At 70.6% G+C, this 56083-nt stretch carries 51 protein-coding genes and 2 pseudogenes (2 of these 53 running past the window's edge); 29 read left to right on the forward strand and 24 right to left on the reverse strand.

What is annotated here, in order from left to right; genetic code table 11:
• Positions 1-1064: the 3' portion of a S1C family serine protease gene (locus ACGFY9_RS09810; protein WP_393753199.1), read on the forward strand. 37 nt of this gene lie to the left of the window's left edge; 1064 of the gene's 1101 nt are visible here — the last part of the coding sequence; the start codon falls outside the window, past its left edge; it ends in the stop codon at positions 1062-1064.
• A 66-nt stretch (positions 1065-1130) separates the two neighbouring features.
• Here the strand turns inward: ACGFY9_RS09810 and ACGFY9_RS09815 are convergent, their stop codons facing one another.
• The gene (locus tag ACGFY9_RS09815; RefSeq protein WP_033284163.1) at positions 1131-1343 is read right to left on the reverse strand and encodes a hypothetical protein; all 213 of its coding nucleotides are present in this window, start codon (positions 1341-1343) and stop codon (positions 1131-1133) included.
• Positions 1344-1524: 181 nt separating this feature from the next.
• On the opposite strand from ACGFY9_RS09815, the gene ACGFY9_RS09820 reads away from it, so the two are divergent.
• Positions 1525-2727 carry a bifunctional adenosylcobinamide kinase/adenosylcobinamide-phosphate guanylyltransferase gene (locus ACGFY9_RS09820; RefSeq protein ID WP_393753200.1) on the forward strand — a complete coding sequence of 401 codons (1203 nt, stop codon included), beginning with the start codon at positions 1525-1527 and terminating at the stop codon, positions 2725-2727.
• On the opposite strand, the gene ACGFY9_RS09825 is transcribed toward ACGFY9_RS09820, so the two are convergent.
• Entirely contained in the window at positions 2724-3287 is a 564-nt protein-coding gene (locus tag ACGFY9_RS09825; protein ID WP_393753201.1) for a methyltransferase domain-containing protein, read from the reverse strand. The genes ACGFY9_RS09820 and ACGFY9_RS09825 overlap by 4 nt on opposite strands.
• 138 nt (positions 3288-3425) lie before the next feature.
• On the opposite strand from ACGFY9_RS09825, the gene cobT reads away from it, so the two are divergent.
• The 3 genes from cobT to ACGFY9_RS09840 all read left to right on the forward strand — a co-directional run bounded on the left by cobT (position 3426) and on the right by ACGFY9_RS09840 (position 7333).
• On the forward strand, positions 3426-4712 hold the full coding sequence (cobT, locus tag ACGFY9_RS09830; protein ID WP_393753202.1) for a nicotinate-nucleotide--dimethylbenzimidazole phosphoribosyltransferase: 1287 nt from the start codon (positions 3426-3428) through the stop codon (positions 4710-4712).
• Positions 4713-4907: 195 nt separating this feature from the next.
• Positions 4908-6674: a phosphatidylglycerol lysyltransferase domain-containing protein gene (locus tag ACGFY9_RS09835; protein WP_393753203.1), complete on the forward strand. Its 1767-nt coding sequence runs from the start codon at positions 4908-4910 to the stop codon at positions 6672-6674.
• On the forward strand, positions 6671-7333 hold the full coding sequence (locus ACGFY9_RS09840; protein ID WP_393753204.1) for a hypothetical protein: 663 nt from the start codon (positions 6671-6673) through the stop codon (positions 7331-7333). Before ACGFY9_RS09835 ends, ACGFY9_RS09840 begins: the two co-directional genes overlap by 4 nt.
• 21 nt (positions 7334-7354) lie before the next feature.
• Here the strand turns inward: ACGFY9_RS09840 and ACGFY9_RS09845 are convergent, their stop codons facing one another.
• On the reverse strand, positions 7355-8122 hold the full coding sequence (locus ACGFY9_RS09845) for a hypothetical protein (protein WP_393753205.1): 768 nt from the start codon (positions 8120-8122) through the stop codon (positions 7355-7357).
• 60 nt (positions 8123-8182) lie between these two features.
• Between ACGFY9_RS09845 and ACGFY9_RS09850 the strand changes: the two genes are divergently transcribed.
• Complete coding sequence (locus ACGFY9_RS09850; RefSeq protein ID WP_393753206.1) at positions 8183-8959, forward strand: adenosylcobinamide-GDP ribazoletransferase; 777 nt, start codon at positions 8183-8185, stop codon at positions 8957-8959.
• A gap of 116 nt (positions 8960-9075) precedes the next feature.
• Here ACGFY9_RS09850 and ACGFY9_RS09855 read toward each other — a convergent pair whose 3' ends face one another.
• The 5 genes from ACGFY9_RS09855 to ACGFY9_RS09875 all read right to left on the reverse strand — a co-directional run bounded on the left by ACGFY9_RS09855 (position 9076) and on the right by ACGFY9_RS09875 (position 15696).
• The gene (locus ACGFY9_RS09855; protein ID WP_393753207.1) at positions 9076-9873 is read right to left on the reverse strand and encodes an endo alpha-1,4 polygalactosaminidase; all 798 of its coding nucleotides are present in this window, start codon (positions 9871-9873) and stop codon (positions 9076-9078) included.
• Complete coding sequence (locus tag ACGFY9_RS09860) at positions 9870-10520, reverse strand: spherulation-specific family 4 protein (RefSeq protein WP_393753208.1); 651 nt, start codon at positions 10518-10520, stop codon at positions 9870-9872. The genes ACGFY9_RS09855 and ACGFY9_RS09860 overlap by 4 nt, the downstream gene beginning before the upstream one ends.
• Positions 10517-12040 carry a hypothetical protein gene (locus tag ACGFY9_RS09865; protein ID WP_393753209.1) on the reverse strand — a complete coding sequence of 508 codons (1524 nt, stop codon included), beginning with the start codon at positions 12038-12040 and terminating at the stop codon, positions 10517-10519. The genes ACGFY9_RS09860 and ACGFY9_RS09865 overlap by 4 nt, the downstream gene beginning before the upstream one ends.
• Positions 12037-13563, reverse strand: a complete 1527-nt coding sequence (pelF, locus tag ACGFY9_RS09870) for a GT4 family glycosyltransferase PelF (RefSeq protein WP_393753210.1) — start codon at positions 13561-13563, stop codon at positions 12037-12039. The genes ACGFY9_RS09865 and pelF overlap by 4 nt, the downstream gene beginning before the upstream one ends.
• Before the next feature lie 105 nt (positions 13564-13668).
• On the reverse strand, positions 13669-15696 hold the full coding sequence (locus tag ACGFY9_RS09875) for a hypothetical protein (protein ID WP_393753211.1): 2028 nt from the start codon (positions 15694-15696) through the stop codon (positions 13669-13671).
• 354 nt (positions 15697-16050) lie between these two features.
• Here ACGFY9_RS09875 and ACGFY9_RS09880 point away from each other — a divergent pair, with 354 nt between their 5' ends.
• The 10 genes from ACGFY9_RS09880 to ACGFY9_RS09925 all read left to right on the forward strand — a co-directional run bounded on the left by ACGFY9_RS09880 (position 16051) and on the right by ACGFY9_RS09925 (position 29404).
• Positions 16051-17568, forward strand: a complete 1518-nt coding sequence (locus tag ACGFY9_RS09880) for a leucyl aminopeptidase (RefSeq protein ID WP_393753212.1) — start codon at positions 16051-16053, stop codon at positions 17566-17568.
• A 304-nt stretch (positions 17569-17872) separates the two neighbouring features.
• Positions 17873-19261 (forward strand): dihydrolipoyl dehydrogenase, encoded by a 1389-nt coding sequence (gene lpdA / locus ACGFY9_RS09885; RefSeq protein ID WP_393753213.1) that lies wholly within the window; start codon positions 17873-17875, stop codon positions 19259-19261.
• Positions 19262-19318: 57 nt separating this feature from the next.
• On the forward strand, positions 19319-21121 hold the full coding sequence (gene sucB, locus ACGFY9_RS09890) for a 2-oxoglutarate dehydrogenase, E2 component, dihydrolipoamide succinyltransferase (protein WP_393753214.1): 1803 nt from the start codon (positions 19319-19321) through the stop codon (positions 21119-21121).
• A 737-nt stretch (positions 21122-21858) separates the two neighbouring features.
• Positions 21859-22482 carry a GntR family transcriptional regulator gene (locus ACGFY9_RS09895; RefSeq protein WP_329248148.1) on the forward strand — a complete coding sequence of 208 codons (624 nt, stop codon included), beginning with the start codon at positions 21859-21861 and terminating at the stop codon, positions 22480-22482.
• A gap of 299 nt (positions 22483-22781) precedes the next feature.
• Positions 22782-25484 (forward strand): pyruvate dehydrogenase (acetyl-transferring), homodimeric type, encoded by a 2703-nt coding sequence (gene aceE, locus ACGFY9_RS09900; RefSeq protein WP_393753215.1) that lies wholly within the window; start codon positions 22782-22784, stop codon positions 25482-25484.
• A 256-nt stretch (positions 25485-25740) separates the two neighbouring features.
• The gene (locus ACGFY9_RS09905) at positions 25741-26724 is read left to right on the forward strand and encodes a helix-turn-helix transcriptional regulator (RefSeq protein WP_393753216.1); all 984 of its coding nucleotides are present in this window, start codon (positions 25741-25743) and stop codon (positions 26722-26724) included.
• Between the two features lie 78 nt (positions 26725-26802).
• Positions 26803-27324 (forward strand): DUF4240 domain-containing protein, encoded by a 522-nt coding sequence (locus ACGFY9_RS09910; protein ID WP_393753384.1) that lies wholly within the window; start codon positions 26803-26805, stop codon positions 27322-27324.
• Positions 27325-27337: 13 nt separating this feature from the next.
• Entirely contained in the window at positions 27338-27934 is a 597-nt protein-coding gene (locus ACGFY9_RS09915; protein ID WP_393753217.1) for a carboxymuconolactone decarboxylase family protein, read from the forward strand.
• Between the two features lie 196 nt (positions 27935-28130).
• Positions 28131-28841 (forward strand): DUF4232 domain-containing protein, encoded by a 711-nt coding sequence (locus tag ACGFY9_RS09920; RefSeq protein WP_393753218.1) that lies wholly within the window; start codon positions 28131-28133, stop codon positions 28839-28841.
• 83 nt (positions 28842-28924) lie between these two features.
• Positions 28925-29404: a hypothetical protein gene (locus ACGFY9_RS09925; RefSeq protein WP_393753219.1), complete on the forward strand. Its 480-nt coding sequence runs from the start codon at positions 28925-28927 to the stop codon at positions 29402-29404.
• Between the two features lie 13 nt (positions 29405-29417).
• Here ACGFY9_RS09925 and ACGFY9_RS09930 read toward each other — a convergent pair whose 3' ends face one another.
• The 4 genes from ACGFY9_RS09930 to ACGFY9_RS09945 all read right to left on the reverse strand — a co-directional run bounded on the left by ACGFY9_RS09930 (position 29418) and on the right by ACGFY9_RS09945 (position 31842).
• Entirely contained in the window at positions 29418-29648 is a 231-nt protein-coding gene (locus ACGFY9_RS09930; protein WP_019065394.1) for a hypothetical protein, read from the reverse strand.
• A 103-nt stretch (positions 29649-29751) separates the two neighbouring features.
• Entirely contained in the window at positions 29752-30612 is an 861-nt protein-coding gene (locus ACGFY9_RS09935; protein ID WP_393753220.1) for a hypothetical protein, read from the reverse strand.
• Between the two features lie 103 nt (positions 30613-30715).
• Entirely contained in the window at positions 30716-31033 is a 318-nt protein-coding gene (locus tag ACGFY9_RS09940; RefSeq protein ID WP_393753221.1) for a DUF397 domain-containing protein, read from the reverse strand.
• A complete protein-coding gene (locus tag ACGFY9_RS09945) occupies positions 31030-31842 on the reverse strand; it encodes a helix-turn-helix domain-containing protein (RefSeq protein WP_393753222.1) in 813 nt (270 codons plus the stop codon). The genes ACGFY9_RS09940 and ACGFY9_RS09945 overlap by 4 nt, the downstream gene beginning before the upstream one ends.
• 83 nt (positions 31843-31925) lie before the next feature.
• Between ACGFY9_RS09945 and ACGFY9_RS09950 the strand changes: the two genes are divergently transcribed.
• Together ACGFY9_RS09950 and ACGFY9_RS09955 are read left to right on the forward strand one after the other, a co-directional pair.
• Positions 31926-32333, forward strand: a complete 408-nt coding sequence (locus tag ACGFY9_RS09950; RefSeq protein WP_393753223.1) for an ATP-binding protein — start codon at positions 31926-31928, stop codon at positions 32331-32333.
• A gap of 55 nt (positions 32334-32388) precedes the next feature.
• Complete coding sequence (locus ACGFY9_RS09955) at positions 32389-33519, forward strand: lipid II:glycine glycyltransferase FemX (protein ID WP_393753224.1); 1131 nt, start codon at positions 32389-32391, stop codon at positions 33517-33519.
• A gap of 151 nt (positions 33520-33670) precedes the next feature.
• Here the strand turns inward: ACGFY9_RS09955 and ACGFY9_RS09960 are convergent, their stop codons facing one another.
• Positions 33671-34486, reverse strand: a complete 816-nt coding sequence (locus ACGFY9_RS09960) for a peptidoglycan recognition protein (protein WP_393753225.1) — start codon at positions 34484-34486, stop codon at positions 33671-33673.
• Positions 34487-34674: 188 nt separating this feature from the next.
• Here ACGFY9_RS09960 and ACGFY9_RS09965 point away from each other — a divergent pair, with 188 nt between their 5' ends.
• Complete coding sequence (locus ACGFY9_RS09965; RefSeq protein WP_393753226.1) at positions 34675-35859, forward strand: MarP family serine protease; 1185 nt, start codon at positions 34675-34677, stop codon at positions 35857-35859.
• Positions 35860-35872: 13 nt separating this feature from the next.
• Here the strand turns inward: ACGFY9_RS09965 and ACGFY9_RS09970 are convergent, their stop codons facing one another.
• On the reverse strand, positions 35873-36361 hold the full coding sequence (locus ACGFY9_RS09970; protein ID WP_393753227.1) for a GNAT family N-acetyltransferase: 489 nt from the start codon (positions 36359-36361) through the stop codon (positions 35873-35875).
• Positions 36362-36434: 73 nt separating this feature from the next.
• On the opposite strand from ACGFY9_RS09970, the gene ACGFY9_RS09975 reads away from it, so the two are divergent.
• Both ACGFY9_RS09975 and ACGFY9_RS09980 read left to right on the forward strand, forming a co-directional pair.
• Positions 36435-37331, forward strand: a complete 897-nt coding sequence (locus ACGFY9_RS09975; protein WP_393753228.1) for a TIGR01777 family oxidoreductase — start codon at positions 36435-36437, stop codon at positions 37329-37331.
• 201 nt (positions 37332-37532) lie between these two features.
• Positions 37533-39026, forward strand: coding sequence for an NAD(P)/FAD-dependent oxidoreductase (locus ACGFY9_RS09980; protein WP_393753229.1), 1494 nt, complete (start codon positions 37533-37535; stop codon positions 39024-39026).
• A 61-nt stretch (positions 39027-39087) separates the two neighbouring features.
• Here ACGFY9_RS09980 and ACGFY9_RS09985 read toward each other — a convergent pair whose 3' ends face one another.
• The gene (locus ACGFY9_RS09985; protein ID WP_393753230.1) at positions 39088-40212 is read right to left on the reverse strand and encodes a glutamate--cysteine ligase; all 1125 of its coding nucleotides are present in this window, start codon (positions 40210-40212) and stop codon (positions 39088-39090) included.
• Positions 40213-40342: 130 nt separating this feature from the next.
• Positions 40343-40399, reverse strand: a pseudogene (locus ACGFY9_RS09990) (hypothetical protein); the annotation flags it as partial.
• Positions 40400-40601: 202 nt separating this feature from the next.
• Between ACGFY9_RS09990 and ACGFY9_RS09995 the strand changes: the two are divergent.
• Both ACGFY9_RS09995 and ACGFY9_RS10000 read left to right on the forward strand, forming a co-directional pair.
• Positions 40602-41174 (forward strand): hemerythrin domain-containing protein, encoded by a 573-nt coding sequence (locus tag ACGFY9_RS09995; protein WP_393753231.1) that lies wholly within the window; start codon positions 40602-40604, stop codon positions 41172-41174.
• A gap of 83 nt (positions 41175-41257) precedes the next feature.
• The gene (locus tag ACGFY9_RS10000) at positions 41258-41911 is read left to right on the forward strand and encodes a UdgX family uracil-DNA binding protein (RefSeq protein ID WP_393753232.1); all 654 of its coding nucleotides are present in this window, start codon (positions 41258-41260) and stop codon (positions 41909-41911) included.
• Between the two features lie 47 nt (positions 41912-41958).
• On the opposite strand, the gene ACGFY9_RS10005 is transcribed toward ACGFY9_RS10000, so the two are convergent.
• The 4 genes from ACGFY9_RS10005 to ACGFY9_RS10020 all read right to left on the reverse strand — a co-directional run bounded on the left by ACGFY9_RS10005 (position 41959) and on the right by ACGFY9_RS10020 (position 47314).
• Positions 41959-44070: a xanthine dehydrogenase family protein molybdopterin-binding subunit gene (locus ACGFY9_RS10005; protein WP_393753233.1), complete on the reverse strand. Its 2112-nt coding sequence runs from the start codon at positions 44068-44070 to the stop codon at positions 41959-41961.
• Between the two features lie 35 nt (positions 44071-44105).
• Complete coding sequence (locus ACGFY9_RS10010; RefSeq protein ID WP_393753234.1) at positions 44106-45101, reverse strand: FAD binding domain-containing protein; 996 nt, start codon at positions 45099-45101, stop codon at positions 44106-44108.
• A complete protein-coding gene (locus ACGFY9_RS10015; RefSeq protein WP_393753235.1) occupies positions 45098-45658 on the reverse strand; it encodes a (2Fe-2S)-binding protein in 561 nt (186 codons plus the stop codon). The genes ACGFY9_RS10010 and ACGFY9_RS10015 overlap by 4 nt, the downstream gene beginning before the upstream one ends.
• A gap of 216 nt (positions 45659-45874) precedes the next feature.
• Positions 45875-47314 (reverse strand): regulator, encoded by a 1440-nt coding sequence (locus ACGFY9_RS10020; protein WP_393753236.1) that lies wholly within the window; start codon positions 47312-47314, stop codon positions 45875-45877.
• Between the two features lie 284 nt (positions 47315-47598).
• On the opposite strand from ACGFY9_RS10020, the gene lipB reads away from it, so the two are divergent.
• The 4 genes from lipB (at position 47599) to ACGFY9_RS10040 (ending at position 50742) form a co-directional block, all read left to right on the forward strand.
• Positions 47599-48417 (forward strand): lipoyl(octanoyl) transferase LipB, encoded by an 819-nt coding sequence (lipB, locus tag ACGFY9_RS10025; RefSeq protein WP_393753237.1) that lies wholly within the window; start codon positions 47599-47601, stop codon positions 48415-48417.
• A 133-nt stretch (positions 48418-48550) separates the two neighbouring features.
• Complete coding sequence (gene lipA, locus ACGFY9_RS10030; protein WP_393753238.1) at positions 48551-49516, forward strand: lipoyl synthase; 966 nt, start codon at positions 48551-48553, stop codon at positions 49514-49516.
• Between the two features lie 242 nt (positions 49517-49758).
• Positions 49759-49959 (forward strand): hypothetical protein, encoded by a 201-nt coding sequence (locus tag ACGFY9_RS10035; protein WP_328683793.1) that lies wholly within the window; start codon positions 49759-49761, stop codon positions 49957-49959.
• 75 nt (positions 49960-50034) lie between these two features.
• Positions 50035-50742 (forward strand): DUF4191 domain-containing protein, encoded by a 708-nt coding sequence (locus tag ACGFY9_RS10040; RefSeq protein WP_393753239.1) that lies wholly within the window; start codon positions 50035-50037, stop codon positions 50740-50742.
• A gap of 282 nt (positions 50743-51024) precedes the next feature.
• Here ACGFY9_RS10040 and ACGFY9_RS10045 read toward each other — a convergent pair whose 3' ends face one another.
• A complete protein-coding gene (locus ACGFY9_RS10045; RefSeq protein ID WP_393753240.1) occupies positions 51025-51717 on the reverse strand; it encodes an alpha/beta fold hydrolase in 693 nt (230 codons plus the stop codon).
• 74 nt (positions 51718-51791) lie between these two features.
• Positions 51792-52391, reverse strand: coding sequence for a hypothetical protein (locus ACGFY9_RS10050; RefSeq protein WP_393753241.1), 600 nt, complete (start codon positions 52389-52391; stop codon positions 51792-51794).
• Between the two features lie 188 nt (positions 52392-52579).
• Between ACGFY9_RS10050 and ACGFY9_RS10055 the strand changes: the two genes are divergently transcribed.
• Together ACGFY9_RS10055 and ACGFY9_RS10060 are read left to right on the forward strand one after the other, a co-directional pair.
• Entirely contained in the window at positions 52580-53263 is a 684-nt protein-coding gene (locus ACGFY9_RS10055; RefSeq protein WP_393753242.1) for a DUF998 domain-containing protein, read from the forward strand.
• On the forward strand, positions 53260-53928 hold the full coding sequence (locus ACGFY9_RS10060; protein ID WP_393753243.1) for a TetR/AcrR family transcriptional regulator: 669 nt from the start codon (positions 53260-53262) through the stop codon (positions 53926-53928). The genes ACGFY9_RS10055 and ACGFY9_RS10060 overlap by 4 nt, the downstream gene beginning before the upstream one ends.
• Before the next feature lie 53 nt (positions 53929-53981).
• On the opposite strand, the gene ACGFY9_RS10065 is transcribed toward ACGFY9_RS10060, so the two are convergent.
• Positions 53982-55250 (reverse strand): sulfate adenylyltransferase subunit 1, encoded by a 1269-nt coding sequence (locus ACGFY9_RS10065; protein WP_393753244.1) that lies wholly within the window; start codon positions 55248-55250, stop codon positions 53982-53984.
• Positions 55251-55252: 2 nt separating this feature from the next.
• Positions 55253-56083 (reverse strand): annotated as a pseudogene (cysD, locus tag ACGFY9_RS10070) (sulfate adenylyltransferase subunit CysD) (it continues 103 nt past the right edge of the window).

The following is a 56083-nucleotide window of genomic DNA, read 5'->3' on the forward strand; positions in this document are numbered from 1 at the left end:
TGCGGCCGGTCGCTCTCCTCGCCGGTCTCGCCTGTTCGCTCGCGCTGGTCGCCGGATGTTCCGACTCCGGGTCCTCGTCGGCCTCCTCGAAGAAGGACGGCTCGACCACGCAGGCCGCCGAGGCCGCCGTACCGATGTCGAGTGGCGACCTGCAGAGCGACTACCTGAAGGTGATCAAGGAGGTCCTGCCGTCGGTCGTGCAGATCCAGGCCAGCAGTGATCTGGGGTCGGGGGTCGTGTACGACGACCAGGGGCACATCGTCACCAACGCGCACGTCGTCGGGGACGAGAAGACCTTCAAGGTGACCACCGCGAACAGCGAGGACGTGCTCACCGCCAAGCTCGTCTACTCCTACCCCGAGCAGGACCTGGCCGTCGTCAAGCTGGACAAGGTGCCGGACGGGCTGAAGGCGGCGACCTTCGCGGACTCCTCCAAGGTCGAGGTGGGGCAGATCGTCCTCGCCATGGGCTCGCCGCTGGGACTGTCGTCCAGTGTGACGCAGGGCATCGTGTCGGCGACCGGACGGACCGTCAGCGAGGGCAGCACCGGGGGCGGTACGGGCGCGACCATCGCCAACATGGTGCAGACCTCGGCCGCGATCAACCCCGGCAACAGCGGGGGCGCGCTGGTGAATCTGAACGGGCAGGTCATCGGCATCCCGACCCTTGCCGCCACCGATCCCGACCTCGGGGGCAGCGCGGCGCCGGGGATCGGGTTCGCGATTCCCTCCTCGATGGTCAGGACGGTGGCCGACCAGATCGTCAAGGACGGCAAGGTCACCGACTCGGGACGGGCGGCCCTCGGCATCACCGGACGTACGGTCGTCGACGCCAGTTATCAGGCGGCCGGGGTCGCCGTGGTCGAGGTGAAGAGCGGCGGGGCTGCGGACAAGGCCGGTATCCAGGCCGGGGACATCATCACGCGGGTCGGTGACACGGACATCACCACGATCACCTCGTTGTCGGAGGCGCTGGCGTCCGACAAACCCGGGCAGAAGACGACGGTGACGTACTCGCGGAACGGGGCGTCGAAGAAGGTCGATGTGACGTTGGGCGAGCAGTAGCCCTGCCCGGGAACGGGGACGGGCGGCCGGAATTTCTCCGGCCGCCCCCACTTGGTCTACGGCGGGTTACGCGTCCTCGGCGTGCAGGCTCATCGGGCCGTAGATCTGCGTGCCGTCCTCGAAGAGGAACACCTGGTCCGCGCCGCCCGCGACGAGTTCCTTCCAGATCTCGCCGAGCCAGGACTCCGCGTCGCCCTGTGTGGTGAACTCCTCCGGCGTGACCGCGGGTTCGACCTCGGTCCCGTCGGACTTCTCGAACCGCCAGATCCATGCCGCCATGTACGCCTCCCGAGACTTAGCGTATGCAGACCAGCAGCGTATGCGCTCTGCTGGGTTAGTTGTGATCATGTTGCCGAAGTTCTTTGTCTGCGGGCCGGTGGGGGCTTGTCGCGCAGTTCCCCGCGCCCCTTAGGGGGGTCCAGAGCGCGCATGTCTCATAGTGAGCGGTGAAAATCGATCCGTGGAACTCACTCTGCTCGGTACCGGTGCCCCCGCTGGACTCCCGCGGCCTGACTGTCCCTGTGCTGCCTGTGCCGTTTCGCTCGGGGTGGATGCTCGGGCCGCTACCGCCGTGCTCGTGGACGGGACCTTGTTGCTCGATCTGACGCCCGGGGCCGCCTTTGCCGCTGCTCGGGCCGGGCATTCGCTCGGGGGGGTGCGGCAGGTGTTGTTGTCGCATCCGCATGACGGGCCGGCGGTGGAGGTGCCTGCGGGGCTGCCGCAGCCGGGGCGGGTGCCGGACGGGCGGGAGCTGGAGTTGTTGACGGGGCATCGGGTGCGGGCGGTGGCGATGGACGGGCCCGGTACCGGGTACGCCGTCACCGGGCCCGACGGGCAGCGGGTGCTGTATCTGCCGCCGGGGGGTGCGCCGGCCGGGCTTGAGGAGGGGGCCGTTCCGTCGTACGACATGGTGCTCGCGGATGTTGTGGGGCGGCCGGATGCTCTTGCGAAGTTGCGGGCGGTGGGGGCGATGGGGCCCGCTACCGACGTCATCGCCGTCCATCTCGATCACGATGTGGCGCCGGGGGCCGAGTTGGCGCGGCGGCTGGCCGCCGTGGGGGCGCGGGCCGTGCCGGACGGGTCGACGTTGACCGTGGGGGTGTACGAGGACGTGCCCGATGTGCCGCGAAGGACGCTGGTGCTGGGCGGGGCGCGGTCGGGGAAGTCCGTCGAGGCCGAGCGGAGGCTGGAGGCGTTTCCGGACGTGCTGTATGTCGCTACCGGCGGCTCGCGCAACGGGGACACCGAGTGGGCCTCCCGGGTCTCCGCGCACCGGGAGCGGCGGCCGGGGTCGTGGCGTACGGCGGAGACGTGTGACCTGGTGCCGTTGCTGGCGGAGGACGGGCCGCCGTTGCTCATCGACTGTCTGTCGCTGTGGCTGACGGACGCCATGGACTCCGTGGGGGCGTGGGACGACACGGAGTGGGGGGACGGCGGGGAGAAGCAACTCCGGGAGCGGGTAAGGGAGTTGACCGCTGCCGTGCGTGCCACACGGCGGACCCTGGTCGCCGTGTCCAACGAGGTCGGCTCGGGGATCGTGCCGGCGACCGCGTCCGGGCGCCGGTACCGGGACGAGCTGGGGCGGTTGAACGCGGCGGTCGCCGGTGAGTGCGAGCACGTGTTGCTGGTGGTGGCGGGGCAGGCGCTCGCCCTGCGCGGCTAGGGCTGCCGGTTCTGGAGTTGCTGGTTCTGGAGCTGCTGTCTTCTGCGGGCGATCAGGCGTTGCGGGGGCGGGAGCCGGTCCTGGAGGCCCCGGTGTTCGGTGACCAACTCGCAGTCATGGGGCCCCAGTTGGGTGCGCAGGGCGTCCGGGGGGCCTTCCAGGAGGAGGAGGCCGCCGGGGCGCAGGACCGTGAGGGCGGCGCGGAGTTCGGCATCGGGGTCGGGGGCCGGTGAGCGGTCGCGCAGGAGGGTCACGACGTCGTAGCGGGACTGCAGGGTGGTCGTGATGTGCGGGTCCGTGAGGTGGCCGGCGTAGGCCTCCTCGATGCGTTCGGCGGCGCGGGCGCGGACGACTCGGGGGGTGGGGTCGACGCCGTCGAAGGACGTGTACGGGAAGAGGGCCTTGGCCGTTTCCGGGAAATGGGCGTCGCCGGTGCCGACGTCGAGCCAGCTCTCCGGTTCGGGGAGGAGCCGGAGGATCGCGCGGGCCAGCGCGCGGTGGCGGCGGCGCGCGTCGAGGGTGCTGACGCGCGTGCTGACGCGGGTGCGCAGGCTGTTCATGGGCGGCTCCCGGAGACGTACGACAAAACGGTGCAAAGTGATACGTACGGGATCTAGATCTTGAGGGCAAGGACGTCCGGGGCGCGTGGTGGCCATGTGGCGCTGTCGCGTTCGATCGCTGCCGGTACTGTTCGGCGAATGAGCTCGCTTAATCTCGACGACTTCACCGATCTGATCGAGCGCCCCGACGGCGGTGTGCGCCGTGACGCGGAGGCGCGCCGCGAACGTCAGATCGTGCCGCCTGGGGCGCTGGGGCGACTCGACGACCTGGGTGAGTGGCTGGCGGCGGCACAGGGCGCCGTGCCGGTGCGGCCGGTCGAACGGCCGCGTGCGGTGTTGTTCGCGGGCGACCACGGGATCGCCGAACTCGGCGTCTCGGCCCGGCCGGCGGGCAGCGCCGGGGAGTTGGTGCGGTCGGTGCTGGAGGGCGGCAGCCCGGCGGCGGTGCTCGCGCGGCGGCTCGGGGTGCCGGTGCGGATCGTGGACATGGGCCTGGACTGCGATCCAGGGTCGCTGCCGGACGCGGTCGTGAAGCACCGCGTACGGCGGGGCAGCGGGCGTATCGACATCGAGGACGCGCTGACGCTGGAGGAGGCGACGGCCGCGTTCGAGGCGGGGGTCGCCGTAGCGAACGAGGAGGCCGACTCCGGTACGGATCTGGTGGTCCTCGGCGATGTGAGCGTCGGCGGTACGACTCCGGCCTCCGTGCTGATCGCGGCGCTGTGCGGCACCGATGCCTCTGTGGTCACCGGGCGCGGCGGGCTCGCGATCGACGACCTCGCGTGGATGCGCAAGTGCGCGGCGATCCGGGACGCGCTGCGGCGGGCCAGGCCCGTGCTCGGCGACCAGTTGCAGCTGCTCGCGACGGTGGGCGGCGCCGACCTCGCCGCGATGACCGGGTTCCTGCTGCAGAGTGCCGTACGGAAGCTGCCGGTGATCCTGGACGGGGTCGTGGCCGCCGCGTGCGCGCTGGTGGGTCAGCGGGTCGCGTTCCGAGCTCCGGACTGGTGGCTCGCCGGGCAGAACAGCGGCGAGCCGGGCCAGGCGAAGGCGCTGGACCGGATGGCCCTGGAGCCGCTCCTCGACCACGGCGTGACCGTCGGCGAGGGCGCGGGCGCGCTGCTCGCACTGCCGCTGGTGCAGGCCGCGGCGGCGCTCGCGGCCGAACTCCCGCTGAAGCCGGAGGAGTTGGAGCAGGCGGAGGGAACGTCGGCGGAGGCGGAAGAGTCGGCGGGGCCTTCCGTGGCGCCTGAGGCGGCAGCCGAGCCGGAGCGGGCCGCGGGGTTGGAGAAGGCAGCGGAGCCAGAAAAGGCGGCGGGGTCGGAACAGGCCGCTGAACCGCACCAGGCCGCGGAACCGGAAGCAGCGGCGGGCCCGGAGAAGGCCGATGCCCCGGCCGAGGCCGAGAAGCCGACCGACGCGTAGCAGCCGACCTACGCCGAGAACCGACCGGGACCGAGAACCCGACCGACATACGGCAGCCGGTCGATGTACGGGAGCCGGCCGGGGTCGACAAGTCGGTCGGCCAGGGGCGAGAAGTCCGAGGAGTGACCGGGGCGTGATCGTTGCGGCGGCGGATAAGAACCGTTCGCCGCAACAACGCCCATATGATCCTCCTTCATGGGAGATGTCCGGGTCGGGCCCGTTCAGGAACGTCATAGCTCAGGCGCCTCGCGGCGGTCCGCGGCCTTCGCCGTCTGGTATCTGCGGGCCGTCGCGTTCATCAACTTCCTCAGCGCGGCGTGGGTTTCGCTGGGGCAGGACGTACGACGGCACAACCAGGAGAACTTCTTCACGCCGTATCTGCTGACGGCAGGCTTCGCGTCCGGGGTGTTCACGGCGTTCCTCGCCATCACCATGCGGCGCCGCAAACGCGCCGCGTGGATCCTGAACCTGGTGGTCAGCGGGCTGTTCCTGGCGCTGTTCGGGTTCGCCATGTCGTTCCAGGAGATCCGCCAGTACCCGCAGAACTGGATCTCCCTGGTGCTGACCGCGGCCTTCGTCGGCGCACTTCTCGTGGGGCGGCGGGAGTTCTACGCGAAGGGCGACCGGTCCAACCCGCGGCTCGCCGCCGTCGTCGCCGTCGGCGGCACCCTGGCCGCCTCACTGCTCGCCGCGCTGCTGGTGACGGTCACCAACCAGGCGCACGACGCGCCCCGTTCGACCTTCGTGGAGCGCTGGCGCTACGGCGCGTTCCGGCTGGTGTCCATCGCCGCCCCGGAGAATCGCTTCCCCGGCATCTGGACCCCGAACTGGGTCAACGTCGTCATCAACGTGCTCAGCACGGTCCTGGTCCTCGCCGTGTTCTACGCCGCGTTCCGCTCCCGGCGCGCCGTCGACCCGCTCACCGAGGACGACGAGAAGAAGCTGCGGGCGCTCCTGGAGCGGCAGGGCGAGCGGGACTCGCTCGGGTACTTCGCGCTGCGCCGGGAGAAGAGCGTGGTGTGGTCGCCGACGGGCAAGGCGGCCGTCGCGTACCGGGTCGTGGGCGGGGTGTCGCTGGCCTCCGGCGACCCGATCGGCGACCCGGAGGCGTGGCCCGGCGCGATCGAGCCCTGGCTGGCGGAAGCCCGCGTTCACGGGTGGATTCCGGCCGTCATGGGCGCGAGCGAGGAGGCGGGCACCGTCTACGCGCGGCACGGCCTCGACGCCCTCGAACTCGGGGACGAAGCCCTCGTCGAGGTGGCTGAGTTCACGCTCGAAGGGCGCGCCATGCGGACCGTACGGCAGGCCTACAACCGGGTGAAGCGCGCCGGTTACACCGTACGCATCCGCCGCCACGAGGACATTCCCGCCGAGGAGATGGCGTATCTGCTGAAGCGGGCGGACGACTGGCGGGACGGGGCCACCGAGCGCGGGTTCAGCATGGCGCTCGGGCGGCTCGGGGACCCGGACGACGGGCAGTGCGTGATGCTCGAATGCACCGACGGGGAGGGCGAGTTGAGGGCGGTGCTGTCCTTCGTGCCGTGGGGCCCGCACGGGCTGTCGCTCGACCTGATGCGCCGGGACCGCGACTCCGACAACGGGCTCATGGAGTTCATGGTGATCGAACTCCTGCGCCGCGCCCAGGAGATCGGCATCACCCAGGTCTCACTCAACTTCGCCATGTTCCGCTCGGTCTTCGAACGTGGGGCGCGGATCGGTGCCGGGCCGGTGCTGCGGCTGTGGAGGTCACTCCTCAGCTTCTTCTCGCGCTGGTGGCAGATCGAGTCGCTGTACCGCGCCAACGCCAAGTACCGGCCCATCTGGGAACCCCGGTTCCTGCTCTTCGAGAAGAGCGCGGACCTGCTGCGCATCGGCCTCGCGGCGGCGCGCGCGGAAGGTTTCCTGGAGGCGCCGGGACTGCCGAAGTGGCTGCACCGCAAGCACCTGGAGACGCACAGATGAACCGCCTCGCCCGCTGGGCCCGCGCCGAATGGGGACTGCTCTACGTCACCGTGCGCGAGCCGCTGCTGAAGCGGCACTGGCGGGCGATCCCGATGACGATCGGGGCGGTGCTGCTGACCGCGTTGCTGCAGTTCGCGCAGAACCAGTCGTGGGGCTACCAGTTCGTGCAGGACACGGGCGCGGTACGGGCCGTGGACCCCTTGTGGCTGGCCCTCCTCCGCACCCCGCTCTCCCTCTTCGTCCCGGCGCTGGACCTCCCCGTGTGGGGCGCCCTGGCCCAGATCCTCTTCGTGTTCGGCATCGCGGAGATCTGCCTCGGCCGCTGGCGCACCCTGGTCATCGCCTACGCCGCGACGCTCGCCGGGACCTTGTACGCGCGGCTCGGCATCTGGCTCGGCTTCGACAACCCGTTCGGACTGCCCAGTTCGGACCGGCTGGTCGTGGACACGGGTCCCTCTGCCGCCGTGGTCGGCCTCGCGGTCTTCGTCGCGTGGCGCTACGGCGCGTACGTCACCGCTCTCGCGGTCACCGCGGCGATGGCGATCGAGGTGATGCTGAAGGGCAACCTCGCGGGCAAGGAGCATCTGGCGGCGATCATCGCGGTGGGGTTGCTGTGTCTGGTGTCGGCGCTACGGCACCGCAGGCTGCGGGTCAGGTAGGCGGGGCGGGGCGGAGTGTGCTCACCGCCGACCGGGAATCCGCACCGGCTCCGGATCCGGTTTCCCCCCGATCCAGTCCTGGACCGCTCGCCGGGGCCCCGCCCAGCGGCGGTCGTGGTGGTAGGCGCGGAGGGTGGAACGGGCTCGGGCCCGGTGGCGGCGCTTGCGGTAGAAGCGCCTGGCCCAGGGGGAACCCGGGCGGGCCAGGCGGATCGCGCCGACGAGGGCGACCAGCGGGACCAGGACGCCGAAGACCGCCGTGCGGGCCTTGCCCTTGCTCAGGGCGATGAGGGAGAAGAGGAAGTTGACCGCGACGCTCACGATCACGCCGGCGCGGTCGTGGAGTTCGGCGGCTGTGAGGTCGTTGACACCGAAGGGTGAGAAGCCGGCGAGGACGAAGCCGACCAGGGCCGCCGTGAGCACCACCGCCTCGACGCTCTTGCGGCCCGCCTCGGTCCAGTACACGTCGTCGAGGTAGAGGATCAGCGCGAACTCGTCCAGGACCAGGCCCGCGCCCATGCCGAAGACGATCGCGAACACCGCCGATCCGACGCCGTAGCGCGTGCTGGCCACCGCGCCGAAGCCGCCGATCACGGTGAGGACCACGCCCGGGACGACGTGGTGGATGTGTACGTCGCCGGCCTTGATGTTGCCGAAGGGGCCCTTGCCGGCGCGGATCAGGCGGGTGATGACCCGGGTGATGAGGAAGGTCAGGACGAAGGCGGTCAGCGCGAGGAGCAGCGGGAGTTTGCCCGGCTCGACGATGTTGCGGTGCAGCCAATGTCCCATATGTGCACTTTAGCCACGGCCTGCTCAGGCGCCCTCTCGATCGCCGGGTAATCTGCGCCGGTGTCCAAGACCCCGCCCTTCGACGGCCTCCGCTTCGCGTTCGGCACGCTGACTGTTCTCCCGGTCAGGGTGACCCGCTGGGATCGTGATGCCGCGCGCGCCGGGATGCTGGCGGCGCCGGTCGTGGGGGTGGTCGTCGGAGGCTGTGCTGCCGGGCTTGGGCTGCTGTTTCTGTTTCTGGGGGCGGGGCCGTTGCTTGCCGCCGTTGCCAGTGTTGCCGTGCCCGCCGTTCTTACTCGGGGGCTGCATCTGGACGGGCTTGCGGATACCGCGGATGGGCTGGGGAGTGGGAAGCCTGCGGAGGATGCGCTGCGGGTCATGAAGCAGTCGGACATCGGACCGTTCGGGGTGCTCGCTCTTGTCTTCGTGCTGCTGGCTCAGGTGGCCGCGCTGGCTCAGCTCTACGGCGACTCTTGGGGGCGGGGTGCGGTCGGGGCCGTTGTTTCGGGGGTCGCGGCTCGGCTTGCGTTGACGTTGGCCGCGCGGGTGGGGGTGCCTGCGGCTCGGCCGGAGGGGTTGGGGGCGGCGGTTGCGGGGGTGGTTCCGGTTGCGGGGGCGCTGGGGGTGGCGGTGGGTTTCGTTGCCGTGGGGGAGGTGTGCGGCTTGGCTCTTGGGGTGTACGGGGTCGCGCGGGCGTTCGTCGTGGCGTTGGTCGTCGCTGAGATTCTTCTGCGGCACTGTCGGCGGCGGTTTGGTGGGGTTACCGGGGACGTGTTCGGGGGGCTTGCGGAGAGTGCGGCTACGGCTGTGTTCGTGGTGCTTTCGCTGGGTGGGTGAGTGCGGGTGCGTGGGGGCTGGTCGCGCCCACGCGGCGGTAGCCGCACATCAGATACAGTCCCGCGCCCCTGAGTTGGCTGCCTTCAGCCATGTTCGACAGGACCCGGCACTCGTGTTCAACAAGACCTGCGCCACGCGCCCAACTCGTACTTCTTCTCCAGTGAACTCAGCTTCAAGCGGCGGGAGTCGGCGCAGAAGCGGGCTGTCGGGAGGTCGTACTCGACGTGGAAGACGGCCTTGTTCGCCTTGATGAAGGGGGTCAGGGTGTCGCACTCGTCGTACTGGGCGCACTGTTCGTTGACCGCGAAGTCGAAGTCGGTTACCAGGGCGGGGATTTGGTCCAGGTCGTTCTTCAGGCCTACTGCCATGCCTCGGTCGTGGGCGAGTTTCGCGATGAGGCGGTTGTAGCGGAGTTGGTCGGCTGCCTTGAGGGGGAAGCCGGTGTCGTTCTGGTAGCCGTCCATGTTGTCGGGTTCCACCGCGTCGAAGCCCTTCTCGCGGCACATGTCCAGGCGGGCCGCCATCAAGGGTTCGAGGACGTCCGTGTTGCGGATGTCCAGCCAGCGTTCGCCCTTCCAGCCGTTGCCCTTGCCCAGGACCGACTTGGGGAACTTCTTGGCGTCGGGGCGGAAGTCCTCCCAGGCGCCGGTCGAGATGTAGCAGATGACCTTGCGGCCCTTGTCGTGCAGCGCGGTCACCGTCGCCTTGGAGTGGTCGAAGCCGTCGATGTCGTAGACCGGGACATTGACGGAGGTGTCCAGGCGGCCGCTCAGTTGCCACTGCCAGGCCACGCCCGGGCGGGGCTGCCAGCGCTTCCCGGTGGTCTGCGTGGGGGTCGGCTTGTCGTTGGAGGTGGTGGTGCAGCCCGCGAGGAGCAGGAGGAGCAGGGCTAGCGGCAGGGTGGGGCGTCTCACTGAACGGGCTCCAGGGTGTGGGGCAAAGTACCCCACGGATGATCTCCCACGCCCGGTACCGCGCAGTGCACCGAGGCCCCTCGGGCTCGGGCCTCCGCTTCGAAGTCGGCGTCGGGTGGGACGCCGTAGACGAGGTGGCCGAAGCGGATTCCCGTTGTGCCTCGCCAGGGTTGGGGCGGTAGTCGGCGGTACGTCGTCCAGGGGCCCTCGAAGGTCACCAGGACGTCGGCTATGCGGGCGTACGACGGGTGCGGGGTCGTGCCGTGGTTCAGGACGAGTGTGGCGCAGCCTGTGCCCCAGGCGGCCGTGGCGATGCGCTGGTAGTGCCTGAACTCCCGCTGGTCTGCTGCCACTTGGTCCAGGAAGGCGCCGTCCGTGTCGTACCAGTCGTGGTAGTGGGTCAGGTCTTCTACTACGTCTGTGTAGGGGCGGCGGCCGTAGTCCGTGTCCGTGTAGCCGAGCAACCGTACCTCCGCCGCCCGGAGTTGGGCCGCCACCTCGGCGAAGGCCGGGTCCGGGGCTTCGCCGGGGCCGCTGGCCGGGTTGAGGACCACGGCGTAGAGGCGGGGGGCTGCCGCCACGATCGCGGCCCACTCTGCGGGGCGGACGGTCGGGTGTTCGTAGTACGGGACCAGGAGTTGGCTCATCGGTGTGCCGTTACCCTGCCCAACAGGGCGCAGACCAGGGCCGCTTGGACCGCCGCCGCCGTGCCGTACACATCAAGGGCTATCCAGTGTGGGCCGGCTGTGTGGGTGAGGAGTGCCAGGGTTTGGGCTACGGCTGCCGCGCTGCAGGTCGCTGCCGCGGCGAGGACCGCGCCGAAGGACTGTAGGAGCAGGCCTGTCCACAGGACCATGCCGAGGAGGAGCAGGGCGGTGAGGCTTACTCCGTTGAGGCTCGGGGTGTTGGGCCAGAGGGCGGTGGCCAGGAGGGTCAGGGCGGAGAGGGCTGCCAGGTAGGCGGTCAGGCACAGGGTGAGGGTTTGGCCTGTTGTGCGCCAGAAGGCTTTTGGGGTGCGGGTGTTGCGTAGGCCGGTGAGGCTGCCGCTGCGGAAGCGGTACAGGAGCCACTCGGCTGGGCCCATGCTCAAGGTTAGGGCTACTGCGGCTGGGGCTGCGGCCGCGCTGTGTGTTTTGCCGGCGAGGATGTCTCCTAGGGCGGCGTAGAGGACCAAGGCACCGCTGCTTAGGCCGAACAAAGCGAACGGTAGGGATGCTGTCAGTCGGGGGGACATTGTTGATTTTTGGCTGCGGGTGCGTTGTGGCTGGTCGCGCCCACGCGGCGGTAGCCGCAAATTAAATACAGCCCCGCGCCCCTTAAGGGCAAGGCCCTCAGGGCTTACTTCCAGTAGAGCCAGTATCACTACCGCCAGTAGGGAGCCCAGCAACAAGGTCAGTCTTGCTTCGTCCGGGATCTCGTGGGCCATGGCCACCACCGCGCCCGCCGCCATCGGCAACAGCGTTGCCAGCAAGGCCCGTTCGCGGCCCATGACCAGCAGGACTGTGGCTGCGCCGAGGTAGCAGGACTGGCCTGCTGCGAAGGCCACAGCCGCCGGGTGGGCCACGCCCGCGACCGCCAGCGCTACCGCGGCACCCAGGAGGGCACCCAAAGGGGCGCCGACGAGGAGGCTGTGGCGAGCCGCCGGCTTGTCGCCCAGGCCGAGCCAGGAGTACGCCCGGTGGGACACGCCCTGGTTCCAGGTCCAGCCGACCAGGGCGCCGGAGAGGAGGGGGAGGGTGCCGGCCGGGAGGCCGAAGGATTCGGGGTGGCCCGCGAGCAACGGGGCCCCGAGGACGTAGCCGAAGCCGGGAAGGGCGAAGACGACTCCTCTCAACAGGCAGCCCAGGAGGCCTACTTGCCAGGGGTCGTGGACGGGGCCTTCGGGTTCGGGGAAGCGGCGGGGTACGCGTTCGCACAACTCCTCCGCCAGAGCGAAGGAGTTCTTGACGCCGTAGCGCTCGCGTATCTGGTCGTCCGACATGCCGTCGGACTCCAGGAGGGCGGCGATCTCGTCGGGGTGCACGGCCGCGGCGACGAACTCGTCGAGGCGTTCGGCGAGTTCGTCGATCGGGTCGGGCTCGGCCCAGCTCGGCGAGGGGCGTTGCTTGGGGACACCGGGGAGGGTTTCCGAACTCGCGCCGGGCGGGAGCCAGATGGAACCTGTCACCAGTCCGTTCCGTCCGTGGCGACCGCCTTGTACCACGGATCGCGCAGTTCGGCGGTCCAGTCGGCGACGGTCTCGACGGTGGGCTCGTACACCTCGGGGCGGCCCGCGAGCTCCTGGTAAATAGTCCGGAAATTGTCCACGGATCGACGCAACGTGAAGCGCTCGATAACCCTCTGGCGGGACAACTCGCCCAATTTCAGGCGGCGTTCGTCGTCGCGAAGGAGGGTGAGAGCGGCGGCGGCCATCTTCTCCGGCTCGCGCGGCGGGACGACGAGGCCGGTGTCGCCGACGGCCTCGCTGACTCCGCCGACGTCGGTCGAGACGGTCGTACGGCCGCAGGACATGGCCTCGATGATGGAGAAGGGGAAGCCTTCGGAGATCGAGGACAGCATGACGACGTGGCCTGCCGCGTACGCGCGCCAGACCTCGCTGATGCGGCCCTCGAAGGTGACGCCGTCGGTGACGCCCAACTCGGCGGCGAGCTTTTCGAGTCTGGTGCGGTAGGCCTCGCCGCCGGCCGGGACGGGGCCGAAGAGGCGCAGCCTGGTTTCGGGCATTTCGGCGCGGACGGCGGCATACGCGCGTAGAAGTGTTTCGAGGTCCTTGATGGGGTCCACGCGGCCGCACCAGGAGAGGGTGGGTATCTCCGGTTCGGGGCCCGCGTGCGGGAAGGCGGCCGGGTCGACACCGTTGTAGACCGTGCGGATCTTGTCGGCTTCGGCGCCGCCGCGCTCCTCCCAGCGGCGGTTGTACTGGTTGCACGGGGTGATCAGGTCGGCGGCCTTGTACCCGTGGGAGTTCAGCTCGCGGTAGAAGCCGAACATGAAGGCCTTCACGGGCCAGCGCTGGCCGTCGCGGCGGTAGCCGAGGTAGCGCTCGCGCAGGTAGATGCCGTGCTCGGTGAGGAGGAAGGGCACTCCGTCGAGCTTCTTGGCCGCGAGTGCGGGCAGGGTCGCCAGGCCGCTGCTGACGGCGTGGGCGACACAGTCCTCGGGGATGCGGACGCCGAGCGGGCGAAGTGCGTGCTCCAGCAGGTCCGTCGCGGTGAGCGCGTCGTGAACTGTGGGGCGGGCGGCGGCCGTTGCCAGGTGCGGCATCGTCCAGATCCACATCAGCGAGCGCAGCGCCGTCTCGGTGCGCAGGGCCGCCGACAGGCGTCCTTGGCGGGCGAGTTGGGCGAGATCGTAGAGGCTCTCACCGAAGTCGCAGTGCGCCTCGGGGTCGAGGAAGGAGAGCAGGAACCGCTCGTAGGAGTCGACGAAGCGGCGGCGGGCGGCACCGTACAGGCCGTGGTTGCGGCGGCCGGGGCGCGGGCCCCAGGTCGGCACGGAGGTGTGCCGGTAGGCGTTGGACGGCAGCTCCCAGGTCACGGGTTCGCGACCGCTGCCGGTGAGCGACAGGATGTGGAAGTCGACCTCGGGCATGCCCTTGACGAGCTGGTCGCACCAGGTGCTGACCCCGCCGTGGACGTGCGGATAGGTGCCTTCGGTGAGCATGGTGACATGACGGCCTGTACGCATCATGCGAGTTCCCCCCTGCGGAACTGTTGACGGCTCTGGGGCGTACCCCGGCCGGTCTGTGGGGGGCCGGGGTACGCGTGATGCCTGGCTGCGCTGCGTGTCGTGGGGTCAGGCGGGCAGGTTCAGCGTGAGAGCGGTCTGCGTAAGCTCCGGCGCGGTCCAGGCCGAGCGCTCTCCCGCGTACGGCGTCCCGAACGCGGTGGTGCCGAGGGGCAGTTGCTTGGTGGTCCCTTCCGGTGCGGTCAACGGGATCTGGATCCCTGTGGGGGCGTTGACAGTGACGGTGGTGCCGATCCGGTACGCCTCGACATCGCCGTTCGTGAGGGCGGTCTGCCAGGCGGCGCGGTTCTGGAGTTCGGTGCCGATCGCGCTCTCCCGCAGGTTCTCCAGCGGGGTGTTGTCGGCGAACAGCGCCTGGTAGCCGGCGAGCACCTTGTCCAGCACCGGGTAGAGGACGCGGTCCTCGGCCAGGTTGGACTGGTGCGCGTAGTGCGGGAGCGGGTCGTTGCTGATGGCGTGGCCGAGGTCGGTGGCCGCCTCCTGCGGGACGATGTAGTCGTCGTAGCCGGTGGCGGTGTCCAACGGGGCTGACAGGCAGGTCGAGTCGGGGTTGTTCTCGCAGGTGCCGCTGCCGCCGTCGGCCGTGGAGGTGTAGATCCAGTTGTACTCGTCGGCCATCTCGGCCTTGGTGCCCGCGTTGTAGTACACGTTCATCGGGTAGCGGGGCACGGTGAGCGTGTCGCCGACGGCCCGCTGGTCGCTCTCGCGGGAATGGTCGGAGCCCGTCCACTTGATGCCGTTGGCGGCGAGGGCGCCGGCCAGGTTCGGGTTGTCGTCGGGCTGCTGCGGCAGCGTCTTGAGGCCCGAGTGCTCACCGGTGACCAGCTCGTCCCGCTCGACCGGAAGGCCGTTCGCCAGCGCCCAGTCGTAGTTGTCGGCGATCTCCGCGGAGATGTCGGCCTGGCTCATGTACTGCGTCGAGCCGTCCGCGTTCTTCGCGCAGCTCCAGGGCACGGTCGTCAAGTCCTGGACGCAGCCGAGGAATTCGTGGGTGTACGTGTGGTTGATCCAGCGGAAGTCGGCCTTGTCGGCGAGGAGTTGGTCGGTGAGGGCGTCCGTGCCGCCGTTCTCGCTCTTCCAGTCCTCGCCCAGGCCCGCGTTGAAGGCCATGTCGAGAGTGAAGCCGTGGTCCTGCTCCCACTGGGCCGCGTACACCGCGTCGGCCGCGGTCATCCGGATCGGCGAGGCCGTCGAGCCCTCGCCCGAGGCACAGTCGTAGTCGCCGGGCGTGCAGTTGAGCTCGGTGTCCCAGCGGTCGTCGGGCGCGAAGACGTCATCGACATGCACGGAGAAATAGTTGCGCGCCTGGCCCAGGTGTACGCCCTGAGTCAGCCATTCGACGATGCCGCGCGCCAACACCCGGAACTGTTCCTGGTATTGGTTGTACGCGAAGGTCAGCACCAGTTCACGGCGCCCGTCGTGGGCGTACTCGCCGACCAGGCTGCCGCGCCCGGTACCGCCCGGTACGGCGGTGTCGACGTAGCTCGTGAAACCGGTCCGAGGCGTGGCCACGAAGCCGTAACTCTCCTGCACGGACGAGGAGTTGTCCTCGAACGTGAGCGGCCCGTCAAGATAGCCGAAATAGTCCGCCTTGCCGTCGGCGGTGACATCTGCCTCATGCCCGTCGAGTGCCCCGGAGTAGGCCGCGTAGTCGAGACCGACCTCCGGGTGCGCCCACGTGTAAGCGTCGACCTGCGGGATGCCGTACGTCGTCTCGTAGGCGTCCAGCGCGGTCTGTTCCGCCGAACTCGTGCCGAACGGCGCCTCGTTGGGCAGCACGACGCCCTGGTACTTCGCGCGGGGCGCGCCGTCGACCGTGTCACTGAGGAAGGCCGCGTCGATCGTGGGGCGGCCCGAGTCGTTCAGGTTCACAGTCGTGTACGGAATGCCCTCGCTCTTCAGCTGGGCGGCGACGGCCTCGACGGGACTGTCCCCGTTGTCCACCACCAGTACCTTGAGATCGACGCGCGGCTCGCCGGCGGCCGACGCGCCTGGTGCCTCCAGGCCCAGCACCAGCAGTCCCGCGGCCGCCAGTACCGCGGCCCCGGTTCTCCACCTGTGCGTTCTCTGTGCCATGCCGTCCCTCCCCCAAGCGATCCCCCTGTGGTCGTCTCGCGGAGGATCCGTGGAAATCATGCAAATCGATGAGCATGTCGCCCACATGAACCTCACGAGTGTGGCGCAGGACATCCAGGGTGAGGATCGAGAAGTGGCCACTCCGCTTCCGATAGGCGAACCCCTCGCGGGAACCGGTGAACCCCCCGCCGGGAACGACCCGTCACACCCACGCGCGTACGCTCGTCCTGGGCGCTCCACCAGCCCCCTATGCCCACCACCGCCGCAGGTCGGAAATAGGGTCGGCTGTCGGGCCCGGTCGACCCACCCCGATCGACCACAGGAACTTCACATCGGAAGCGAGAATTCACCACTGTGACTGCTCTCACTCTCAGCACCGCCGCGGCGCCCGGCCTGCGGGCCGACGCGATCGTGATCGGTGTCGGCAAGGGCGGCAAGGGCCCGGTCGTCGCACCGGGCGCCGACGCCGTGGACAAGGCGTACGACGGCAGGCTCGCCGGCGTCCTGGAGACCCTGGGCGCCTCCGGTGCCGAGGGCGAGATCACGAAGCTGCCCGCACCGGCCGGCTTCAAGACCCCGCTCGTGCTCGCGGTGGGACTCGGCGCGGAGCCCGAGGAGGGCGAGGAGTACGGCGCCGAGGCGCTGCGCCGGGCCGCCGGCGTCGCCGCCCGCGCGCTCACCGGCGCCAAGAAGGCCGCCTTCGCGCTCCCCCTCACCGACGCCGCCGACGCCGGCGCGATCGCCGAGGGCGCGCTGCTCGGCGCGTACTCCTTCGACGCGTACAAGGGCAACGGCAAGGACGCCAAGGGCAAGGCCCCGCTCGGCGAGGTCGCCCTGCTCGGCGGCAAGCCGCGCGACAAGGAGTACAAGGCGGCCGTAGAGCGTGCTCTGGCGGTCACCGAGGAGCTCAACCGCGCCCGCGACCTGATCAACACCCCGCCGAACGACCTCGACCCGGAGGCCTTCGCCGCCGTCGCGCAGACCGCGGCGAAGGAGCACGGCATCAAGGTCGAGGTGCTCGACGAGAAGGCCCTGGAGAAGGGCGGCTACGGCGGCATCCTCGGCGTCGGCGCCGGTTCCGCGGCCGGTCCGCGCCTGGTGAAGCTTTCGTACACGCACGCCGACGCGACCAAGCACCTCGCGTTCGTCGGCAAGGGCATCACGTACGACTCGGGCGGCATCTCGCTCAAGCCGGCCGGGCACAACGAGACGATGAAGTGCGACATGAGCGGTGCGGCCGCGGTGTTCGCCGCCGTCGTCGCCGCCGCACGTCTGGGCCTCGCGGTCAACGTCACCGGCTGGCTCGCGCTCGCCGAGAACATGCCGTCCGGCTCCGCGACCCGGCCCGGTGACGTGCTGCGGATGTACAGCGGCAAGACCGTCGAGGTCCTCAACACGGACGCGGAGGGGCGGCTTGTCCTCGCGGACGCGCTGTGGGCCGCGTCCGCGGAGAAGCCGGACGCGATCGTGGACGTGGCGACGCTGACCGGGGCGATGGTTCTGGCTCTGGGGAGCCGGACGTTCGGTGTCATGGCGAACGACGACGCGTTCCGGGCGGCGATCGTGGACGCCGCCGAGGAAGTCGGCGAGCCGTCGTGGCCGATGCCGTTGCCTGAGCACCTGCGCAAGGGGATGGACTCTCCCACCGCCGACATCGCGAACATGGGTGAGCGGATGGGTGGGGGGCTCGTCGCCGGGCTGTTCCTGCGGGAGTTCGTGGGTGAGGGGATCACCTGGGCGCACGTGGACATCGCTGGGCCTGCGTTCAACGAGGGCGGGCCGTTCGGTTACACGCCCAAGGGCGGTACGGGGTCTGCGGTGCGGACGTTGGTGCGGCTTGCGGAGCTGACTGCTGCCGGGGATCTGGGCTGACGTTCTGCGCCTCATAGCTCGATGCCTTAGGTGCGTGGGCGGCTGCGGGACGGCCTGTGGCCGGTCGCGCAGTTCCCCGCGCCCCTAAGGTGTCGCCCCTTAGGTGTGTCATCGCGGAACCGTCTCTCATGTGAGCGTGTGGTGTCTCACACCCGGGCCCGGCGTCTCGTTGGGCCCCGACAGGTGCGAAGATGGGCTCGGCAGGACAGGGCCCCCACCACAGGGCCGAAGAAAGAGCGGCCGGACACCAGCCGCCGACCGGTCACCGCTGACCGGCGTGGCGCACATGCATGGAGGACGTGACGTGGCGAACGACGCCAGCACCGTTTTCGACCTAGTGATCCTCGGCGGTGGTAGTGGCGGGTACGCCGCGGCCCTGCGCGGGGCCCAGCTGGGTCTGGACGTCGCCCTGATCGAGAAGGACAAGGTCGGCGGCACCTGCCTGCACCGAGGATGCATCCCCACCAAGGCCCTGCTCCACGCGGGCGAGATCGCCGACCAGGCCCGCGAGAGCGAGCAGTTCGGCGTCAAGGCCACCTTCGAGGGCATCGACGTACCGGCCGTCCACAAGTACAAGGACGGCGTGGTCTCGGGCCTGTACAAGGGACTCCAGGGTCTGATCGCATCCCGCAAGGTGCACTACATCGAGGGTGAGGGGCGGCTCTCCTCCCCCACCTCCGTCGACGTCAACGGCCAGCGCGTCCAGGGCCGCCACGTCCTGCTGGCGACCGGCTCCGTGCCGAAGTCGCTGCCGGGCCTGGAGATCGACGGCAATCGGATCATCTCCTCGGACCACGCCCTCGTCCTGGACCGCGTCCCGCAGTCCGCGATCATCCTGGGCGGCGGTGTCATCGGCGTGGAGTTCGCCTCCGCGTGGAAGTCCTTCGGCGCCGACGTGACGATCATCGAGGGCCTCAAGCACCTCGCTCCTCTTGAGGACGAGAACTCCTCCAAGCTTCTTGAGCGCGCGTTCCGCAAGCGCGGCATCAAGTTCAACCTGGGCACCTTCTTCTCGAAGGCCGAGTACACCGCGAACGGTGTCAAGGTCACCCTCGCCGACGGCAAGGAGTTCGAGGCCGAGGTCCTGCTCGTCGCCGTCGGCCGCGGGCCCGTCTCCGCCGGTCTCGGCTACGAGGAGCAGGGCGTCGCCATGGACCGCGGCTACGTCCTGGTCGACGAGTACATGCGGACGAACGTGCCGACCATCTCCGCCGTCGGTGACCTCGTCCCGACACTCCAGCTCGCGCACGTCGGCTTCGCCGAGGGCATCCTGGTGGCGGAGCGTCTGGCCGGTCTGAAGACCGTTCCGATCGACTACGACGGTGTCCCCCGGGTGACGTACTGCCACCCCGAGGTCGCCTCCGTGGGCATCACCGAGGCCAAGGCCAAGGAGATCTACGGCGCGGACAAGGTCGTCGCTCTGAAGTACAACCTCGCGGGCAACGGCAAGAGCAAGATCCTGGGCACCTCGGGCGAGATCAAGCTCGTCCAGGTGAAGGACGGTGCCGTGGTCGGCGTCCACATGGTCGGCGACCGCATGGGCGAGCAGGTCGGCGAAGCCCAGCTGATCTACAACTGGGAGGCGCTGCCCGCCGAGGTCGCCCAGCTGATCCACGCCCACCCGACGCAGAACGAGGCGCTCGGCGAGGCCCACCTGGCGCTGGCCGGCAAGCCTCTCCACTCCCACGACTGACCCCCTCGGTCGGACGACGACACAGACTTCCGCAATTCGTAAGGAGCAACCGAAACCATGGCGGTTTCCGTAACCCTTCCGGCGCTCGGTGAAAGCGTCACCGAGGGCACTGTCACCCGCTGGCTGAAGGCCGAGGGCGAGCGAGTAGAGGCCGACGAGCCGCTGCTCGAAGTGTCGACCGACAAGGTCGACACCGAGATCCCCTCGCCGGTCGCCGGTGTGCTGGCCTCCATCAAGGTGGCCGAGGACGAGACCGTCGAGGTCGGCGCCGAGCTGGCCGTGATCGACGACGGTACCGGCGCTCCCGCCGCCTCTCCGGCCCCGGCCGCCGAGCCCGAGCCCGAGGCGGCTCCCGAGCCGGCCCCGCAGGCCGTGGCCCCGTCCACCGAGCAGGCGGCCCCGGCCCCCGCTCCCACCGCCGAGGCCACCGCCGGTGCCGGTTCCGCCGAGGGCACGGACGTCGTCCTGCCCGCGCTCGGCGAGTCGGTCACCGAGGGCACCGTCACCCGCTGGCTGAAGGCGGTCGGCGAAGAGGTCGCCGAGGACGAGCCCCTCCTGGAGGTCTCGACCGACAAGGTCGACACCGAGATCCCCTCCCCGGTCGCCGGCGTCCTGCTGGAGATCCTGGTCGGCGAGGACGAGACCGCCGAGGTCGGCGCCAGGCTCGCCGTCGTCGGCGCCCCGGGTGCCGCTCCGGCGGCCGCCCCGGCCCCCGCCGCCCCGGCGCCCGCTCCGGCGGCTGCCGCACCGGCTCCGGCCCCCGCGGCTCCGGCCGCTCCGCCCGCCCCGGCTCCGGCGCCCGCTCCGGTCGCCGCCGCTCCGGCTCCGGTCGCCCCCGCCGCCCCGGCCCCCGCGCCGGTCGCGGCTCCGGCTCCGGTGGCCCCGGCCGCTCCGGCTCCCGCCGCCGCGCAGGCCACGGACGACGGCGCCTACGTCACCCCGCTGGTGCGCAAGCTCGCGTCCGAGAACGGCGTGGACCTGTCCACCGTCAAGGGCACCGGCGTCGGCGGCCGTATCCGCAAGCAGGACGTCATCGCCGCCGCCGAGGCAGCGAAGGCCGCTGCGGCAGCCCCGGCTCCGGCCGCAGCCGCCGCGCCGGCCGCCACCGCCAAGAAGGCCCCCGTCCTGGAGGCCTCCCCGCTCCGCGGCCAGACCGTCAAGATGCCCCGCATCCGCAAGGTCATCGGCGACAACATGGTCAAGGCGCTGCACGAGCAGGCGCAGCTGTCCTCGGTCGTCGAGGTAGACGTCACGCGCCTGATGCGGCTGCGGGGCCAGGCGAAGGACTCCTTCGCCGCCCGCGAGGGCGTCAAGCTCTCCCCGATGCCGTTCTTCGTGAAGGCGGCGGCCCAGGCGCTGAAGGCCCACCCGGCCATCAACGCCCGGATCAACGTCGAAGAGGGCACGATCACCTACTTCGACACCGAGAGCGTCGGTATCGCGGTGGACTCCGAGAAGGGCCTGATGACTCCGGTCATCAAGCACGCGGGCGACCTGAACATCGCCGGTATCGCCAAGGCCACCGCCGAGCTCGCGGGCAAGGTCCGGGCGAACAAGATCACCCCGGACGAGCTGTCCGGCGCGACCTTCACCATCTCCAACACCGGTTCGCGCGGCGCCCTGTTCGACACGATCATCGTGCCCCCGAACCAGGTCGCGATTCTCGGCATCGGTGCCACGGTCAAGCGCCCGGCGGTCATCGAGACCGAGGAGGGCACGGTCATCGGCGTCCGCGACATGACGTACCTGACCCTCTCCTACGACCACCGCCTGGTGGACGGCGCGGACGCCGCCCGCTACCTGACGGCGGTCAAGGCGATCCTGGAGGCGGGCGAGTTCGAGGTCGAGCTCGGCCTGTAGTCAGCCGCCAGCTGGTTTGTTGTTCGTACGGTGCCCCCGTCCCGGAGCTTTCCGGGCGGGGGCACCGTGTGTTTCCTACGCGGGCAGCAGGTCGTACATCGCGTTCAGGCAGTCCTGTGAGGCGCGTTCCCCGGCCCTCGGGGCGACGCCTGCGAGGAATGAGCCCGGTGTTCCACATGCCGGGCCCCGGCCCCGGACGGCGCCCACGTGGCCGGCAGAGGGGCCGGGGCCGCGGCGCCGGCGTGCGTACCCGGGACATGCGGTCGAGCACCCCGACGTACGATCCCGTCGAGCGCCGGTACCAAGCCCTGGCGTCGCCGCCGGGCGTGGTACCGAGCGCGTGTCGACGGCGCCGCTCTCCCGCCTGTCCGAACCGGCGACGCGGAAGCCGCAGCCGACTTGGCCGAACCCCTGGGAGCGACCCGTCTCACGAAGACGCGGGCGCCGCCGGGGCCGGGTGCCGGCCATGATCCGTAGCCGCGCGGCGTCCGCCATGCCCGCACGCCGGAGTGAGCGCCGGTCGACAACCGGTCACCCCACCGCCAGCAGCCCGGGACCCCGGGCTCCGCTCGAACTCCCCAGTTCATCGCGCCCCCGACGCCCCGCAGGGCACCCGCGCCAGCCGCCCCACCAGCGTGTAAGTCTCGTCTCACCTGCATGAAAGCGCCCCCGTGCGCCCCTCCCGAGCGGGTGTGCGGCCTTATTGTCTAAACGTCAAACGCCCTTAAGGAGCTCTCATGACCGCGCCCGTCGTCCACTCGCTGCGCGAACAGATCCGCGAGCACATCGTGGAGGGGATCGTGAGCGGTCGCTGGAAGCCGGGCGAGCGGATCGTGGAGCGGCGGATCGCGACGGAGCTTGAGGTCAGTCAGACGCCGGTGCGGGAGGCGTTGCGCGAGCTGGAGTCGCTGCGGCTGATCGAGTCCGCGCCGAACAAGGGCGTACGGGTCCGGAACCTGACCGCGGCCGACCTGGAGGAGAGCTACCCGGTGCGGGCCGGTCTGGAGGCGATCGCGGCGGAGCTTGCGGCCGAGCGGCTCGCCGCGGACTGCTCGGCGCTCGAACCCCATGTCGCCGCGCTCTACGAGGCCGACCGCGACGCCGACGGGACCGGCCAGGTCCGCCACACCGTCGGCTTCCACCGCGAGCTGGTCCGCGCCGCCGGCAACTCCGTGCTGCTGCACACCTGGGAGGGCCTCGGCATCGAGGTGTTCACCGCCCTGTCGATCCGCTGGCTCGGGACGGTCCAGCAGTCGTACGCGGAGGAGCACGAGGAGTTGGTGGCCGCGTTCCGGCGCCGGGATCCGCGGATCGCGGAGCTGGTGAAGGCGCATGTGCTGGGCTGCGCCCCGCGCCCGTGACGCAGCCGAGCGCATCCACGCTCACCTGCGAAAACTCCCCCAGAAACAGCCCAAAACACGGCACCCGGTGCCCCGGCAAAAGGCACCCCGTGCCGACTTTCTCGTAATCAAGATATTTTGCCCGGGAACCTTTGATCGATCATCGATCAGGGAGTTACAGTCACCGACGGGCCACGCGGCGGAAGCCGCACCGTGTCACAGCACAAGGGCCCGCCGCCCTGTCCTGCCAAAGACCAAGGGCACCCCCGAAATCCCCTTGCCGATGAGGGAACCCCCCTTCGACTGAGGAAGGCGGCGTTATGACCGACCCCTACGCCATCCAGCCGAGCGAGCTCGACCAGCTCCCGGACCGCGACCCCGAGGAGACCGCCGAATGGCAGGCCTCCCTGGACGCCGTCGCGAAGGCTGCCGGCCCGCACCGTGCCGCGTACCTGATGCGCCGCACGCTGGAGCGCGCGGAGGGCAACGGCGTCGCGCTGCCCAAGCTGCTTGAGACGGACTACGTCAACACCATCCCGACCGCCGCCGAGCCGTCCGCGCCCGGCGACGAGGCGCTGGAGCGCCGGATCACCGCGTGGAACCGCTGGAACGCGGCGGCGATGGTGACCCGTGGCGCGAAACACGGCGTCGGCGGCCACATCGCGACCTTCGCGTCCGCGGCCTGGCTGTACGAGACCGGCTTCAACCACTTCTTCAAGGGCAAGGAAGCGGACGGCTCCGGCGACCAGCTGTACATCCAGGGCCACGCCTCCCCCGGCATCTACGCCCGCGCCTTCCTCGACGGCCGCCTCACCGAGCAGCACCTCGACAACTTCCGCCAGGAGGCGGGCGGCAACGGCCTCCCGTCGTACCCGCACCCCCGTCGCCTGCCCTGGCTGTGGGAGTTCCCGACGGTGTCGATGGGCCTCGGCCCGCTGTCGGCGATCTACCAGGCGCGCTTCAACCGCTACCTCACCGCGCGCGGCATCAAGGACGTCTCCGAGTCGCACGTCTGGGCCTTCCTCGGCGACGGCGAGATGGACGAGCCGGAGTCGACCGCGGCCCTCGCACTCGCTTCCCGCGAGGGTCTGGACAACCTGACCTTCGTCATCAACTGCAACCTCCAGCGCCTCGACGGCCCGGTCCGCGCGAACTTCAAGATCGTGCAGGAGCTGGAGGCCCAGTTCCGCGGCGCCGGCTGGAACGTCATCAAGTCGCTGTGGGGCAACGCCTGGGACGAGCTGTTCCAGCTCGACACCACGGGCGCGCTCGTACGACGCCTGCGCGAGGTACCGGACGCCCAGGTGCAGACGTACCAGACGCGTGGCGCCGCCTACATCCGCGAGGACTTCTTCGGCAAGGACCCGGCGCTCGTCGAGCTGGCGAAGCTGCTGAGCGACGACAAGATCCTTGAGTGTTTCCATCTCTCGCGCGGCGGTCACGAGGCGAACAAGGTCTACGCCGCGTACAAGGCGGCCGTGGAGCACAAGGGCGGCCCGACGGTCATCCTCGCGCAGACGGTCAAGGGCCACACGCTCGGCGAGGGCTTCGCGTCGAAGAACGCCAACCACCAGATGAAGAAGCTGTCGACGGACGAGTTCAAGCAGATGCGTGACCTGCTCGAACTCCCCATCAAGGACAGCGACTTCATCGACGGGGTCGTGCCCTACGGCCACCCCGGCGCCGACTCCCCCGAGGTCCGTTACCTCCAGGAGCGCCGCGCGGCCCTCGGCGGCCCGGCCCCGGCCCGCCGTACGCACGCGATCGCTCCGCTGCCCTCCGCCTCGGAGAAGGCGTTCGCGTCTTTCGACAAGGGTTCCGGCACGCAGAACGTGGCGACGACGATGGCCTTCGTCCGCCTGGTCAAGGACCTGGTCCGCGACAAGGAGACGGGCAAGCGCTGGGTGCCGATCGTCCCCGACGAGGCGCGCACCTTCGGCATGGAGAGCCTGTTCCCCTCCCTCGGGATCTACTCCCCCAAGGGCCAGACGTACGAGCCCGTCGACCGCGACCAGCTCATGTACTACAAGGAAGCCAAGAACGGCCAGATCCTCAACGAGGGGATCACCGAGGCCGGTTCGATGGCGGACTTCATCGCCGCGTCGACGTCGTACGCGACGCACGGCGAAGCGATGATCCCCTTCTACATCTTCTACTCGATGTTCGGCTGGCAGCGCACGGCCGACCAGATGTGGCAGCTCGGCGACCAGCTCGGCCGCGGCTTCCTCGTCGGCGCGACGGCGGGCCGTACGACCCTCACGGGCGAGGGGTTGCAGCACGCGGACGGTCACTCCCCCGTGATCGCGGCGACGAACCCGGCGGCGCTGTCGTACGACCCCGCGTTCGCGTACGAGGTCGCGGCGATCGTGAAGGACGGCCTCCGCCGGATGTACGGCGAGGCGGCCCCGGGTGAGGACCCGAACGTCTTCTACTACCTCACCGTCTACAACGAGCCGATCCCCCAGCCCGCCAAGCCGGCCGGCCTCGGCATCGACGAGGGCATCGTCAAGGGCCTGTACCGCTTCAACACGGCGGAATCGGCGGGACTTTCGCCGGCTGCCAACGCGGCGCGGATCCAGCTGCTCGGTTCCGGTACGGCGATCCACTGGACGTTGAAGGCGCAGAAGTTGCTCGCGGAGGAGTGGGGTGTGGCGGCCGACGTGTGGTCGGCCACGTCCTGGACCGAGCTGCGGCGGGACGCGTTGGACGCGGATGCGGCGTTGTTGCGGGGCGAGGAGCGGGTTCCGTACGTCCGGCAGGCGCTGCAGGGTGCCGAGGGGCCGGTGCTCGCGGTCTCCGACTACATGCGCCAGGTTCCCGACCAGATCGCGCAGTGGGTCGAGCAGGACTGGTCCTCGCTGGGTGCGGACGGGTTCGGGCTGTCGGACACGCGGGATGCGGCTCGGCGGTACTTCGGTGTCGACGCGGAGTCGATCGTGGTCGCGGCGCTGGCGCAGTTGGCGCGGCGTGGGGAAGTGAAGGCGACGGCGGTCAAGGAGGCGCGGGAGCGGTACGGCCTGTAGGGCTCGGTTTTTCGCCCCCGCCGCCCCTACCCGTCCCATCCTTCTGGGGCTCCGCCCCAGACCCCGCTCCTCAAACGCCGGAGAGGCTGAAAATCAGCCCCTCCGGCGTTGAGCATTCAAGCACCGGTCCGCATCACTCAGCCCGTCCGGCGTTTGAGGACGAGGCCGTTCAGGCCGAAGCGGGGGTCTGGGGGCGGCAGCCCCCAGGGATGGGACGGGTAGGGGCGGCGGGGGCGAGATCCCTCATCATGAACGTATGCGCGCTGCCCGTCTCATCAAAATGGTGCTGCTGCTTCAGTCCCGGCCCTCGATGACCGCCGCCGAGCTGGCCCGCGAGCTGGAAGTCTCCGAGCGGACCGTCACCCGGGACGCGCAGGCACTGTCGGAGGCGGGCGTCCCGGTCTACGCGGACCGGGGGCGGGCCGGCGGGTACCGGCTCGTCGGCGGGTACCGGACCCGGCTCACCGGGCTGGCCCGCAGCGAGGCCGAGGCGCTGTTCCTGAGCGGGGTCCCTGGGGCGTTGCGCGAGATGGGGTTGGAGGACGCCGCGTCGGCGGCGCGGCTGAAGGTCTCCGCGGCGCTGATGCCCTCCCTGTCGGATGCCTCGCGCGCGGCGGCCCAGCGGTTCCACCTCGACGCCCCCGGCTGGTTCACGGAGCCCAGGACACCCGAACTGCTCCCCGCCGTAGCGGACGCGGTCTGGGACGACCGGAGGCTGCTCGCGCGGTACCGGCGCGGGGACTCCGACGTCGAACGGGAACTGGAGCCGTACGGACTCGTCCTCAAGGCGGGGGTCTGGTACCTGTGCGCGCGGGTCACCGCCGACCTCGATTCCTTCCGGGTGTACCGCATCGACCGGTTCACGGCGGTGGAGCCGTGTTCCGAGCGTTTCGTACGGGACCCGGATTTCGGCCTTCCGGCGTTCTGGGAGGAACGGGCGGAGCAGTTCGCGCGGTCGATCCTGCGGGCCGAGGTGGTGGTACGGCTGTCGCCGGACGGCGCGCGGAGACTGCCGTACGCCGTCGATCCGGCCGCCGCGCGGGAGGCGCTGGAGGACGCGGGCGGGCCGGACGCCGACGACGGGTGGGTGACGGTGACCCTGCCGGTCGAGTCCGAGGAGGTGGCCCACAGCCAGCTCGCGGGTCTCGGCCCGGACGTGGAGGTGCTGGCCCCGGAGAGTCTGCGGGCGCGTTTCACGGGCGACGCACGGCGGCTCGCCGCTCTGTACGACCGCCCATAACGATCTGCCCCGCTCCAGGTGACAATCCGCTGCACTCCACGTGCGCACCACCCCTCCAGGCCCGATGCTTGACCCGTGATGGACGAGACGGAGTTCTGGGAGTTGGTGGACGCCACCCGCGAGGCCGCCGAGGGCGACCCCGAGGAGCAGGCCGACCTGCTCGTCGACCGGCTTCTGCTGTTGGACCCGGAGCTGGTCCTGGACTTCGCCCGGCATTTCGAGGCCCGTTACAACCGCGCGTACACGTGGGACCTGTGGGGTGCCGCGTGGGTGCTGCTCGGCGGTGCGAGCGACGACGCGTTCGACTTCTTCCGGTGCTGGCTGATCGGTCAGGGCCGTGAGGTCTACGAGGGTGCCGTGCACGATCCCGACTCGCTGGCCGACCTCATCGACGACTTCGACGACGAGATCGACGGCGACGGTGAGGAACTGGGGTACGCGGCGGACGAGGCGTACGAGCAGCTGACCGGTGCCGTCGCCCCCGACCTGGGGATTCCACCCGCGCCGGCCGAGCCGCTCGGGGCGCCGCTCAACCTGGAGAACGAGGCGGTACTCGCGGAACGTTTCCCGAAGCTGCGGGAGAGGTTCCGGCAGGACTGACGGGGGTACGGCGATGGGTGCCCACCCCTCGACCGAGTCGATGGGCTCGATCGACCGGATCCCGAATCCCAGTGAGGTCACCGTGGCTCGAATACCGTACCCGGAGCGTTCCGCCGAGGCCGTGGACGCGCTTCCCACTCCGCTGAACGCGTTCCGCATGCTCTCGCACGCCCCGGATCTGACGGGTCCGGCGATCGACCTGGGCATGGGCGTGCTCGGGTCGTCGATACCGGTGCGGTTGCGTGAGCTGGTGGTGATCTCGGTGGCGGCGCACACGGACTGCGCCTACGGGATCGTCCAGCACCGCCCGATCGCGCTCCACGCGGGCGTCACCGTCGACCAGTTGGCGGCGGTCGTCGAACTCCGGCGCGAGGAGGGCGAGTTCGACGAGGTCGAGTCGGTGATGCTGACGGCGACGGAGGAGCTGATGGCCCAACACACGCTCACGGACGCCACGTTGGGCACCCTGCGCAAGCACCTGACCGACCGTCAGGTGGTCGAGCTGATCACGACGGTCGGGTACTACACCATGCTCGCCGGCCTCCTGAACGGGCTTGGGGTGGACATCGATCCGGCGGGCGAGCAGTACCTGGGGCTGGGCCGTCGTTAGAACGTGCCCGCTTCCCCCGTTTCATCCGTTTCCCCCGCTCTCCCGTAACGGCGTGTCGACTCACATGTCACAGGGGCGTCTTGATGCGACCCCGCCCGCAACGCCCGCCCGGCTACGGATCTCCTAGGAAGCGACAACACCAACACCCGCTCCGCGCCGACGAGTTGGGTAACGACACCGCTTCCCAGGAGCACCGATGCGCGTCAAGAAGATGTCCGCCCTCGCTCTCGTCGTCGCCGCTGCCGGCCTCTCGCTCAGTGCGTGCAACGGCAGCGACGGATCGAGCGCTTCCGCCAACACCAGCGCGTCCAGCACTGCGAGCGGCTCCACCGGCGACCAGGGCTCGACCTCGGATGCCTCCCCGTCCGGCTCCTCCGGCGGCTCCGGCGGCTCCGGCGGCTCCGGCGGCTCCGGCGGCTCCGGCGGCTCCGGCGGCTCCGGCAAGGGCAGCGAGCCGACTACCCAGCCGCAGGCCGCCACGTCGGTCTCCAGGTGCAAGACCGACAACCTCGCGTTCAGCGCCTCCGCCACGGGGGTCAAGGACCAGGTAGTCGTCAACCTGAAGAACAACGGTGCCGGCAAGTGCAGCATGCACGGCTTCCCGGGCGTCCAGCTCATCGGCCCCGACGGCCTGGGCGACACCGGGCCCGACGCCGCCCGCACCGACGTCTCGGGGTCCACCGTCACCATCGGGTCCGGCGAGGAGACACGCTTCCTGCTGCACTTCATCCCGGACACCAGCGGCTCCGGCAAGACCTACACCCGGCTCTCCGTCACCCCGCCCGACGAGAAGGTCTCGGAGATCGTGAACCTCGACGATCTGGCCTTCACCATCTCCGCCTCCAGCGGCAACGCGCCCGACGTCTACGTCGACCCGGTCGGCTACCACGTCGGCTCCGGCAAGTGAGCCCAGCGGCGTCCTGATTCGCTCAACGATCCCTGCCACCTGCGCCCGGCGGTTCGCCGCCCGCAGTCACCCCCGGAGTGGTCATGTTCCCGATCGTTCGCACGCGCTCGATGATTCTGCTCGGTGCCGCCATCATCGTCCTGGGGGGCGCCGCGTTGGGGGCCGCCCTCCTGTACGCCGGCGAAAGCGCCGAGGGCAACGAACTCAACGACCCGGATCCACAAGCCGTCAGCGAGGTCGCCGTCTGCTCGGACGTCAAGGTCCACGCCTGGGTCACGATGAACGTCGGGACCGTCGCCAAGCCCGACGACAAGTTCGTCGACTACGACGTCGACGCCACCCGCCACGACCACGACCCCTTCGGCCGCACCCTGGCCAAGGGCTGCAACAGCGCCGCCGGAGCCTTCGGGTCCCGGGTGCAGTTCAAGGCACCCGGCCTGAACAAGGGCCGCCCGTTCTATGTGACGACCCCGGCCGACCGCCAACACGTCCTGGTCCTCCGCCTCACCCAGCACCCCGACGGCACGGTCACCAGCACACAGGAGCTGGTCGCCGCCCGATGACGACCACGACTGCCTACGCGGCGGTGCGGCGGCGGGTCGAGTCCGTCGAGATGTAGGCCTGCGTCTGGTCGGCGCGTACCGCGTGGTGCATCGGGGCCGCGTTGGCCTGGTCGAGTGCGGAGGCCGTGACGGCGGCCGGGCCGAGGATCACGGTGGCGACCGCGCAGACGACCGCCCAGGGGCCGCGGGCGGACTTGGCCCAACCGGCCGACTTCTCCGTGGTGTTGGTGTGACTGCTGTTCATTTTCCCCACCTCCAGTCAGTGCGTGTGCATGACGATAGGGAACTTGTCTCGGGGAACTCGGTGAGTTGCCTGCGAGAAACCTGTGAGCGCACGGCGGCCGTGGTCAGGCGCGTAGTGCCGCCCGTACGAGGGCGATGCCGTTGAGCAACACCGGAGCGGGAGTTGGTGTCGAAGCCGGTGTCGGGACCAGTCCCGCGCAGCGGCGGCAGATGCCCGTACGCACACCTCGCGGCAACGGGTCCCGGCACTCCCCGCACTCCGCCAGGGTTTCAACCCTCTTGCGTGGAGCGGTAGTTGTTGTCGGAGTCCGGGCTTCCAGGCGGTACGAGACGAGGGCGGCCGGGGAGCGCACGGGGTAGGGCAGGTCGGCGGTGAGGACCTGGTACAGGTCGGCCTCTGTTGCCCCGCTTGCCTGCCAGCGGGCGACGAGGGGCGCGAGCCGTTCGATCTCCCCGGCACCCAGGCGGAGGGCGGGGGTGCGGTCGCCGAGGCGCGCAAGGAAGTTCGCGGCGCCGGTCTCCGACTCGCCTTGCGGCACGGGCTGGTTGGGGGTGTTTTCCTCGGCGTTCTCACCCAAGGGGTATGCGCCGACGGCCTGGTCCGCCCCTGCCCCGACCGGCGGGTCCTGGTCACTCGGGCCGAATGCGCTGGCGATCTCCTCCGGTGTCGTCAACGCCACGTTGGAGAAGAGCACTTGGGTGGACCACTGGCCGGTCTCGGGGTGCTGGCTGCGCCGGGTGTGGAGGTAACCCTCTTCTTCAAGTTGCCGCCGGGCCTTGCGGACGGCGAGGCGGCCTTCCGGCATCTTCTCGCCGATCGACTGCACGGTCTCCCTCGATCCCTCGGGGAGGGACAGCGCCCACTGGAGGAGTCGTACGGCGGTCCCGTTGAGGCGGGGATGCCGGATGATCTCGTTCGGGGTCTGGGAGAAGAAGCGGGTGGGCGGGATAGCATGCTGCAGCATCGCGGTGGACTCCAGATTCCACTCGTCGGTGTAGGCCCTCAGATTGGTGTTGGCGCACCGCTGAGGGCCGCTCCGTGTCGACACACGGAGGGTGAGTACGTGATTACTGTAGCGCCGACTTTGCGACCAAGTTTACGAAACTCGACCATTCGTCCAGCGAAAACGCCAGCGTGGGACCGGACTTGGCTTTTGAGTCACGGATGTGGACCGTGGGGTGGACTGGTTCCAGGGCGACTTCGAGGCACTCGCCTCCGGCGTCACCGCTGTGGGAGGACTTCCGCCACTCCAGCGCGGCTTCGAGGCACTCGCCGCCCTCCGCGCCGCTGTACGTCGACTTCCGCCATTCCAGGGCGACTTCGAGGCATTCACCGCCCTGGCTGCCGCTGTAGCTGGACTTGAACCACTTCAGGTCGGCGGTCATAGCTCCCCTGCCATCTGCTCGATCACCTTCACGGAGTCGCTCGGCGTGAGCGCCTGCGTCCGGATCATGCCATAGCGCTGCTGGAAGTCGCCGACCTGATCTGGGTCGTCGATCACGAAGCCATAGGACTGCCCTTCGACGTAGGTGACCCATCGCCGTTCCTTCGTCTCCAGCAGTGTGAAGGGGCCGTCGAGACCGGCGTGGCCCTCGTATCGCGTCGGCATGACCTGGATCGAGACGTTCCTCATCTCCGAGAGTTCGAGCAACCGCTCCAACTGGCCCTTGGCCACAGCCGGTCCGCCCATCGGGCGTCGCAGTACCCATTCCTCGATGACCAGCGCGAGGGAGACCGCAGGCAGGCGCGTCAGCAGCTTCTGCCGTGCCAACCGCGCCTCCAACAGGCCCTCAAGCTCCTCGTCGTCCAGCATGGGGCAGTACTCACCGAGCACCGCACGCGCGTACGCCTCCGTCTGAACCAAGCCGTGCACCACAAGCGTGTTGAACGTCCAGACGCTGACCGCCTCGGCCTCCAGATCCACGTACTCCCCGAACCAGGACGGATGCGGACTCCGCTCCAAGTGCTCCGCCGCCGCCTCGATCGCCACCCTCTGTTGAAGGAACTCCGCCGTCTTCGCCACGAACCGGGCACTCGGCATCCGTTCGCCCCGCTCCACCATGGCCACCTGCGACGCCGAATACCCGACATACAGGCCCAGTTGCTCGCGCGTACTGCCCTGCGCGGCCCGCAGCGCCCGCACCACCGACCCGAACATCTTCATGCTCGACGAACCCTCAGCACCGTCCTGCACAGACAACCTCCCCGCCCGCACACTCCCTTGTGTGCCTCCGAAAGTCCTGTTCAGGCTAGCCACATATAACCCACCGTGAGGGCATGCACACGCAATCGCCCCCTGAAGTGGTGCTCCAACTCCTCGCGGAACCAGAGGGGTTCGCCGCCGCGCGCCAAACCGTCCGGGAGCAGCTCACCGCCTGGGGGTATCCGGAACTCGCCGACGCGGCAACACTCTGCGCGACCGAGATGCTCGCCAACGTCCACCGCCACGTGAAGTCCCCGGAGTGCGAACTACGGCTCCGTACCCTCCCGGAAGGCGGGGTTCGGGTGGCCGTCGCCGACCGTTCGCCCGAACTGCCCGTCTGGTACACCGAACCCGACTGGGATACGGAGAGCGGGCGGGGGATCTTCCTGATCGCGTCCGTGGCGAGCCAGTGGGGTGTCACGCCCAGGCAAGGCCGGCGCGGCAAGCAGGTGTGGGCGGAGTTCACAGCCGTGAAGTCTTGACCCGCCCGGTGAGCCCCGGCTTACGGTGGCCGCCGCCGAACAGGAGCGCGCGCCCATGACCAGCCCGTACGTGAAGGGGATCACCCGCGAGGAACACCTCGACCATCTCCGGCTGCACCCGGACGCGAGCCATCTCCAGATCCCCGAGTGGGCCGGCGTGAAGCCCGACTGGACGGCGGAGAGCGTCGGTTGGTTCGAGGGGGAGGCGCTGATCGCCGTAGCGCTCGTGCTGTACCGGGCGTTCCCCGGTACCGGTCGCTTCCTCGCGTATCTTCCCGACGGCCCCGCGATCGACTGGCACAGCCAGCGCCCGGAACGGTACCTGGACCCCCTGATCGCGCACTTGGAGAAGGAGGGCGCGTTCTCGGTCCGCATCGGCCCGCCGCTCGTCGTCCGGCGCTGGGACGCGGCCACCGTCGCGGCGGGCGTCGCCGACCCCTCCGTACGGCATCTGCGGGACCTTCCGACGGACGGCATCGACGGCTACGCACTGGACGCGGCGGAACGGCTCAGGCGCCTCGGGTGGCGCCGGTGCAAGGAGGAGGACGGCAGCGGATTCGGCCTCGGCCAGCCGCGCTACGGCTGCCAGATCCCGTTGGCCGGGCGGTCGGTGAACGAACTGCGCGCCGCACTCTCCCCCCACTGGCTGCAGTCGCTGCAGACAGCGGAGGGCGGGGGTGTCGGCGTCTTCTGGGGCTCGGCGGACGACCTGCCCGCGTTCCATCGCCTGTACCGGGCGACAGCTGAGCGCGACGGCTTCAAGCCCCGCCCCCTGGACTACTTCCGGCGCATGTGGCAGGCGTTGAACGCCGAGGAGTCCGACCGACTTCGCATCTACCTCGCCGAGTACGACGACGAGGTCCTGTCCTCCGCCCTGATGATCAGCACCGGCCCCCGCGTCTGGCACTCCTACCCCGCGTCCGGCCGCCGGGGTCGCGAACTCCGCCCCAGCAGCCTCCTGTTGTGGCGCATGCTCTGCGAGGCCCTGGACTCCGGCGCGGACACCTACGACCTCCGCTCCATCACCCCGTCCCTGATCGCCGACGACCGCCTGGTAGGCCGCCTCCTCTTCAAAACCGGCGCAGGCGGCCAAGCAGTGGAGTACCTGGGCGAATGGGAACGCCCGGTGGGAAGCCAGGGCAAGGTCCTGCAACGGGCGTTGAGCGTCTATCTGGCCCGCAGATAAGAGCGGCCACCTTGGACGGCGGCGCAGCCGCCTTCAAGGGGCGCGGGGAACTGCGCGACCAGCCCCCACCGACCCGCACCCGACATCCAACGGAGCGGGGTCCGGGGGCGCAGCCCCCGGGGATGGGACGGGTAGGGGCGGCGGGGGCGATTCAACGCCCCTGCAACCGCGCAGCCAACTCCCGCACGTCCGGAAGCCGCGCCAACAACGCCGCCCCCGGGCAACTCGTCATGTACCCGTCCTTGTGCCCCGCAAGGGCAGGCAGCATCGCCGCCGTACCACTGGCGTACCGACTGAGGCTGTTACTGGACACCAGCCGCACCTTCACACGCGGATCCACATCAGCGAGCCCCAACTTCCAGGCGGCCAGCGCAGCAATCGCATCCGTCATGGCCCGAGGCACAGCCATCCCCGCCGTGAACGTCCCGATCGCCGCGATCCCCGCAGTCCGGTGATTGAACCCCTGCGTGTGCGCACCGGTGACGGCCCGGTCGACACCCCCCGCCCGCCCCTCGTAGATCGTCCCGCAGTGATCGACGAGGAAGTTGTACCCGATGTCGTCCCAGTCCCGGACCCCGGTCTGCCCGGCGTACAGGTACCGGATGATGCGAGGCGCGTCCGCGCAGTCGTACCCGTTCGGCGAGTCCGTGTGATGGACGAAGACGGCGACGACCTTGTCGTCGTAGCGCGGCGGCGGCTGCGCGTGCCGGGAGAGCGCGTCCAGCCAGGCCGAGCGCGGCACGATGTGCGGCTTGGGCGCGGTGTGCCCGACCGCCGCGGGCCGGGCCGCGACGGGTGGCCGTGCGGCGGCGGCCGTGGCCCCGCGCCCGACGCCGTTCGCGCACAGGGCGAGCACCAGGACGGCGGCGAGACCGGGCAGACAGGCCAGCAGAACGATCGCCGCGCGGGGTATCCGTACCCGCGGCCGTCGTCCTCGTGCACCCGGCGTTCTTCTCAGGACACGCATGGTCACACTCTCGGCCGGAAACACTCAGTCCGCGATGTGTGCTGTGCCACCCCGTGGAACCATCGTCCTGGTCCGGCACGTTTCTGCGGGTACACGCACGCGTGGTGGGTTCACGGGGGCCACGCGCGCGTAACTGATCAGTGGGCCCGTTCCTCGCGTACTAAGGGTTCCGAGAGAAAGGCGGCTCCGTGGACCTGCTCGACCTGCTGTTGTTGCTGGTGATCCTCGCCTACGCGGCGTCCGGATACCGGCGCGGCCTCGTCGCCGGATGTGTGTCGCTCGCCGGGTTCGTGGGCGGTGCGGTCGTCGGCGTGTGGGTGCTGCCGTGGGTGATGGACCTGGTGACTCCGGGGACGACGACGGCGACGGTGACCGCCGTGCTCACCGTGCTGACCCCGGCGGTGGTCGGGCACGAACTGGCGGGGCGGCTCGCCCTGAAGCTGCGCAAGGAACTGGACCAGGGGCCGCTGCGGGTGGCCGACGGGATCGGCGGGGCCGCGGCGAACTCGGTGGCGGTGATGATCGTCGCGTGGGTGGCCGCAAGCGTGCTGGGCGCGTCCTCGTCCGCGACGGTCACGACGGCGATCCAGGACTCGACGCTGCTGGGCAGCGTGCAGAAGCTGATGCCGGACACGACACCGACGTGGTTCTCGCGGGCCACCTCCGCGCTCACCGAGGCGGGCTTCCCGCAGGTCTTCAACCCGTTCGAGAACGAGTCGACGGCCGAGGTCGCCAAGCCCACCGGCGACAGCGTCACCGCCGCCGCGACGAACGCCTCCAAGCGGAGCACGGTCAAGATCGAGGGCTCCTCGGGCACCCAGGGCCGCGAGGGCAGCGGCTTCGTGTACGCCCCGCAGCACGTGATGACCAACGCGCACGTGGTGGCCGGCATCGACAACCCGACCGTCCGCATCGGCGGGGTCGGACGGTCGTACGAGGCACGGGTGGTCCTCTTCGACCCGCAGAAGGACGTCGCCGTGCTGTATGTACCGGGGCTGTCCGCGCCCGTGCTGAGCTTCGACGACAGCGCGGCCCGCGGCGACTCGGCCGTCGTCGCCGGCTATCCCCAGGACGGCGACCTGAACCTCCAGGCCGCGACCGTCGCCAACCGCGTGAACGCGACCGGCCAGAACATCTACAACGACGGGACGGTCACCCGCGAGATCTACTCGATCCGCTCCACCGTCCGCCCCGGCAACTCCGGCGGCCCTCTCCTGACCACCGGCGGCAAGGTCTACGGCGTCGTCTTCGCCCGCTCCACCTCGGACAACGAGACGGGGTACGTGCTGACGGCCGACGAGGTCTCCGGGGACGCGCAACGGGCGGCGACCGCGACGGCCCAGGTGGACACGGGCGACCTGGTCACGTCGTAGATCAAGCCCTACCTCACAGGGCGCGGCCCATGAGGACGTCGTCGACGTACTTCCCGTCGAGCAGGAACTCCTCGGGCAGCACGCCCTCGACGGCGAAGCCCTCGGCCTCGTAGAGCTTCCGGGCCGGGGTGTTGTGCCCGAGCACGCGGAGGGTGATCCGCCGGGCGCCCTGCCGCCTGGCCTCGGTCATGGCGGCCCGGATCAGCGCCCGGCCGACCCCGTGCCCGCGCGCCTCGTCGGCGACGGCGAGCCCCTGGATCTGCCGGACGTGCGCGTTGCAGGCGAGCGAGGTCGCGGGAACCACCCGGATGTAGCCGACGATCCGGCGGTCGAGTTCGGCGACCAGGAACTCACCGGGCGCGTGCCGCTCGTCGAAGAAGGGGCGGTACGGCGGCTGCGGCCGGGGCGTGACCGCGTGCAGGCTGGACCAGGTGGCGCGGTCCAGCGCGCCCAGTTCCTCGTCGTCGTCGGGCAGGGCTGTGCGTATGTTCGGCTCGGACATGTGGGCCAGGGTACGGCGGGCACGGCGCGGTCCTCATGGGGGTTTTATGGATCAACGAGGCAGGATGGACGCCATGGAACGCTCGCGAATCGCGGTGACCGGCGCCTCCGGTCTCATCGGCAGCGCACTGGTCCGGTCCCTGACCGCGGACGGGCACGAAGTGGTGCGCCTGGTGCGGCGCGCCGCCCGGGGCGCGGACGAGGTGTGCTGGGACCCCGAGGGCCAGTACGTGGACGCGGCCGGGCTCGACGGGTGCGACGCGGTGGTCAACCTCGCCGGTGCCGGGGTCGGCGACCACCGCTGGACGGACGCCTACAAGAAGCAGATCCGCGACAGCCGCGTGCTCGGCACGGCGGCCCTCGCGGAGGCCGTGGCCGCACTGGACCGGCCGCCGCGGGTGTGGGTGAACGGCAGCGCGATCGGCTTCTACGGAGAGACCGGCGACCGTGCCGTGGACGAATCGGCGCCTCCTGGGGACGGCTTTCTGCCCTCGCTGTGCGTGGAGTGGGAGGAAGCCACGGCGCCCGTGCGGGAGGCGGGCGTACGGACCGTGTTCGCGCGGACCGGGCTGGTCGTGGCACGTGAGGGCGGGGCGTGGGCCAAGCTGTTCCCCCTCTACAAGGCGGGACTCGGCGGACGGTTCGGCAACGGGCGGCAGTACTGGTCGTTCGTCGCGCTGCACGACGAGGTGGCGGCGATCCGGCATCTCATCGACACGGACGGGCTGTCCGGCCCCTTCAACCTCACCGCGCCGAACCCGCTGACGAACCGTGAGATCTCCGCGGCCATGGGGCGTGTGATGCGCCGCCCGTCCCTCTTCACGGTGCCGGCGCCCGCGCTGAAGCTGGTGCTCGGCGAGATGTCGGGGGATGTGCTGGGGAGTCAACGGGTGCTGCCGAAGCGGCTGTTGGAGTCGGGGTTCACGTTCGCGTTCCCGGAGATCGAGGGGGCGATCCGGGCGGCGCTGTGAGCGTCTGAGACCCCGGGGGCGTCCGATGATGCCCGATGATGACGCTCGGCGACCGTATGCGACCGCCGTGCGACCGTGCCCTGCGTATGCGCGACTGCCCTTGACCGATCACGGCCCTAACCTCGACCCGAACTCGGGTATCCCTGGAGGCTGTTGGGGGCATGACGACTCCACCGGCCGCGCAACCTCTAGGAGGGGCACGTGCTTGAGCCCGCGTACCAGGCGGACGTCGTCGTCGTGGGAGCCGGGGTCGCCGGACTCGCCGCGGCGCATCGGCTGATCAGCGCAGGAGTAACGACCGTGGTCCTGGAGGCCGCCCCTTACGTGGGGGGCCGTATGTCGACCGAGAAGGTCGACGGGTTCCGGCTCGACCGGATCGGGCAGTTCCTGTCCACCTCGTACCCCGAACTACGCGTCACCCCGGGCCTCGACGCCCTGGTGCTGCGCCCCTTCGCACCGGGGGTCCTCCTCCACAGCGACGGCCGCCACCACCGTGCGGGCGCCCCGGCGCCCGGAGGGAGCGCATGGGGCGCATTCCACGCGGTACGCGCCCTGGCGAGCGCCCCTAGGTCGGGGGCGATGCCGCAGGTGCGAACAAGGTCGGCGTGGGGTGGGGCAGGCTCTCCCGAACGCGGGACGACGCTCCGGGACCGTACGGGATCCTCCTGGGGCGGCCCCACGCTCAAGGACCGCCCTGTGGACACCCGCAGGGTCGCCGCCGTGCCCAGGCCACGGACCGGCGCCCCGCTCGGCGGCCCCGTGGATCAGGCCCGGCTCGGGGCCGCGTTGACGCGCCTCGCGGCGACGCCGGTCGAACGGCTCCTGTCCCGGCCCGAGTTGGCGGCCGGGCAGGCGCTCGCCGCCCGCGGAGTGCCCGCGCGGACCATCGACGGGTTCCTGCGCCCCCTCCTCGCCGCGCTGCTGTGCGACCCGGAGTTGACGACCTCCAGCCGGTGCGCCGACCTCGCGCTGCGCGCCTTCGCGGGCGGGCGGCTGTGCGTGCCGGAGGGCGGCGCGGAGATGCTGCCCGAGGTGCTCGCCGCCGCGCTGCCGCCGGGCACCGTGCACACCGGCGTGCGCGTGACGGCCGTATCGACGACGTCGGTGACCACGGCCGAGCACGGCGAGATCCGCTGCCGGGCGGTCCTGGTCGCGACGGACGCGCGCGCGGCGGCCGAACTCCTGCCCGGCCTGCGCGTCCCGGACTTCCACCCGGTGACGGTGGTCCACCACACGACCGACGACCCGCCCACGACCGGCGCCGCCCTCCTCCTGGACTCCGACCGCGGCGGCCCGGTCGCCCACACGTCGATCGTCAGCGAGGTCGACCCCAGCCGCGCACCGGCAGGCCGCGCACTCGTCTCCTCAACGGTCCTGGGCCCTCCCCCACCGGACGTCGAGACCGCCGTACGCATGCATCTGTCCCGCCTCTACGGCACCTCGACCACCCGCTGGGAAACCCTCGCCGTCCACCACACCCCCACGGCCGTGCCCGTCATGCGCCCACCGCACGATCTACGGCGCCCCGTACGCCTGTTGGCCGGCCTGTACGTGTGCGGCGACCACCGGGACACGAGCACCGTCCAGGGTGCCTTGCACTCCGGCCACCGGGCTTCGTCGGCGGTCCTGACGGACCTGGGCGCGGCGAACTCGATGCACAGGGCAGATCCCTTGGCGACAACACAGGCCGCCTGAGCGGGGTCGGGGAGTCGAGGGCAGTCTCCGCCGAACCCTTCGGGCACACTGGCCACGGCCTTCAAGGGCGCCCTGTACCGTCCGGTCCGGCGGGCTCGGGCGCGATCAGGTCGAGCAGGCCCTTGGTGCCGCCTCGGGAGAGCGCGGCCCGCTGCCTGGTGGCCCCTGTCCCCCCGTCGACAAGCCGTTGCACACCGGCTGTCACCCGGTCTACGTCACCGAGTTCCTTGAGGGCGGGCGTGATGTGGGCCAGCAGCGCGCCGACCACGTCGGCGGCAGGCGATGGTCTGTCCGTGCGCGGGTCGACCAGGTCGGCGCTCAGTCCGCGACGAGCGGCGTGCCAGCCCGCTGTCTGAAGGATGCCCGGCGACGGATTCAGGGGGCGCGCGCCCCGACGGCCCTCGCGCAGGGCGGTCACCACCAGTCCGCGGGCGATCCCGGCGATGGTGACGGCGCTCTCGACGTCCAGTTGGACGTCGGGCGCCCGGACCTCCAGCGTCGGATACTCGTCGGACAGGCGGGCGTGCCAGTAGAGCTGGTGCCGGTCGGCGATCACACCGGTATCCAACAGAGCGGCCACCTGCTGTTCGTAGTGGGCGGCGCCGGAGAAGAACGGGGGAGGGCCGCTGACCGGCCAGCGACCGAAAACCACGGTACGCCAGCTGGCGAACCCGGTGTCGCGCCCGTTCCAGAACGGGGAGTTGGCGCCCAGCGCCACCAGTACCGGCAGCCACGGGCGCAGCCGGCCGAGCGCGGCGGCGCCGACCTGGCGGTCAGGGACGGCGACGTGCACGTGCGTGCCGCAGATCAGCTGCTCGTCCACCAGTTGCGTCGCGGCCGCGCGCATCTCCCGGTAGCGCGGCGTACCCGTGACCGGCACTCTCGTCTCCCCCATCAGGGGTGCGCCGCCGGTTGAGGCCAGTCGGCAGTCCACACGGTGTGCCGTCGCGCCCAGCGAGCGCCGGAACCGACTGAGGTGCAGGGCGACCTCGTCGAGGTCGGAGCAGACCGGGGTCGCTACCTCCACCATGGCCTGCAGAAGTTCGGTCTCGACTTCCTCCTGCTTGAGTCCGGGCTCTCGCCGCGCCGCCCTCCGGAGCCGGCCGACGCGTGACGCCGGCAGCGCGGTCCGGCTGTCGAGCAGCAGGAACTCCTCCTCCACTCCCAGCGTCACGCCTGTCGTCATGGTCACCGGCTACCCCGGATCGGCCTGGCCACTGATGCCGGGGAGTCGCCCGCTGCTGAGTGAGGCTCCACGCGTACTGGAGCCAGTCCGCGATCGTCACCACGCTCAGCGCACCGGCTGCCAGCCGGGTGGCGCGGGGTGCCGCGGTGTATTCGCAGAACGGGGCGCCGGCGACCCAGGCGGACATGCAGAACGGGCAGGTCGCGGTATCGAACAGCCGACGATGACGGCTGCCGATGCGGGCCCCAACGGCTTCCGGGTCCTGGGCGTTTGTCCGAGCGCCCAGGGGTACCCGGGGGGGACGAAAAGTGCACCGTTGCCGTCGTGGCCGTCGAATAGACGGCCCGGAGTCGGTAGGTGGTGCGTCGGACTGGAGTGAGGAGTTTCCTATGGGGACGGCTCAGGGCGAGCGGGCTGCCGCGGCACAGTTGCCGGAGGGGGACATCGTGGCCCTGCTCCTCGAACAGCACGCCAGGATAAGGGAGTTGTTCACGGAAGTCAGGAACAGCCAGGGCGAGACCCGGAAGGCGGCGTTCGACGGTCTGCGCGCGCTGCTGGCCGTTCACGAGGCCGCCGAGGAGCTGGTTGTCCGCCCGGCGGCGAAGAAGACGGCGGGCGATGAGGAAGCCGACGCCCGTAACCACGAGGAGGCCGAGGCCGCCAAGGTCCTCAAGCAACTGGAGGGCATGGACGTGTCCAGCCCGGACTTCGAGCGCCTCGTCGCCGAGTTCGAGCAGGCCGTCAGTGAGCACGCGGACCACGAGGAGGCCGAGGAGTTCCCGGCGCTTGTGGCCCAGTGCAGCCTGGAACAGAGGCGCGGCATGGGGCAGCGTCTGTCGAGGGTGGAGCATCTCGCCCCGACCCATCCGCACCCCGGCGCCGCGGGCAAGCCGGCCATGCTCGCTCTGACCGGACCCTTCGCCGCCATGATGGACAAGGCGCGCGACGCGATGCGCTCCTGAACCCCGCCCGCGGACTTCCCCGCGGACGACCGCGTACCACCCGCGGGGGTGACTCTCGACACCCGAACAGCAGGAGGTGGACCGTGGCACCGGACGACTACGACGCGACCTCGTATCTACCGCTCCGGGGCGGTCTGCCCGCGCACCGGCGGGCCGCCGCCGAATGCCATGGCTGCCCGCTGTACCGCGACGCGACGCAGACCGTCTTCGGCGCCGGCGCGGCCACCGCGCGCCTGATGCTCGTCGGCGAGCAGCCCGGCGATCAAGAAGACCGGGCTGGCCGGCCCTTCGTCGGCCCGGCCGGTCATCTGCTGCACAAGGCGCTGGCCGAGGCGGGACTCGGGGACGAGAAGACGTACGTCACCAACGCGGTCAAGCACTTCAAATTCACCCCCGCCGAACGAGGCAAGCGTCGCATCCACAAGCCACCGAGCCTGTGCGAGACAGCGGCCTGCCGCCTCTGGCTGGCCGCCGAACTACGGCTCGTCCACCCCGACTTGGTGGTGGCGCTGGGGGCCACGGCGGGCCGCGCGCTCCTCGGCCCGTCCTTCCGGGTGACCAAGGATCGCGGCGCGGTGCTGTCGCTGCCCGACGTGGAAGGCGACGCGGCACCTGCCGCCGGTGGCGTCGTGGCGACCGTCCACCCGTCCGCCGTCCTGCGGGCCACCGATCGAGAGGCGGCGTACGCCGGTCTGGTCGCGGACCTGCGCGTGGCTGCGGATGCGCTCGCCGGGTAGCACCCCGGAGGCGGCCCGGGACATCGCCCGAGAACGTCTCTCCGCGCTCACGGCCCCGTGAAAGGCGGCAGGCCCGCCAGCACGCGGTCCGGTGTGAGGGGCAGCTCGCGGTAGCGGACACCGGTGGCGTGGTGGACCGCGTTGCCGAGGGCCGCCGCCGTTCCGACGATCCCGATCTCGCCGATGCCCTTGCTGCCCATCGGGTTGAGGTGGAGGTCGTCCTCGTCGATCCAGTGCGCCTCGACGGCGGGTACGTCGGCGTGCACGGGGACGTGGTAGGCGGCCAGGTCCGCCTCGGTGAAGTCGCCGAACGCGGCGTCCATGGTGCTGCCCTCGGTGAGGGCCATGCCCAGGCCCATCGTCATTCCGCCGATGAACTGGGAGCGTGCGGTACGGGCGTTGAGGATGTGCCCGGCCGCGTACACGCCCAGCAGGCGGCGGACACGGATCTCGCCGGTGACCGTGTCGACGGCGACCTCGGCGAAGTGGGCGCCGAAGGCGTGCCGCGCGTAGTCGCTGTCGGCGTCCGCGCTCCCTGCCGTGTCGGCGCTCGCGGTGAGCCCCGGCTCGGGCAGCGGCCCCGGGTGCTCCGCGAGGCCGGCGCGCAGCCGCGTGCAGGCCTCGTGGACCGCCCAGCCCCAGGAGGCGGTGCCGGAGGAACCGCCGGCCAGCGAGGCGGACGGCAGGTCACTGTTGCCGATCTCCGTACGGACCCGGTCCAGTGGGACGCCGAGGGCGTCGGCGGCGACCTGGGCGAGGACGGTACGGGCACCGGTGCCGATGTCGGTCGCGTTGACCCGTACCGTGAAGCTCCCGTCCGGCAGTGCCTGCGCGGTGGCGGTGGAGGGCTGGATCAGCACGGGGTACACGGCGGCGGCCACCCCTTGCCCCACGAGCAGAGGGCCGGCGGAACGCGGACCCGGGCGCGGGTCACGGTGCGCCCAGTCGAAGCGCCGGGCGCCTTCGCGCAGACACTCGACCAGGTGCCGGCTGCTGAAGGGTTTGCCGCTGTCCGGTTCGGTACCGGGCTCGTTGGCGACGCGCAGCTCGACGGGGTCCGTGCCGAGCGCGACCGCGAGTTCGTCCATGGCCGACTCCAGGGCGAACATGCCGGGTGCCTCGCCGGGCGCGCGCATCCAGGAGGGGCTCGGCACATCCAGCGGTACGACACGGTGGGTCGTACGGCTGTGGGGCGAGGCGTACATGACGCGGGCGGGCACGGCGGCCTGCTCGACGAACTCCTTGAGACGGGACGTGTGCGTGGTGACCTCGTGCAGGAGGGCGCTGAGAGAGCCTTGGTCGTCGGCGCCGAGGCGGACCCGGTGCAGGGTGGGTGCCCGGTGCCCGACGAGGGCCGGCAGGAAGCGGCGCGGGAGCGCCACGGTGACGGGGCGTCCCGTCTGCCGTGCCGCCATCGCGGCGAGCACCACGTGCGGGCGGGCCGTCCCCTTGGACCCGAAGCCGCCGCCGACGTGTTCGGACACTACGGTGACCTGCTCCTCGGGAAGCTCGAACAGTGCGGCCAGCGTGGCTCGTACGGCCGTGGTTCCCTGGCTGGAGTCGTGCACGACGAGCCGGTTGTCGTCCCACCGGGCGGTGGCCGCGTGCGGCTCCATCGGGTGGTTGTGCAGGGGCGGCACGCGGTAGGCGGCGTCGACGCGGACCGCGGCCGACGCGAACGCGTCCTCGGGGTCGCCCCGGTCCCGGTGCCCGGGATATCCGCCGTTGGCCTTCTCGGGCACGTACGCCCCCGCGTGGCTGTCCGTGAGCGTCACGTCATGGTCCTGCGCGTCGTACTCGACACGGACGGCGCCGGCACCGGCCCGGGCCGCTTCCAGCGTCTCGGCGACGACCAGGGCGACCGGCCAACCCCGGTGCGGCACACGGGAGTTCTGAAGGACGGCGAGCGTGGGATCGTCGGCGTCGGCGAGCCGGGGAGCGTTCTCGTGGGTGAGCACGGCGAGGACCCCGGGCAGTCGCAGCGCGTCGGTGGCGTTGATCGCGCGGACCGAACCGCAGGCGATCGCGGCGGTGACCGGCCAGGCGTGAACGCCTCCGGGGACATGGTGTTCGGCTGCGTAGCGGGCCGTGCCCGTGACCTTCTCGCGGCCTTCCCGGCGCTCTACGGGCGCGCCCAGTGCGGTGTGCGTGTCGGCCATGGAGTCCTCCTCGTGGTGCCGGGGCGGAAGCCCTGTCAGGTGCTGGTCGTCGGCGGCGCCAACCGGCTCAGCACGTCGAGGGCGAGGCCGCGGGCCAGGCGCACCTTGTAGGCGTTGTCGGACAGGGGCTGGGCGGCGGCGAGTTCCAGGTCCACGGCCCGCTCGAAGGCGGCGGCGGTGGGCGCGGCACCCAGCAGCGCCTCCTCCGTGCGCCGGGCGCGCCAGGGCCGGTGGGCGAGCGCCCCGAAGGCGACACCGACGTGCCGCACGACACCGTCGTCCACCCGCAGGACCGCTGCGACGGAGGCGAGGGCGAAGGCGTACGAGGCGCGGTCGCGGGCCTTGCGGTAGAGGGACGGCAGCCCGGCCGCCGCGGCCGGCAGGACTACGGCGGTGATGAGCTCACCGGGGCGGATCTCGGTGTCGCGCTCCGGATGGTCACCGGGCAGCCGGTGGAACTCGGCGGCGGGGACCGAACGCTCGCCGTCGGCTCCGTACAGCTCGACGTGCGCGTCGAGGGCGGCCAGCGCGACGGCCATGTCGGAGGGATGGGTGGCGATGCAGTGCGGGGAATGTCCCAGGACCGCGTGGTCGCGGTGGACGCCGTCCCGTGCGCCGCAGCCGCTGCCCGGCTCACGTTTGTTGCACGGTTTGCCGGTGTCCTGGAAATAGGGGCAGCGGGTGCGCTGGAGCAGGTTGCCGCCGGTGGTGGCGATGTTGCGCAGCTGTCCGGAGGCCCCGGCGAGGAGCGCCTGCGAGAGCGCCGGATAGCGGTCGCGGACCAGGGGGTGGGCCGCGAGGTCGCTGTTGCGGACAGTGGCCCCGATCCGCAGCGCGCCGCCGGGCAGTTCTTCCACCGAGTCCAGGGGCAGCCGGCTGACGTCGACGAGCGTGGCTGGCTGCTCCACGCCGAGCTTCATCAGGTCGACCAGATTCGTGCCGCCGCCGAGATAGCGGGCGCCGGGATGCGAGGCGTACGCGTCGGCCGCCTCCTCGACGCTGCCTGCGCGCACGTATCCGAAGGGCTTCACGGGATCACGTCCTCGACGGCTTCCACGATGTTCGGGTAGGCGCCGCAACGGCAGAGGTTGCCGCTGAGCCGCTCGCGGATCTCGGCCCGGTCCAGCGCGACGGGCGGCCCCGAGGGGGCGCCGGGGTCGGTGACGTGGGAGGGATGGCCGGCGGCGGCCTCGGCGATGGCGCCGATGGCGCTGCAGATCTGCCCCGGAGTGCAGTAGCCGCACTGAAAGGCGTCGCGGTCCAGGAAGGCACGCTGGAGCGGATGGAGTTCCTCACCGTCCGCGCCGAGTCCCTCGACGGTCGTGATGTCGCCGCCGTCCAGCGCGACGGCGGGCAGCAGACAGGCGTTGGCCCGGCGGCCGTCGACCAGAACCGTGCAGGCCCCGCACTGACCGTGGTCACAGCCTTTCTTGGCGCCGGTCAGGGAGAGGTCCTCGCGCAGTACGTCCAGGAGCACCGACCGGTGGTCGACGGTGAGACTGTGCGGTTTGCCGTTCACCCTCAGGGTGATGTCCGAGTGGTGGCGGTCGGGCGAGCCGGTGGTGGCGTGTGCGATGTCGGATTCCACGGAAGGCCTCCCATGCGTACAAGCCGTCGGATGGCAGACGGGTATCCAGGCAGATCTCGTCCACACGCCACGGGTACGCCGGCTTGCGCTGCGGCATTCTTTCGGGGGCCCGGGGAACTGCGCGACTCCGACTTCTTTCAGGGGCGCGGGGAACTGCGCGACCAGCCACAACGAGGCCGCGCAGGCCCCACGAACCGCAACCACCGCGGCGAAGGGCTACCCGTACGCGGCGACCTTGTCGCGATACCCCCGCACCGGCGCCGCGTCCTTGTACGGCTCAAGCCGCCGCTCGAAGTCCCGCACGTACTCGACCGCCCGCACCGACCGCATCTCCACGGCCTGCCCCGCCGCCTCCGCCCCCAACGCACAGGCCTGATCAAGCTCACCGAGCCCAAGTCGAGCGGAGGCGAGAACGACCCGGCAGAACAGCCGACTTCGGGCAAACGCGGGCGCCCGCAACTGCAACGACCGCTCCGCATGCTGCGCGGCCGCCCGGAACTGCTGAAGGTCCCGATGCGCGTGCCCGAACTCGTCGGCGAGCTGCGCCTCGTCGAAGAACCGCGCCCAGTAAGGCACTTCATCCCCCGCACGCGCCGTCTCAAGGGCGCGTTCGGCCCGCACGAGCGCCGAGGTGCACGCCCGCACCTCGCCCAGCACCCCGTGCGCCCGCGCCTCCACGGAGTGCAGCAGCGACTGCACGACGGGCGGCGCGCTGGTCCCGACCCCCTGCTGCGCCACCCGCGCGAGCTGTACGGCCTCCCGCCCGTGCCCGAGGTAGACGGCCTGCCGGCTCATGGTCATGAGCACGTACGAGCCGTAGGCCCGGTCCCCGGCGGCCTGCGAGAGCCGGAGCGCCTGCACGAAGTACCGCTGGGCGAGCCCGTGCGCGGCGATGTCGTACGAGGTCCAGCCCGCGAGCCGGGTGAGGTCGGCCGCCGCGGCGAACAGGCGCCGGCCGGTCTGCTCGCCGTAGGTGCCGCGCAGCATCGGCTCGGTCTCGTGCTCCAGGTAGCGCACGAGGGCCTGCCGGGCGTGACCGCCGCCGTAGGCGTTGTCGAGGGTGCGGAAGAGTTCGCCGACCGAGCGGAGCGCGGAGATGTCGCCGCCGGTGACCTTCTGGCCTGGCCCGCGCTCGGCGGCCTGGCCGCGCTGGCGGGGGACGGCGGGGCGGCCCTGCGGGGGCACGCGGTTGGCGGGTTCGGCGCGGCCGACGCGGTCGTCGGCGCGGCCGATGAGCCAGTCCCGGCTGGGCACCACGAGCCCGGCCGGGGTGAAGGCGATCTTGCGGAGCTCGGCGTGGCTGCCGGAGTCCTTTCGCCACAGCCCGCTGACGATGTCGACGGCCTCCTCGGGGGTCGCGGCGAATTCGAGCCCGGCGTACACCGGCGCACAGGCGTCGAGCCCGAGGTCCTGGGCGGTGAGCCGGCGGCCGAGCCGGCGCGTGAAGACCTCGGCGATGAGGGCGGGCGTGGTGCCTCTGGGCTGCTGTCCGCGCAGCCACCGGGTGACGGATGTCTTGTCGTATCTGAGATCGAGTCCGTGCTCCAGACCGAGCTGGTCCACGCGACGGGCGAGACCTGCGTTGGAGAACCCCGCTTCTGCGATGAGCGCGGCGAGCTGACGGTTGGGAGTGCGCTGCGCGGGTCGTTCCGTCATCTGCGGTGCGGTCTCCTGCCTTTCGGGCCCCAGCAGGGGCCGATGCGGCCACTGCCTGCCCGGATTGCCTGTGAGCAGCCCTTTTGGCCTCGTGAACGGCGCGAATGTAGCGGAGCGTAAGCATCCCGTCGCACATTCCGACGTGCATTCATCCGATCGTGTGAGGATTGGTCGTAGGGCTGACGGCCCCGGCCGCCCGGAGCGCTGTCAGCGGTCGGTCGTACAGTGGCGTAGGCATGTTTCGTGCCTTACGACTCATAGGTGCTGCTGAGGAGGCGCTTGCCGTGGGTGAGTTGCGGTTCGTCCGGATGGGCTTCGGCGCGGACGCCGTCGAGTACCAGGAGGCGTGGGACGAGCAGCGCCGGGTGCACGCGGCCCGCTTCGCGGACGAGGTCCCCGACACCGTGCTACTGCTGGAACACCCGCCGGTCTACACGGCGGGCCGCCGCACGCAGGACAACGAGCGCCCGCTCGACGGCACCCCGGTCATCGACGTCGACCGCGGCGGCAAGATCACCTGGCACGGCCCCGGCCAGCTCGTCGGCTACCCGATCCAGAAGCTGCCCCGCCCGGTGGACGTCGTCGCGCACGTACGACGCCTGGAGGAGGCGCTGATCCGCGTGTGCGCGGAGTTCGGCGTGGAGACCAGCCGGGTCGAGGGCCGTAGTGGCGTGTGGGTACTGGGCGACCCGGTCGAGCAACGTCCGTCGATCGGCGGCCTGTCCCTCGATTTCGACCCCCGTCTGCACGACGAGGAGTTCGACCCGCGGATGAACGGCCCGGAGTACGCCCCCTCGAACGCCGGCCAGCGCCGCGAGGACCGCAAGATCGCCGCGATCGGCATCCGCGTCGCCAAGGGCGTCACGATGCACGGCTTCGCCCTGAACGTGAACCCGGACAACAGGTGGTTCGACCGGATCATCCCCTGCGGGATCCGTGACGCGGGTGTCGCCTCGCTGGCCGCCGAGCTGGGCCGGGACGTGACGATCGACGAGGTCCTGCCGGTGGTGGAGCGGCACCTGAAGGACGTGCTGGAGCACGCGGACCCGAAGCCGCGGCCGATCGAGAGAACACCGGCAACTGTCAGCCCGTCCGGCGTTTGAGGACGAGGCCCCTTCAGGGCCGAAGCGGGGGTCCGGGGGCGGCAGCCCCTGGGGGCCGACACCAGCACCGGGCATTCAAATCAACGGGCGTACCCTTAAGGGCGCCGAGGAATCAATCGCTAGGGAGCCCATCGTGTCCGCAGTCACCCCAGACGGACGCAAGATGCTGCGCCTGGAGGTCCGGAACGCCCAGACCCCCATCGAGCGCAAGCCCGAGTGGATCAAGACCCGGGCGAAAATGGGTCCCGAATACACGAAGATGCAGGCGCTCGTGAAGAGCGAGGGTCTGCACACGGTCTGCCAGGAAGCCGGCTGCCCCAACATCTACGAGTGCTGGGAGGACCGCGAGGCGACCTTCCTCATCGGCGGCGACCAGTGCACCCGGCGCTGCGACTTCTGCCAGATCGACACCGGCAAGCCCGAGGCCCTGGACCGCGACGAACCGCGCCGGGTCGGCGAGTCCGTCGTCACCATGGACCTGAACTACGCCACGATCACCGGCGTCGCCCGCGACGACCTGGAGGACGGCGGCGCCTGGCTGTACGCCGAGACGGTCCGCCAGATCCACGAGCAGACGTCGTCCCGCGAGGCCGGCCGCACCAAGGTGGAGCTCCTCGCCCCCGACTTCAACGCGGTCCCGGAGCAGCTCGCCGAGGTCTTCTCCTCCCGCCCCGAGGTCTTCGCGCACAACGTCGAGACGGTCCCCCGCATCTTCAAGCGCATCCGCCCCGGCTTCCGCTACGACCGCTCGCTCAAGGTCATCACCGAGGCCCGCGACTACGGTCTGGTCACGAAGTCGAACCTGATCCTCGGCATGGGCGAGACCCGCGAGGAGGTCAGCGAGGCGCTGCGCCAACTGCACGAGGCGGGCTGCGAGTTGGTCACCATCACGCAGTACCTGCGGCCGTCGGTGCGGCACCACCCCGTGGAGCGCTGGGTGAAGCCGCACGAGTTCGTGGAGCTGAAGGAGGAGGCCGACCAGATCGGCTTCTCCGGTGTCATGTCCGGCCCGCTGGTGCGCTCGTCGTACCGCGCCGGGCGCCTGTACCAGATGGCGATCGAGAAGCGTGGCGCGTACGTGGCCTCGCAGGCGGTGTGAAGCAAGGCTGTGTGAATTCGCGCACAAGTAGCTACTCGCGGGTAGCACCCCGCTACGACGCGGCCCTGACCGTCCTCCCAGTTGAGGGCGTTCATCAGGGCCGCGTCAGCATTTCGGCCCAGCGCATCAAGGCTTCATTGGCGTTTGACCGGTCGGTCACGCCCTGGTAACACCAAACAGTGACACTGCATTTACAGCACGTAGACCCATACCCAGAGCCGTTCCGAGGGGGGACCTCCACGATGCAGGCCGCGCCCGTCCGTGCCACCGCCATCCCGTCCGTCACCGACGCCCTGCGCGCGGTCGAGTCGCTGCTGCTGAGCAGTGGCCAGCGGACCGCCCGTCGCAACGCGTGGACCTCCGTCCTGGAGGACCGCCGCCGCGCCAAGGACCGGGTCGAGGCACAGCTCGTCCTGGAGCAGTCCCTCACCGCGCACTCCTGACTCCCCACGCTCCGAATCCCCACCCTGCGGACACCGCCGTCATCGGCGCTCCCGCGGGCACGTAGACTTCCTCGCATGGCGAGGAAGGACACGACAGCGGAAAACGCTGCGAACCCCGGGCGACTCAAGCAGATCGCTCTGACCTACAAGATGACCCGCAAGGCCGACAAAACGATCGGTCTTGTGCTCGCGGCTGTCGGAATCGTCACCTTCGGTGTCTTCCTCGCGATCGGCTTCTTGCTCGGGCACCCCATCTACCTTGGCATTCTCGGCCTCCTGCTCGCCTTCCTCGCGTCGGCGATCGTCTTCGGACGCCGGGCCGAGCGGGCCGCCTTCGGGCAGATGGAGGGCCAGCCGGGCGCGGCCGCGGCGGTACTGGACAACATCGGCCGGGGCTGGACGACGACTCCGGCGGTGGCGATGAACCGCAGCCAGGACGTGGTGCACCGCGCGGTCGGCAAGGCCGGCATCGTGCTGGTGGCCGAGGGCAACCCGAACCGGGTGAAGTCCCTGCTGGCCGCCGAGAAGAAGAAGATGAACCGCATCGTCGCGGACGTCCCGGTGCACGACGTGATGGTCGGCACGGGCGAGGGCCAGATCCCGCTGAAGAAGGTCCGCACGACAATGCTGAAGCTGCCGCGGGTCCTGACCGGCCCGCAGGTGACGGCGACCAACGACCGCCTGCGCGCGATGGGCGACCTGATGAGCAACATGCCGTTGCCAAAGGGCCCGATGCCGAAGGGCATGAAGCTCCCGAAGGGCGGCGGCGGCAAGGCCCGCTGAGCCCCACACACAGTTTCTACGACGGAGGGGGGGGGCGGGGGGGGGGGGGGGGGCCCCCCCCCCGGAAAGCCGGCCCCGGGGGGCGCCGGGGGCGTAGGCCCCGCCGGGGATAACCAGACGGGGCCCCCCCCCCCCCCCGCCCCCCCCCCCCCCCCCCGGGCGCGCCGGGGGCCCGGCCGCGGCGCGCCCCGCCCCGCGCGCCCCCCCCCCCCCCCCCGGGGGGGGGGGCGGCGGCGCGGCGCCCCGCGCCCCCCACGACTGTCGGCTGTCCGTGGAAAAGGCTCAGGCGGTGGTGCCCGACGCCGCCTTCTTGATGAACTCGGCGACCTCGGCGGGCCTGGACACGTACACGGCGTGACTGCCGCCGGTCTCGGTCACGGTCGCGCCGGCCCGCTCGGCCATGAAGCGTTGCGCGGGCGGCGGGATCATGCGGTCGTCGGTGGCGACGAGATAGAAACTGGGCTTCGTCTGCCAGGCCGGCTCGGTGACCGCGCCCGCCAACGCGTCCACGCCCCACGGCACTTGGGAGTCCGCGAGGAACTGGGCGTCGGCGGCGGGCAGGTCCCCGGCGAAGGACGCGGCGAACTTCTCCCGGTCGAGGAAGAGAAACCCGTCGACGGGCGGCAGGATCGGCGGGACCGGAGCGCCGGGCGGCGGGTCGGCGATGAGGGTGTTCACCGACTCGCCCTTGTCGGGCGCGAACGCCGTGACGTACACGAGCGTCGCCACGTTCTCGTGGGTGCCGGCCTCGGTGATCACCGCGCCGCCGTAGGAGTGGCCGACGAGTACGGTCGGGCCGTCCTGGGCGTCGAGGACCCGTTTGGTCGTGGCGACGTCGCCTTCGAGGGACAGCGTGGGGTTCTGGACGACGCTCACGCGGTAGCCGTCGGCGCGGAGCGCGTCGTGGACGCCCCGCCAGCCCGATCCGTCGACGAATCCGCCGTGCACGAGGACGACGTTCTTTGCGATGCTCACGATGCGCCAACTCCTTCGTGGGGTAAGTGCTTTGGTGCTGAGAGGTCAGGCAGGTCGCGGGACGGGACCGGCCGTTACTGAACGGCCCGCACCGACGGCTGGGTCTGCTCCGGTGCCTGCGCCAGTGCCATGAGGCGGGCCTGGGCGCGGGCGGGGTAGACCTTCGTGAAGACGGCGGGGGCGACCAGTCCGACGACGTGGGCGGTGATGCCGACCCAGGCCGGGGCGTCCACCGCGCCCGCGATGGCCAGGCTGACGGCGATGAAGGTGAAGCCGGCTCCCCAGGCGCTGGTGATGTACTTGTTGACCTGGACGAACTCGGGCATGTCCCAGTACTCGCGCGGGGTCTGCCGCTTGGCGATGCCCAGCGTGAAGGGGCTCCGGACCACCAGGCTCCCCCAGGCGGTGCCGCCCAGCCAGACGAAGGAGATGACGTCGGTGTGGCCGGCCAGCGACGAGTCCGGCCTGACGACGGAGACGGCGCCGATCACCACGAAGTAGGCGAGGGTGCTGATCTCCAGCACCAGCGCGTCGAAGCCGACCCCGCGGCGACGGTCGTTCAGCATCATCAGCAGCCCCGTGACGAGACCGCCGAGCGCGCCCCAGCGCCAGTCGAAGGACGAGAGGACGCCGGCGACGATCCAGGGAGCGAATCCGGGCAGATAAGCCAACATTGATTGGTTCCTCGGTGGATGGGAGTGGACGCCGACTAGATGCACGGCGGCCCTCGAAGTTCGAACCTTGCAATGTGATGCCGATCACACGATCAGCGGGCACCCGTGACCGCTAAACGGATAGATCTATCCACTTAATGTAGGGTGGTGAGCATGACCTGTCGAGAGGAGTCGTGATGGGAGTTCCGATGTCACGCAAGATCTGGCTTCCGCTGGGAGCCGCCGTCCTGGTGCTGAACGCGGTGCAGTGGGTGGTGTCCGAGGCGGTCGCCGCGGCCGCCTGGACCACCCCGCCCTACAACTACGCCACGAACTACATCAGCGACCTGGGCGTCACGGACTGCGGCACGAAGTTCCAGGACGGCGTCATCTGCTCGCCGGATCACACGCTGATGAACACGTCGTTCGTCGTCCAGGGGATCCTGTTCGCCGCCGGGGTGATCCTGCTGGCGGTACCCCTGCTCACGGGCCGCGTACGCCGCGTGGTCATCGCCCTGGCGGGCGCGCATGCGGTGGGCTTCCTGCTGGTCGGCCTGTTCCACGGCTCCGCGGACGGCCCGGGCTACAGCCTGGGGCTGCACGTCGGGGGCGCGTCGGTCGCCATCCTGTGCGCCAACACGATCGTGATCATGGCGGGTTCGCTGAAGAGCCTCCAACTGCCGCGCGCGTACCGCGTGTTCAGCATCGCGGTCGGCGTCCTGGGCCTGCTGAGCGAGGCGGGCGTGGGCGTCTCGACGAGCACGGCCGGCGCCTTCGAGCGGGGCGGTGTCTACTCATGGCTGCTGTGGAGCGTCGTGACCGGCGTATCGCTCCTGGTCGGGCGGGCGCGCCGGGCCACCGGGGCGAAGATGCCGGAGAATGTCCCGGCGTGAGCCCGGATACCCCGCACCAACGCCCGCTGCGAGCGGACGCGGAACGAAACCGCCGCCTGATCATGACGACGGCCGACCGCCTGTTCGCCCGGCGGGGGGCCACAGTGCCCCTCAACGAGATCGCCCGCGAGGCCGGGATCGGCGTAGGCACGGTCTACCGCCGCTTCCCCGACCTCCAGTCCCTGGTGGACGCCCTGTTCACGGAACGCTTCACGATGTTCCTGGACCTGGCCGCCAAGGCCGCCGAACTGCCGGACCCGGCCCAGGCGCTACGGCACTACCTGCTGGCGGCGGCACAGTGGCGCTCCGAGGACCGCGCCCTGGAGGTCATCCTGGCCAACGCGAGCGTCGACACGGGCCCGGTCGCCCGCACCCGCGACCAGCTGGGCCGCCTCGTCGACGGCCTCGCGGAACGAGCGGTGGCCGCCGGCGCCGTCCGCAAGGATTTCGCCAGCGCCGACGTGTACGCCTTCCTGTACATGATCGGCGCGGTCGCCGACCGCACGAACGCCGTCGCGCCGGACGCCTGGCGGCGGTATGCGGAGGTGCTGATGGTGGGGTTCGGGTTGGAGGGGGCGGCTACGGCCCACACATCGGCGCTGACGGACGAGCAGCTGCTGGACAGCTGGCCGAAGCCGGCGGGCGAGCAGGGACAGCAGAGGTAACGCGGGCGGGGACGCACTCGGAGCGTCGAGCGAGCCTCACGGCCACGGCCCGCTCACCGATCGGCGTCCGCGCACATCCCTGCCGCGAGAACGGCCCCGTCGGCGGGGCTGATCAGGAGGAAGGAACCGGTGAGGCGGGAGTCGGCGTAGGCGTCGAACGGCAGTGGCTCGGCGGTGTGCAGCACCATCGAGCCGATGTCGTTGACGGAGAACTCACCGGGGTCGCTCTCGCGGGCCAGGCCGCGGGTGAGGTCGATGCGGTGCGGGAGTTCCCGTACGACGGCCTTGACCGTACGGGTGCCGTGTTTGAGCAGGACGCGCGAACTGACGTGCAGCGGACGCTCGTTGAGATGACAGACCGTGGCCCTGACGTCCTGCGTGGTGGCCGGTGCCTGCGCGCTGGGGGCGATGAGGTCACCGCGTGAGATGTCGATGTCGTCCTCAAGGAGAAGCGTCACCGACTGCGGCGCCCAGGCCCGGTCGACCGGCGAACCGAGGGCGTCGATACCGGTGATCTTGCTGGTGAGACCGGACGGCAGGACGGTGACCGGGTCGCCGACGCGCAGCACACCGGAGGCGATCTGTCCCGCGTATCCCCGGTAGTCCGGGTGCTCGGCGCTCCGCGGCCGGATGACGTACTGCACGGGGAACCGGGCCGCCGCACTCGCGAGGGCGGTGCCGACGGGGACGGTCTCCAGGTGTTCGAGGACGGTCGGCCCGCCGTACCAGTCCATGTGCGCGGACGGTTCCACGACGTTGTCGCCGGCCAGCGCCGAGATGGGGATCGCGGTGATCTCGGGGATGCCGAGTTCGCTCGCGCAGGCCGTGAACTCCTCGGCGATGGTGGCGAACACGGGCTCGCGGTAGTCGACGAGGTCCATCTTGTTGACGGCGAGGACGACGTGCGGGACGCGCAGCAGCGCGGCGATCGCGGCGTGGCGCCGGGTCTGTTCGACGACACCGTTGCGGGCGTCGACGAGGATCACCGTCAGTTCGGCGGTGGAGGCGCCGGTGACCATGTTGCGGGTGTACTGCACATGGCCCGGGGTGTCGGCGAGGATGAACCGCCGCCGGGGCGTGGCGAAGTAGCGGTACGCCACGTCGATCGTGATGCCCTGCTCGCGCTCGGCGCGCAGGCCGTCGGTGAGGAGGGCGAGGTCGGGAGCGTCCTGGCCGCGATCGGCCGACACCCGCTCCACGGCTTCGAGTTGGTCGGTGAGGACCGACTTGGAGTCGTGCAACAGCCGTCCTACGAGGGTGGACTTGCCGTCGTCGACGGAGCCCGCGGTGGCGAGGCGCAATGTGCCGATGGTCGTCCCCATGATCAGAAGTACCCCTCGCGCTTGCGGTCCTCCATGGCGGCCTCGGACAGCTTGTCGTCGGCCCGGGTGGCGCCCCGCTCGGTCAGCCGGGAGGCGGTGATCTCGTCGATGACCTGCTCGATGGTGACCGCGCCGGAGTCGACCGCGCCGGTGCACGACATGTCACCGACGGTCCGGTACCGCACCTGGCGCTTCTCGACGGTCTCGCCGTCCCCCGGCCCGCCCCAACTCCCGGGCGCCAGCCACAGTTCGCCCCGTCGGAAGACCTCGCGCTCATGGGCGTAGTAGATGGCGGGGAGGTCGATGCCTTCGCGGGCGATGTACTGCCAGACGTCCAGCTCGGTCCAGTTGGACAGGGGGAACACGCGGACGTGCTCACCGGGTGCGTGCCGCCCGTTGTAGAGATTCCACAGTTCGGGGCGTTGCCGGCGCGGCTCCCACGCCCCGAACTCGTCCCGCAGCGAGAACACCCGCTCCTTGGCGCGCGCCTTCTCCTCGTCCCTACGACCCCCACCGAACACCGCGTCGAACTTCTCGCTCTGGATCTTCTCCGTCAACGGCACGGTCTGCAGCGGGTTCCGGGTCCCGTCGGGGCGTTCGCGCAGCACACCGCGGTCGATGTAGTCCTGTACGGAGGCCACATGGAGACGCAGCCCATGCTTCTCGACCGTGCGGTCCCGGTACTCAAGCACCTCGGGAAAGTTGTGTCCGGTATCCACATGCAGCAGCGAGAACGGCACCGGCGCGCGCGAACGCCTTCAACGCCAGATGCAGCATCACGATCGAGTCCTTGCCACCGGAGAACAGGATCACCGGCCGCTCGAACTCCCCCA

The organism is Streptomyces sp. NPDC048504, from assembly GCF_043200035.1.
In the GTDB taxonomy this organism is placed as follows: domain Bacteria; phylum Actinomycetota; class Actinomycetes; order Streptomycetales; family Streptomycetaceae; genus Streptomyces.

Coding starts and splice junctions, on each gene's coding strand:
- ACGFY9_RS09815 (WP_033284163.1), bottom strand. CDS start 1,343: ATGGCGGCATGGATCTGGCGGTTCGAGAAGTCCGACGGGACCGAGGTC.
- ACGFY9_RS09825 (WP_393753201.1), bottom strand. CDS start 3,287: ATGAACAGCCTGCGCACCCGCGTCAGCACGCGCGTCAGCACCCTCGAC.
- cobT (WP_393753202.1), top strand. CDS start 3,426: ATGAGCTCGCTTAATCTCGACGACTTCACCGATCTGATCGAGCGCCCC.
- ACGFY9_RS09835 (WP_393753203.1), top strand. CDS start 4,908: ATGGGAGATGTCCGGGTCGGGCCCGTTCAGGAACGTCATAGCTCAGGC.
- ACGFY9_RS09840 (WP_393753204.1), top strand. CDS start 6,671: ATGAACCGCCTCGCCCGCTGGGCCCGCGCCGAATGGGGACTGCTCTAC.
- ACGFY9_RS09845 (WP_393753205.1), bottom strand. CDS start 8,122: ATGGGACATTGGCTGCACCGCAACATCGTCGAGCCGGGCAAACTCCCG.
- ACGFY9_RS09860 (WP_393753208.1), bottom strand. CDS start 10,520: ATGAGCCAACTCCTGGTCCCGTACTACGAACACCCGACCGTCCGCCCC.
- pelF (WP_393753210.1), bottom strand. CDS start 13,563: ATGATGCGTACAGGCCGTCATGTCACCATGCTCACCGAAGGCACCTAT.
- ACGFY9_RS09875 (WP_393753211.1), bottom strand. CDS start 15,696: ATGGCACAGAGAACGCACAGGTGGAGAACCGGGGCCGCGGTACTGGCG.
- sucB (WP_393753214.1), top strand. CDS start 19,319: ATGGCGGTTTCCGTAACCCTTCCGGCGCTCGGTGAAAGCGTCACCGAG.
- ACGFY9_RS09895 (WP_329248148.1), top strand. CDS start 21,859: ATGACCGCGCCCGTCGTCCACTCGCTGCGCGAACAGATCCGCGAGCAC.
- aceE (WP_393753215.1), top strand. CDS start 22,782: ATGACCGACCCCTACGCCATCCAGCCGAGCGAGCTCGACCAGCTCCCG.
- ACGFY9_RS09905 (WP_393753216.1), top strand. CDS start 25,741: ATGCGCGCTGCCCGTCTCATCAAAATGGTGCTGCTGCTTCAGTCCCGG.
- ACGFY9_RS09910 (WP_393753384.1), top strand. CDS start 26,803: ATGGACGAGACGGAGTTCTGGGAGTTGGTGGACGCCACCCGCGAGGCC.
- ACGFY9_RS09915 (WP_393753217.1), top strand. CDS start 27,338: ATGGGTGCCCACCCCTCGACCGAGTCGATGGGCTCGATCGACCGGATC.
- ACGFY9_RS09920 (WP_393753218.1), top strand. CDS start 28,131: ATGCGCGTCAAGAAGATGTCCGCCCTCGCTCTCGTCGTCGCCGCTGCC.
- ACGFY9_RS09925 (WP_393753219.1), top strand. CDS start 28,925: ATGTTCCCGATCGTTCGCACGCGCTCGATGATTCTGCTCGGTGCCGCC.
- ACGFY9_RS09930 (WP_019065394.1), bottom strand. CDS start 29,648: ATGAACAGCAGTCACACCAACACCACGGAGAAGTCGGCCGGTTGGGCC.
- ACGFY9_RS09935 (WP_393753220.1), bottom strand. CDS start 30,612: ATGCTGCAGCATGCTATCCCGCCCACCCGCTTCTTCTCCCAGACCCCG.
- ACGFY9_RS09940 (WP_393753221.1), bottom strand. CDS start 31,033: ATGACCGCCGACCTGAAGTGGTTCAAGTCCAGCTACAGCGGCAGCCAG.
- ACGFY9_RS09950 (WP_393753223.1), top strand. CDS start 31,926: ATGCACACGCAATCGCCCCCTGAAGTGGTGCTCCAACTCCTCGCGGAA.
- ACGFY9_RS09955 (WP_393753224.1), top strand. CDS start 32,389: ATGACCAGCCCGTACGTGAAGGGGATCACCCGCGAGGAACACCTCGAC.
- ACGFY9_RS09960 (WP_393753225.1), bottom strand. CDS start 34,486: ATGCGTGTCCTGAGAAGAACGCCGGGTGCACGAGGACGACGGCCGCGG.
- ACGFY9_RS09970 (WP_393753227.1), bottom strand. CDS start 36,361: ATGTCCGAGCCGAACATACGCACAGCCCTGCCCGACGACGACGAGGAA.
- ACGFY9_RS09975 (WP_393753228.1), top strand. CDS start 36,435: ATGGAACGCTCGCGAATCGCGGTGACCGGCGCCTCCGGTCTCATCGGC.
- ACGFY9_RS09985 (WP_393753230.1), bottom strand. CDS start 40,212: ATGACGACAGGCGTGACGCTGGGAGTGGAGGAGGAGTTCCTGCTGCTC.
- ACGFY9_RS09995 (WP_393753231.1), top strand. CDS start 40,602: ATGGGGACGGCTCAGGGCGAGCGGGCTGCCGCGGCACAGTTGCCGGAG.
- ACGFY9_RS10005 (WP_393753233.1), bottom strand. CDS start 44,070: ATGGCCGACACGCACACCGCACTGGGCGCGCCCGTAGAGCGCCGGGAA.
- ACGFY9_RS10020 (WP_393753236.1), bottom strand. CDS start 47,314: ATGACGGAACGACCCGCGCAGCGCACTCCCAACCGTCAGCTCGCCGCG.
- ACGFY9_RS10035 (WP_328683793.1), top strand. CDS start 49,759: ATGCAGGCCGCGCCCGTCCGTGCCACCGCCATCCCGTCCGTCACCGAC.
- ACGFY9_RS10040 (WP_393753239.1), top strand. CDS start 50,035: ATGGCGAGGAAGGACACGACAGCGGAAAACGCTGCGAACCCCGGGCGA.
- ACGFY9_RS10050 (WP_393753241.1), bottom strand. CDS start 52,391: ATGTTGGCTTATCTGCCCGGATTCGCTCCCTGGATCGTCGCCGGCGTC.
- ACGFY9_RS10055 (WP_393753242.1), top strand. CDS start 52,580: ATGTCACGCAAGATCTGGCTTCCGCTGGGAGCCGCCGTCCTGGTGCTG.
- ACGFY9_RS10065 (WP_393753244.1), bottom strand. CDS start 55,250: ATGGGGACGACCATCGGCACATTGCGCCTCGCCACCGCGGGCTCCGTC.